Genomic DNA, 55,020 nt, shown 5'->3' with positions numbered 1-55,020 from the left:
TAATACTTATGTACTAGTAATTAGCGATCGCATTGTGCCAGTTGCGTAAGTCCTGGAAGAGAAGTTATGGTATTTTTTAATCTTCCTGTTTTCCTAAATAAGAACTAATTCACTAATTTACAGTAATTTTGAGATTACTTGGTGGACATTAGGCATTAGGCTATTATTGAGGTTCCAGTTTATGGAACCTAATTCTGTTTCAAAGTTTTGTTGCAATGCCTCTTGAGTTACACAACTATGAGTGGGAAGGAGAGCGTTTAGTCCAGAGAGAAACTGAACCTCATCATATTGCTGGTGTATTAGCTAAAATTCGATGGGTGCTAGAAAACTCAGATTGCGATTGGGAAGATGTTTACTCAGGTTATTATGAGTGCGAAGAAGATGGAACGGTTACTTTTTATGAGGGTGAAAGTGCTGAAGCTGGTAATCCAGGAATATGGACTTATGTAGTTTATAGCTGTCCTGTTGGCTCAGAAGAGGTAGTAAAAAATCCAGATATAAACACTTTAGCTCCAGCATTGGAGATCCAACAGCTTAAATATAAGCTTATTTTTGAAGAATTAGCAGAGTATAGGCAACAGCTTGGTCTGAGTCCAGCAGGTAGTGAGGACGATCGCGCTACAATCGCAAAGTTAGAGATAGGTAGTAGCGTTTTTTTTGGTATCAGTGCTGGCAGCAATCCCAATCGCAGAAAGATTACACTTAAAGTAAATCCAATTAGTCGCACACACGCTGAAGCTGATGCTTTCCAACAAGCCTTTGATGCAGGATTAAGAGGAGGGAAAGCGCGTTTAATAGTCGATCGGGATCTTTGTAGGGCGTGTGGTCAAAACGGAGGTGTGAAAGGAATGGCTAGACAGCTTGGTATAGAAGAAATAGAAGTTATTAGCCCTAGCGGTCGTCAGACAATTACATTGAAGTGAGGTTAATTATGTTCATCACAAAATTTTCAGTTGAAGATTGGATTGGAAATCAGAACAAAGGAAGTGTCGAGCAAGCGCATAGTTGGAAAGAAATAGAATCAGCTATTAGAGAGTTGGACGGGCATCACAAAACACTTGTAACCTTAGAAACAGATAGCGAAACTCACATGGCTGTAAGTGGTGGTTTAGGAAAATACGTAGTGTATTTGACATTTGATAATGAGAATTTTCATTATCTTGTTGACCCATCTAAATCAGATATAGATGAATTCGTGATAGTTGGGGGGCAAGAAGGTGTTTATCCGGCTTCGTCCTGCGTTGACTTGAATACAACCCTTAAAGCTGCCAAAGCTTTCGTGGAGCTTGGGACAATGGAAGAATCTGTTATTTGGGAAAAAGATGAAGTTGTTGAGCGGGTATAAAAATGCATATTGCGAATTGTTTCATTCTTCCTGTTTTCCCAAATACACCTCAATCACACGAGAGTCATTTTGCACTTCTTCAAAATTACCTTCGCACAATACCGAACCTTCATGTAACACTGTTACTTTCTTAGCAATTTGACGCACAAATTCCATATCATGTTCAATTACTAAAATTGAATGACTCTGCGCTAGTGCTAAAAGTAGTTCGCCGATGTTATAGGTTTCTTCATCTGTTAAACCAGCAACGGGTTCATCAACAAGTAATAAATCAGGTGACTGTGCTACTAACATCCCAATTTCTAAACGTTGCTTTTCTCCGTGAGAAAGTAAAGCTGCTCTGATATCGGCTTTCGGCGTTAAACCAATGGTTTCTAATAATCCTTTAATATTATTCTTTTCCACAGCATTAGAAGGTTCAAACAAAGTAGAAAAGACATTTTTCTTCTTGTGACTGGTAATGTCTAAATTTTCACGAGGCGTTAAGTTTAAGTAAATTCGGGGTGTTTGAAACTTGCGTCCAATTCCCAATCGGGCAATTTTATATTCAGGTAAAGAACGCAGGTTTCTTCCTTTGAATAAAACTCGCCCCACGGTTGGCTGAACTTTCCCCGTAATCACATCCAAAAAGGTTGTCTTTCCCGCACCATTTGGGCCAATTACGACTCGTAATTCACCCACATCCATACTAAAGTTAAGCTGGTTTAAAGCCTTAAAACCGTCAAAGCTAACAGTTACATTTTCAGTTTCCAATATTTTCGCGTTCATGTTGCACTTCGGGGTCTTCTTCTAAAGTGGGATATGTAGCAATTTCTTGACGACGGTGGAAAAGAGAAATATTCTGACTGCGCAACCATCCCACAATGCCGTCAGGAAGGACTGTGACGACTATCAAAAATAGTGCGCCTTGGAAAAATAGCCAGATTTCGGCAAATTGTTCGCTTAAAAAAGTGCGGGCATAATTGACTAACAAAGTTCCGACAATCGCGCCAATTAAAGTAGCGCGTCCGCCTACTGCTACCCAAATCACCATTTCAATCGAAAAGGCAATATCCATTGCTCTGGGTGATACAGAACCACTCTGGATGGTGTAAAATGCTCCTGCTATACCTGCGATCGCACCGGAAACTGCAAACACCAACACCTTAAAATCTGTAGGGTCATAGCCAGAAAATCGTACCCGACTTTCATCATCACGAATTGCTATCAACAACTTCCCAAAGCGTCCAGTTGTCAACCAGCGACAAATTCCGTAGGTGGCTGCGAGAAAGACTACCGTCAGCGTGTAGAAAATAAACTGCGTCTTGGCATCGCTGACCGTTGCGCCAAATAAAGTTGTAAAATCTATCAGTCCGTTCGTACCGTTGAAAAATTGCTGTTGACCGTTAAAGAAGTTGAAAAATACAATCGTTCCGGCTTGAGTCAAGATGGAAAAATAAACTCCCTTGATGCGATTTCGGAAAACCAAATATCCCAACAATCCCGCCAACAACCCCGGAATTAATACCACCAAAGCTATTGTCAAAGGAAAAGAATAAAAAGGTTGCCAAAAGGCGGGAAGTTCTGTAACCCCATAAAGCCCCATGAAATCAGGCAATTCTCCAGTAGGGACTTGCAACTTCAGGTACATTGCGATCGCATATCCACCCAAACCAAAGAAAATACCATGTCCCAAACTTAGTAAACCAGTATAACCCCAAATCAAATCAATACCCAAAGCTGCGATCGCCAGCGATAAAAATCGCCCCAACAAATTTAGGCGAAACTCCGACAGCAGCAGTGGCATAATGATGATGAGGAAGAGTGCGATCGCGATCGTCACCCCCACCTCAATTAATAATCCCCCCTTCTTTCTCATTCTCTGCGTCCTCTGCATCTCTGCGGCTTAAACATCAACAGTACGTCCCTTCTGCGGAAAAATTCCCCCAGGCTTCCACTGTAAAAACACAATAATCAGCGCAAATACCATCACCTTCGCCATACTTGTCGTTGCAAAAAAAGTAAAAAAATCAGTCAAAGGTTTAACAGGAGTCAACAACAAAGCCAAAGTCCCAGAACCAATTAAAAAATTAGCCGTACCAATACCCAACGCCGCCACAATCGTCCCGGCTAAATTACCCACACCTCCAACGACAACCACCATAAAAGTATCAATAATATAGTTTTGTCCCGTATTTGGCCCCACAGAACCAAGCAAACTAATCGCACATCCCGCCACACCAGCTAAACCAGAACCCAGTGCAAAAGTAATCGCGTCGACCTTTTGAGTTGGGATACCCAAACAAGCACTCATACTCCGGTTTTGCGTCACCGCCCGAATTCTTAAACCCCAGCTAGAACGCTGTAAAAATAAGTAAATTCCTGCCACACAGATGATTGTTAAAGCAATAATAAATAACCTGGCAAAGGGTATTTGTACACCACCTAAAGATATCCCTGCTTGTAACCAAGTCGGTGCTGTTACATCTACATTTTGAGCGCCAAACCAAGGTTGAGTTACTGCTAACTGATAAGTTTGACTCAATAAATTGCCCGTTGTGATTGTCACCCCCAGCGATAATAAAAATATCACCGCCACAATCCAGTTACGAACCCTTCCCAAATCAGTGCGAGAATTTAAAATCCATAAACCTCCAAAAAACAACAAAGAAAATAAGCCGATACCAATTATCAATACCCAATTCACGCTGCGGACAAACTGTTGAAAAATTAAACTTACTCCCCAAGTTGCTAGTAAAGTTTCTAATGGACGTCCATAGAGATAACGAATCACACCTTTTTCTAAAATTAATCCCACACCTGCCGTGAATATAAATGCAATAATCAAAGCCAAAAATATATAGACTTCAAACCACAACCCACCCAATTGCTTACATACATTTTGCACAACAAATGTTGTATAAGCACCAAACATCATCAATTCCCCATGCGCCATATTAATCACGCCCATCAAGCCAAATATAATCGCCAGCCCCAACGCTGCGATTAATAATACCGCGCCAATACTAATACCATTAAATACAGCTTCTAAGAATCCTGCTAACACTTATTTCTCCTTATTTGTCATTGGTCATTTGTCATTCGTCCTTTGTTATTCACTAATGACTAATGACTAATGACTAATGACTAATGACTAATGACTTAAACTTTCTTGAACTTACCACCCTTAGCAGGGTCACTCCAATCACAAGCAAATCCCTTAGTTTCTTTCACAAATTGATTCCAAGGAACCGGCTCAACTGCTGTCGGAGTAGCATAGACAATATCGAATAAACCATCTTGTCTAACTTCACCAATCCGCACAATTTTGGATATGTGATGATTGGCATCCATTGTCACTTTACCTTCAGGCGCATCTAAAGTTTGACCATAAGCCGCAGTACTTACCTTAGCTATGTCTGTAGTACCAGCTTTTTGGACTGCTTGCTTCCACAAATAAACTGCAATATACGCAGCTTCCATTGGGTCATTTGTCACCCGATTTTCACCGTACTCTTTTTTGAAAGCTGCTACAAACTTCTTATTAGCAGGTGTGTCTATTGTTTGAAAATAGTTCCAAGCTGCATAATGACCTTTGAGATACTCTACGCCAATTGCTTTCACTTCTTCTTCGGCAATACTTACAGACATGGAGGGATATTTATCTGGTGTCAATCCAGCCCCTTTTAATTGTTTGAAGAAAGCAACATTGCTATCACCATTTAAGGTGTTGTAAATCACGCCCCCATTGGGCAAATTTTGCTTGATTTTAGTGATAATTGGTGTAACTTCTGTGTTACCAAGAGGTAAATAATCTTCACCAACTGTTTTTCCGCCTAAAGCTTCTAGTTGAGCTTTAATGATGGTATTAGCTGTCCGAGGAAAAACGTAGTCAGAGCCAACTAAGAAGAATTCTTTGCCCTTATTTTTTAACAGCCAATCAACAGATGGTTCGATTTGTTGATTGGGTGCAGCGCCAGTGTAGAAAATATTTTTAGAACACTCTTGACCTTCGTATTGTACAGGATACCAGAGCATGTGGTTTTTGCTCTCGAATACTGGCTTAACGTTCTTGCGGCTAGCAGAAGTCCAACAACCAAAAACTACAGCGACTTTATCTTGATCGATTAGCTTAGTTGCCTTTTCTCTAAAAGTATCCCAGTTAGAAGCGCCATCTTCGGTAATTGCTTCAATTTGTTTACCTAAGACACCACCAGCTGCGTTAATTTCTTTGATTGCTAACTTTTCAGCATCAACAACGCTTTTTTCACTAATAGACATCGTACCACTCAAAGAGTGCAAAATACCTACTTTGATCGTGTCACCAGCAGTAGCCGCCGCTGGGGAAGCAGCAGGAGGTGCGGCTGGACTCTCTGTAGCAGTTGGAGAATTATTTGCGCAAGCTTTCAAAAAAAAGCTGCTGCCAAAAGTTAAAGAACCGTAGATTATAAACTTGCGTCGGTTAAATTGTCTTCTCATCTTTTTATGAATTTTCCTCTTGATGAATCAGCCAACTTAATAGAAAGCTGACAATATCAAACTTTAAAGTGTGATAATAGTGCGATAGTTTACTAGTAAAAAGTGACGGTTTATACAAAAATCTTTGTTTTTGTAATAAAAAACAAACTTTTTAAGATTAAGCTTTATTAACTTTATAAAGATTCTCATATCTATGCAACACGTTATGGAAGAACAAAAGCTTTCTCTTCCAGAAACGTCTTTGATTCTAGACAGTTAAAAACTGCTAAGTATCTAGGCAGAAATAAATTTAAAGTTTGTAGTAAGGACTTTAGTCTTGATAATCCTTGCTCTGAGCGATAAATTTTATGTTTAATTATGTCTACTACTTATCTCTTTTCAAAATTCTGGTCTGTGCTGAACAGATAGCTGGTTAATACAACAATAGTTTTAATCAACTATTGCTATTACTCAGATATTCCTGGTTCAATCCGTGCTCCAAGTTGAAGAATCCGTCCAAGGTCGTCAGCGTTTCGCCAAGTTTCAATTATCTTGCCGTCGGCAATATAATGAATGAATGTAGCAGTAAATATCTGCTGACGGCCGCGACTTAGTATGCCAAGAAAACTGTCTTGGATGCAGGTATTAGTCGCACGCACAACAACTTTGTCACCTTCAGCGATTACGTCTTCGATTGTCCATTTCTGCTCGATAGAGCCAAATGAACCAAAGAGTTTGCGTACCCCTTCAGGGCCGAGGGGAAGTCCTGGTAAACTACCGTGCATTTTCCAATTCGGGGCGGTTATCTCGCAAATTTCTTCGATTTTATGCTCGCTAATAAGTTCCATCCATCGTTGAGCAATGATTTTGTTGTTCTCAATGGAAGACATTGCTGCTGTTCCTCTACTGAAAATTAAGCGAACTCTAGTTATTTATTTAGACAGACAAGCTGCACTATTGTCAATTAACCAAGTTTAAGATTGAACTAAAATCAGTAGACCGAAAAGTTTTGCGGTAAGAATTCAGTAGCAAAGCCGGAGACTCCGAAAGCTCCGGTCAGAATAGTTAAAGAATTAGAGTCAGAACTTCAGATTTAGTGTTCCCGATATTAAGTGACATCAGCAACTCCCTTAGCCGTTTCCAGCCTTTGATAAAATGAGTTTATCTGTTGCAAGGGAATCAATCCTATGGAATACTCCATTGGCCTACCGCCACTCCCAACGGCGGCTGAACTTCCTGACTCTGACGGTACACCGGTGGATAACGAACTGCAAAACCTGATTCCCAACTTACTGTTAGCTATTTTGTCAGCTATTTGGCGCGATCGCACCGATTGGTTTTTTGGTGTGGATATGGGTATCTACTACCTACCAACTGCACCGAGAAAATCCATCGTCCCCGATGGGTTTTTGAGTTTGGGTGTGGAAAGATGGCGACGACCGCCGAATGGAAGACTCAGTTATGTGCTTTGGGAAGAGAATTGGACACCACCCACTTTGGTTGTCGAAATCGTCTCTCAAACTTATGGCGGGGAATATGATATCAAGCTGGAGAAATATCTGGATTTAGGGGTGTTGTATTACGTTATCTACAATCCCGAATATTGGCAACGAGATAATCATGCTCCCTTTGAGGTATATCGGCGAGTTGACGATGAATTTGTGTTGCAGTCGCAGGAACAGTTTTGGATACCGGAGTTGGAATTGGGAATTGGGGTAGCTGCGGGGATTCATAAAGGTTGGGAGCGAGACTGGTTATTTTGGTTCGATAGAGCAGGCAATCGCTTCCCTACCCCCGATGAACGCATAGAACAAGCTCAACAACAGGCGAAACTCGCTCAACAAGCCCTACAAGACTTGCGTTATCGTCTTCAACAGCGAGGTATCGATCCAGATAATTTATAACTTCTATAAGGGTAGTGAAATTATAAATTTTGTGCCTTCGTTGAGTGCAGATTCCACAGCAATTTTTCACTGCGGGCTTTTAGATTAGCATTTGTGTAATAATTTCATCTTCATGACCAGTTGCAAAATTAGCAAAGCGCTTTGCTAAAGGTGGTATAAGTACTAGGGGATTGCTAAATCCAGAGAAAACATGAACGCCTTCCAATCCTGGAATAGCACCAATTAAGGGAAGTTGATTGCTACTAAATGCCACTAAGCAGTGATACCAAGTCCCTGGTAAATGCTCTAATGCTGGTAAAATTTGACCAGCACCTTTTCGCAACCATTTTTCGCTTACGTCTGAGTTTACCTCGGCATGAGGATCTGCGATCGCCCGACTAATTTGACCGATGCGGATACTACCATCTTGAAACTGAATTGCACCCACATCTAAAATTGGCGGTACTAACTCGTTACCAAGTTCATCCCACAATTCATCAACTTGAGTAGATTCAGCTTCTAGTTGAAACCGTTGCTGATTCGCTGGCATAACTAAGGTGCGTAACCTGACATCAACAAGTGGGGTTTCAATAATTTCTTCGTGGGTAAAATACAGCTTGATGGAAACACCAGCAGACTTGAGCAGCTGGCGGCCCAGTCCACCCGCACAGATGACAACATTAGCGCTGTGGAAAGTTGCATTGGTGGTTTGGACGCCATTTTGCAATACTTGCAATACTTGGGTAATCTGCATTTCACCCCCAGCCCGCTTAAAAGCTTGGATGTAAGCTTGTGCTGTTTTTTCTGGGTGAATATGACCGTGTTTGACAGTTAAAGCCCCAGATATCGCCTCTGGATTTAGCTGCGGTTCCAACTCACAAGCTTCTTGAATACTGAGCAAACGCGGTGGAATGCCAAAATGATTATATGATGCCGCAGTTGTTTCTGGGTCGTTATCGGCTGAAATAGTCAGCAATAAATCTAATTCCCGAAATTGAATATCAGCGTCTAACTCTTGAGATAAGATATGGTAACGTGCGATCGCTTCTTCGCACAATTGCCGAGTTAGCAATGTAGTACCAGACCAATAAGCGAGTCCGCCATAACTATAGCGAGTTGCATTTTGTGGTGTAACATCTTGTTCTAGCAAAAGTACAGCAAAACCTTTTTTCGCTAGTTCGTAAGAGAGTGTAGCACCCGTAATTCCACCACCAACCACAATCCAGTCGTAGGTTTTCATATTTTGCAAATTATAAATAGGTTAAGGTAATTCGTAATTGATAATGACGTTCGCGGAGCGTCTCAAAGAGAAGATAGTAATAGTAATTCATCAATCTCTTGAAGATTACCAAGAAATAAATTATCCAATCTTGTGGGGTGGGCGACACGAGAGCCCAAGGCTTGGGGCGGACAAGATGTCCACCCCACAAGAAAAATTGTATGTTTTTTTATTTGTCAGTCCCTAAAACAATAATTTGTACTCAGTTATATAGATATTTCAGTAACTAATATTACTAAAATTATGCATAATTTATTTTCGTTAAAACTCGATAATTACTAATAAAAATTTTTCAATTACTGCTTGACAAGTATAAAATTATACACTAATATCAGAATACGATCGAGGCGATCGCTAAATCCCGCAAAGAAGACAGCAATCGCCCCTATCTAAACCCCAAGATCGATAAAGGCGATCGCCAAATCCCGCAAAGAAGACAGCGATCGCCTTTATATAAACCCCAATATCGGAGTATGAATATCATCATGTCACAATTACCAGAATCTGCCCAGTCCAAGTTAAAACAGTTTTTGTCTGGGGAAAATTTCGATACATCCACCAGCCATCAACCAACCCAACAACCATTACCCCGGCGAGAACCGATAAAACATACATTGATTGGTTCTGCCAAAGCCGTTACCAGCACCATCCACTATTTACAAGTAATTGGTTATGCCAGCGTTGGAGACTGGAGTCCATTAGTACCCACCGAGAATCCAGATAAGGTAATGAGCATTTTAATCCGCCAGATTCTTATCCACTAACCTAAATGTCGAGACGTTGCAATGCAACGTCTCTTTTCTATTCGATTTAGGGACTGATAAATAAAAAAATATACAACTTTTATTGTGGGGTGGGCGTCTCGCCCGCCCAGTTCATAGGGCGGACAAGATGTCCACCCCACAAGAGTGGATAATTTATTTCTTGGTAATCCTTTACAAAGCAGTAGGTGCGGGTTCGCCGACAGCAGAAACCACGTTTTTACGCACATTACGCTTGCGATCGCTTTTACGAATACCTCCAGCCATCTGATATTCATAGCTATTCTTACCAAATTTATAAGCAATACCACGCAAAATTTGCTCAGAATAATCTGCTAAATCTTGCTCATTTTCAATGATCTGGGTTAGCAAGACATCAATAGTAGAGAGGGTAGTATTGTATGCTTCTAGAGATTGTCGCAGGCTTTCGATTTTTCCAGTATAATCTTTGACTGACAATCCTTCTCCGACATTTAGACTTGAATTGATAGATTTAACGCTTGCTAGACGTGTTTCAGCTTTGCTAAGAATACGTGAATTTCGTTTTGGTCTTGCCATAATTGCTACTGATTTTTAAAATTTCCCATAACTCTATAATGGACAATTGTTTCAAAAGTTGTCATACGTAAAATTATTGGTTTTTATTTAAAAACCTAAAATTTAAGTAATTTCCAGCGACTTCTGATAACGTGAAGGCGGAAGTTGATCCAGAGTGCGCGAAACACTCAAACGTGAAGGCGGAATTCGATCCAGCCAAGACGGAATTCGATCCAGAGTGCGCGAAACACTCAAACGTGAAGGCAAAATTCGATCCAGGGAAGACGGAATTCGATCCAGAGTGCGCGAAACACTCAAACGTGAAGGCAAAATTCGATCCAGAGTGCGCAAAATACTCAAACGTGAAGGCGTGGTGTACACACATCTCTAAAAATCCTACTCACCCAATATTTCTGTTCAAGTGAAAGTCCCACACTGAGCAAATATCCCGCCCGGAACTTTAGTTCCGGGCTGATAAGCGAAAGTCCTCTTTTAGAGGACTAAACTAAATTTCTTGTTTAGTCTTCTTTTAGAAGACTTTGGTTATGAGACTCGGAATTTATTCCGAGGCTAAAGTTCCGGGCTGATAAGCGAATACTTCTTACTCCTTACTTGCTCCCCCTGCCTCCCCTACTTAACCTGGCGGGGCTGCTTCTTCAAAGGGACGGATAATCGCCGGCGCTGGTGTCACTTCTGGTTTAAAGATTCCCTGCAATGCTTGTTCTAAGGTTTGCGCCATGACAATCCGGTTTTCGTAAGCTACTACTACTCGTACCAAGGTTGGCAGACTATTCTGTGTGGCTTCTAGATAAATTGGCTCGACATACAGCAGCGATTGCTGGATGGGAATTACTAGTAGATTACCTTGAATCGCTCTCGAACCCTGGCGATTCCATAAGGAAATTTGCTGAGAAATTACTGGATCTTGGTTAATCCGCGCCTCGATTTGCTCTGTTCCGTAAATCAGGCGTTCTTTAGGAAATACGTATAGCAGCAGCTTACCGTAGTTTTTGCCATCCGATCGCGCCGCTAACCAAGCGATTAAATTAGTCCGCTGTCTGGGAGTATAGGGTAAAAACAGAAGAAATTCTTCTCTACCAGAGGCTTCGCCAACAAAGTCTCCGGTGGGTAAACTAGTAATCAAATAATACGGCTCTACCGGACGAGGTTCGCTACCATAGATTTCATTCGGAATCTGCCACTGGTCTTCCCGGTTGTAAAATACTTGGGGGTCGGTCATGTGGTAAGTCATCAACCGCTCAGATTGAATTTTGAAAAAGTCCTCTGGATATCGGGTATGACTGCGGAGATTGACTGGCATTGTACTGAGCGGTTTGAACATATTGGGAAATATCGCTGACCAAGTGGCAATGATTGGATCGCTTCGATCGGCAATGTAAAACTTCACAGTGCCGTGATAGGCATCGATCGCTACTTTGATAGAATTGCGAATGTAATTGATACCATCGCTACCCGTGTCTGAATAGGGATAGCGATCGCTGGTTGTGTAAGCATCAACAATCCAATAAAGATAGCTGGGATTACTGGGGAAATCTTGATTAGCAGCAGCAGCAACTAAATAAGGGTCGCTGTCAAATTTGAGGAAGGGTGCGATCGCTTGAATTCTTTGCTTGACATTTCGTCGCAGTAGCACTTTTGTATCTGGCAAAAAGTCCCGCGTCAGCACCATCTGCCAATCTTTCAAATACATTGCAAATAGCCACCGTCGCCATATTGAACCGATTTCAACGCCACCTAGACCCTCGTAAGAGTTGTAAACATTATCACTACCGCTAGGGTAGTCTAGCTCTCTAACTCTTGTGCCAGTCATTACATAAGTATTCGTAATTTCACCGTAATAAATCCGGGGTTGCCCAATGGGAATACTTTCACGAACGGCTTGATTAGAAGTTGTGAGAGCGCTACTATTACCGCTAATATCTTTAACGAAATATTCTGGTAGACCACCCGGCCCAACTGTATTAACTGGACTAACAGTAAACCCGAAACCGTGGGTATAAATTAAATGACGATTAACCCATGTTTGAGCTTCCTGTGGTACGGCACTGTAGTCTAATTCTCGCGCGGCAATTAATACTTGCCGCCGTTCTGTTGAGTCAACTGCTTCCTGCTTAGGTTCTGGCGGCTGAGGCGAAGGTTCATCTGTTTTGAGAGTATATCGATCGATATCGGCATCGGGAAACCGATAATAGGGCCGAATTTGTTGCAGTTGACGGTTAGTTTCTAAAAGTGGTCGCTCATCCCAAAGGCGAATATTGCGAATTGTCGAGGCATTCTTTTGAATATCAACTTCAGTCAGTGTTCCTTGCGGGTTGAAGCTTCTAGAATCAATCGCCTCTAAATCGAATGCTTGACGAGTTAAGGCGATAGTCCGCTGAATGTAGGGTTGCTCTCGTTGCAACTCATTAGGTTGAACAATTAAATATTGCACCACAGTGGGTAAAACAACATCAGCAGCTACAACTAATACTAAATAAACCCCTAACCCATAAAAGAAAAAGCGACGATACCGAGATTTGGATTTCCAGAAAAACGTTCGCCAAAGGAGGTAAGTTGCGATCGCTACTGCCACAATCCCCAAAACGGTGTAAGCTGGCAACTGGACTGTCACATCGGTATAGCTAGCACCATAACTCACTCCCCGGCTAGAATACACCAGTTCATAGCGACTTTGCCAATAACTAAAAGCCACTACCAGCATCAACAAGCCACCCATACCGAATAAATGACGTTGTTGCTGGGGTGAAAAACCAGGGAAAATCCCCTGACTCAAACTATCTGCCGACAAAAGATAAGTGAGAGTAACGGCGACGAAGCCATACAAACATAAACCCATCAGCCAGAGTTCTAGCAGTTCCCAAAAAGGTAAGGAAAATACGTAAAAGCTGATATCTCGACCAAATAAAGGCTCAGTGCTGTTGAAAAGTGTAGGGTGCAAATATTCCAGCACCTTTGGCCAGTGTCGAAAGATGATAAAGGCAAAAATGGGACTGGAGAGAATTGCGATCGCAGTCAGTAAAAATTGCGGATAGATTAAAATGGCGATCGCTACTCCCCCAATTAAACCGAGATACCAGACTTGAGAGAGTATCTGCTTCAAAAGTTGCCAGATTGTCTCCAGTCGAAATAGAGCGGGAACGGGTAGAATAGCCTGATTAACTGGAGAATGCCAGTAGAAAAGAGCAATTTGACCATAGTGAGCCAACATTAACCCAATTAACAAGCTCAATATCAGAGTTAAGGGTAATAACCAGCGCAATTTTAATGCTTGAGGGCGTTGTGGCGTAAGTATCCGGGTTTCGTTGCGTCTTGGATAACTAGGACTGAGAAAATTTGTTAATTCACTGTTGAGTTCTGCTTGCTCAATCTTTAGAGACTGGGAATATTTTAGCCGTTGTGCTAAAACCAGGTTTAGCAGTAGATAGGCAGCAGTTATCCCAGCCACGACTACCCACAAAATACCACGAGTCAGCAGCCTCAACAAAAATACTTGCAGATAGCCGACTTCCCGAAACCAAAAAATCTCTGCTCCCAAACGGCAACCCAGATCCAACAGTAGCCACAGCCCAAAAAATCCGATTAATAGCCTAAAGCCCCATTTCCAATACATTGATATGTAATTTAAGAAGAACGCCAATTTTCTATTTGCAAACCGTTTACTCTTTGAAATTCTCGAACATTAGATGTTACAACAAAAAGCTAAACCACATCTAGTTTGCATATCTAAAATTTATATAATTTTTGTGGGGTGGGCAACATAAGCGCCGTAATTATGCGAGTAAATAACCCATCATTAAAACTCGATTTCGTTAGGTGGTAGCAGTTCGTCCCGGTAGGACTCAAAAATAATACTTTTTACTACACCTTGATGTTGCATAATAGTTTCTGGCCAAGTCATGGGTTTTGTTTCTAAGAAAGTAACAAAGACTTTGCTTTCAGTAATGCCTTGTGGTTTTTCAGCTAGTTCGATTTTGCCATTTTTATAAATTCCTTCAATGGTTCGTAGCATTGTTTTTACCTCCTCTCGAAATTCTAGTAGTACGGTGTACACACAAGTCTCAAATAGTTGATTAACTAAGGTTTTACCCCACCCTAACCCTCCCCTTATAAAGGGGAGGGAACCAAATTTCCTATTTCCCCCCTTTATAAGGGGGGATTAAGGGGGGTAATTCGACTTGTGTGTAAACCGTAGTCCGAAGAGTGGGAAGGGTACAATGAATTACCCGGACTTGATATAAATCCCAAAATGCTCCATCCTTAAACGTGATTTGTGCGATCGGCGATCGCTAACAATGTAGTTCCAGTTTAGAACATCGGAGTTCTCAGGGTAAGGCTGACGATGAGATGAACATTTAAGCAGTTAAATACCAGTAAAATAGTTCAATTACCGACAAGTGTTGTGTGGGCATTATAGCCAGTTGCTCTCGCCCGACAAGCGTGCTATACCAATCTTGTAGCCACTACAGCACTCTCACAACTGGCCCGCGCCAGGACAATAAAACGACGATGAATTCACTTGGATCTCAGTCGAAGGTTGAAGTACGAGATCGAGGGATGTCTCCTTTGAACAACCCCAAGGATTGGTCATGGCCATTCTGGGCTGCTGTCCCACTCTACCCCTACAGCAGGCGGCGGACAGTTCGTCAGGAAATAGTTCAGGATACTATCTGGACATTCGATCAGCTTCACGGCATTCTCTACACCATCGTGCCGATTCGTATGACTGTCGTCAAGCTTTTTGGCGGAGGACTTCTGGTTTATGCACCCGTTGCTCCCACAACTGAGTGTGTCCGCTTGGTTAATGAGTTGGTAGCAAAGCACGGTGAAGTTAAGTACATCTTACTGCCAACCAGTTCGGGTCTGGAGCATAAAGTCTTCGTTGGCCCCTTTGCTCGTCGCTTTCCTCAAGCACAAGTGTTTGTTGCCCCGCACCAGTGGAGTTTCCCGTTCAATCTGCCGCTTAGTTGGCTAGGTTTTCCCCAAAAACGAACTCAAGAACTCCCAGAGGACTCAAGCCTTGCTCCCTTCGCTCTGGAGTTTGACTATGCAATATTGGACATCGACTTGGGACGAGGATCTTTTGCAGAAGTTGCATTGTTTCACAAGCGATCGCGTACTCTGCTTGTAACTGATTCTATACTTTCTGTGCCAGTTGACCCACCAGAAATCCTCCAATTAGATCCTTATCCCTTACTGTTTCATGCCAGGGATAATGCCTGGGAGACAATCGAGGATAATGAAGACAACCGTCGCAAAGGATGGCAACGCATTTCACTGTTTGCGCTTTACTTCCGTCCAAGTGCTTTGGAAGTTGCTTCAGTCAAACAGATGTTTCGTGATGCTCTCAAAGCACCAGAGCGATCGCTAAAAACGTACTTTGGTTTATTTCCTTTTCGCTGGCAAGCAACCTGGAAGCAGGCATTCGACGCTCTACGAGGCCAGGGACGACCATTTGTCGCACCGATTTTGCAAATTCTCATTTTTCCTCAAGCACCAAAACAAGTCCTCAAATGGGCTGATACAGTTACAAGTTGGGATTTTCAGCAGATTATTCCCTGTCACTTTGAATCGCTAATTAAAGCAAATCCGCGTCAATTTCGGCAAGCATTTGCTTTTCTGGAAAAAAATCTTTCTTCTAGCGAAAGCCAGCCTTTATTGGAGGAAGACTTAAAATTTATTCAAGAACTTGAAGCGAGTCTAGTTAAACGCGGTATCGCAACGCCAGCTAAAGAGGATGTCTGAGAAATATCAAATATTTATCGATCCCCCCTAACCCCCTTAAAAAAGCTACGGTGTACACACATCTCTAAAAATCCTACCCACCCAATATTTCTGTTCAAGTGAAAGTCTCACACTGAGCAAATATCCTGCCCTGAACTAAAGTTCCGGGCTGATAAGCTAAAGTCCTCTAAAAGAGGACTAAACTAAATTTCTTGTTTAGTCCTCTTTTAGAGGACTTTGGTTATGAGACTCGGAATTTATTCCGAGGCGGGATAGATACACTGCACCAACACTTGTGTGTACACCGTAGCCTTAAAAAAGGGGGGAATAAGAGTCTTAAAGTCCCCCTTTTTAAGGGGGATTTAGGGGGATCTCCAAGGATTAGATGTATATAAAAGAACTTTTCAGACATCCTAATAAAGAGAATTTGTAATCAACTAGCTGAATTATTTAAAACCTCAGCGATCGCCTGGGAAATCGGTAAGCCAGGACAGCGTTCCAGCCAGAAGAACTCGCCAACTGGGTTAACTTCAAGGAATACATGACGACCATCAGGAGTCAAAATAATATCAAGCGCTCCATAGTTTAAACCAAATTCTGCCATGAGTTTGAGCAATTTCTCTTCGACATCTTCGGGCAAAGTGTATGACTCCCAAGCGTCGAGTAAGGCGATTCCCTGTTTGCGCCAGTCGTAACGTGCCTTATCCAAAGCTTGAGAATCAACCGCAGCCGTTAGCACGCGTTTACCAACAATAATTGTCCGCAATTCCAATGCTTTGGGAATCTTTTCTTGAAATGTCATTGGGCAGAAACGTAAACCATCAAGGTTATCTAGATCCTCTGAGGAAATTGGATTTGTAAACACAACTTTTTCTCGCCCTTGTTCATCATAAATAGCGAAAGAAGACAGCATTTTGGTAATCATTCCCTGCTGACACTCTTGGGCAAATTGCTTTACTGCTATCGGATTATTTGTAGTCAGAGTGCGAGGCGTATCTAGACCGATATCTCTTGCTATTTGTAATTGCAGTTGCTTATTTTCGGCTCGGCGAATATTTGGCAGAGGGTCAAGATGAAACCCCCTGATACTAGCAATCATTCCCTCAATGCTGACGCGAGATTCTTTCAGTGAGGCTTCTCTAAGTTGCCTGTCCATCGAGTTGGGAATTTTTGACCCAATTGCAATGCGCCGATACCAAACTGCTGACACTTCATTTAAATCTAATGTCTGGTCATCGACACTCAAAATCACTCGCTGACTACTACCATAGTAAATATCTAACTGCATTTCTGTGGGAAATCGGTCTGTGTCAAAACGAAATGCTTTCTTTCCTTGGGCTTCAATTGCCTGAATAACTAAAGGAATACTTTCGTTATCTTGGCTGTGAGTAATGATTAAAATAGTCACGTCGCTTCGCTCCGAATTCAAAATTCAAAATTCAAAATTCAAAATTAATAATCCCCATAAATAAATTCGCCTCGTTCCCAGTCTGAAGACTGGGAATGTATTGCCAGAGGCTCTACCTCTGGTCAAGCCACTGGAGGCGGAGCCTCCCAGGATGGATTCCCAGCCTGGAGGCTCTTAACCAGTCAGGGCAGGGGCTATATTTTAACTTAGTGCCATTCAGCCTTAACCCAAGCGTATTGGGTTATCAATTAGTTTGGAATTTTTAAGTATGAGCATTTTACTTCGGACTTGTTGAAAGTAGTGCAGATGCGATCGCAAAAGCAATTGGATAGTCCAAATCTCTCTCCAGCATTCCCCACTCTCCTGTAGGATTAATTTCTAAAAAAACATATTCTCCAGATGGCGTTTTAATTAAATCAAATGCTCCAAAAACCAGTCCAAACTTAGCCATAAAGGCATCCAAACAACGGATTAGTCGATCGGGTAATTGATGTGGTTGCCAGGTAAGAATCTTTTTTGTCTCGCGTCGCCAATCCTGGGTAGATGCTGCATATTCAGACGCATCTAGCGCCCCGACAAACAGATTGCCATTCACATATACTGCTCGTAGTTCTTGCTGTTTAGGAATTTGTTCTTGAAACATAACTGGACAATAGCGCAGTGTTTCAGCATCAAGTAAGTCTTCTTCTTTAACGACGCTGGTATACATGAAAAAAGAAGAGGCTTGCATCCCAGAAGAAAGAGGTCTGAGCAGCTTGACAATCATTTTTCCCTTAACTTGGTGGAAAAATTCTCGTGCTTCTTGAGGATTGTTGGTGACGAGAGTCCGAGGTATAACAAGACCTACTTCCGATGCAATCCGCAGTTGGCGTAACTTGTTTTCAGCTGCACTTATCCGGTGTAAATCATCCACCCACTTAGCTTGTCTCAGGCTGTCCCAAAAGCCATCTAAGACTGCGAGTGATTCATTAGAACAGGCTGCTTGAAATTGTGGAGCTAATTCTTGACCGAGATCGGGTTGCCAAATACGCCGCATCCATACTGCTTGCACTTGCTCGGTGTTGAGGGAGCGATCGTTATATATCAGTGAATGATTGCTACCAGAGTTACTTAAATTAGCTTGGAGTTGGAGTGCGATCGGAAACTTATCAGTATCAAGACGAAATGGCTGTGCGCCTAGTTTTGATACTGCTTCTGCAACTCTATCAATTGTAAAGTAATCACCGCTATGGGTGATTAATAAAACTACATCACGATCGAGGTGCATAAAATATTTTTATTAGTTTTTGCATTTTCACTATTGTTAACTGTTGAGAAAGCAAAATTTTAAACAAGTGAACTTAATTTTAATGAGAAGCCAACCCCTAGACGAAGTTGGCACTAACTGTATTTTTATACTGACAATAGTTTTAAAACCGCATCTTTGGTGTAATCAAAAGTATGCAGCTATACAGGTTTAGACGGCGAACTGTCATCATCGCCATCTGAAGGATACTTCTGAGTAACAGCGTATTCATCACTATCAGAAGGGTACTTCTTAGTTACTGCGCCATCTTCTTGATCGGATGGAAACTTCAGAGTTGTTACAAGTTCATCCTTATTCTTGTTTGTGGCATTATTACATTTACCACCGATAATCGCTTTTGAGTCTTCATCAGAAAGGTCTTCAAGGCTTTGCCCTTCCAAGAATCGAGCGAAGAATGGTACTGCTTGTGAATTCAACTTTTCTGGTTTGTTTTCAGACACAATCTTTCTCCTATAACAACTGAACTTAAATATCTCCTGTATTATATGACATATTACATACTAATATTTTTGCCAAAATAAGAGTTTATACATCAACTCACCCTCGAAATTGGCGAAGTTTGACTTACCAAAATAAGTATTAATTTATTCTTTAACAAATATTTACTTTTGTGTAATTATGCTTGTATAAAGTTAAAAATATAATAATTTTTCTTAAGTAAGTATAGACGGGGCGCAATTGTGAAACAGTATAGCAAGGGACTGGGGACTGGGGACTGGGGATGGTGGGGCAGGTAATTATCAAAAGATTCACTTAAATATCTTAATAATCATCCTTAAAAGCGCAACATTTCTAGGAATTATTTACTTCAAAATAATTCAAAATATTCTCTTTGCTCCCAGTTAGTCACCTGTTTTAAATAGTCTTCTGGTGGGCGATCGCCGACGGACTGCAAAAAGCGATTGTAAATTCAAATTGACCGACACCTCCTTCATTTTCTACACTCCTTAAAGGTAATCCCATTTCAACTAAGTTTTCTGCTAAAACGCGCAGTAAGTCGTGAATTTCTGGATTGTGGGATTCTAAAAGATATTGGAAACTATTCTCTACAGCGCTAACTTTAGCAGGTTCACCAGGTTTTCCAGAAGTACCAACATTAGCGATCGCTAACATTGGATCTTCTAACTTTGCCAGATACCACTCAACTTCTAAGCCGACAATATACTCCAATCCCCTTTGATGTAACTCTACCAATGATTGGCGCAAAATACCGCGACTGGAAAAGGGCATTACCTGACCATTTTGAAAGTACTCGTTACAGAGAATAAAACCAGTACGTTTTGCCCAAGGCAGAATTTTGAAGGTATCAGGGACAGGAACAGCCACAAGATTTGGCGCACCTGTCATCAAAGGCATATCTAAACTACCGCCAGGAACAAACGGGTTAAATACTATTGCATCACCAGTATCAAACAGGAATGTGCCTGTGCTGATTTGCATAGCGTTTTCTAAGGCGCTGAAAAATGTCTGCGGTAAGAGCGATTTGCTGCGAACAATCCCATGCTGGTCTGACCAAGCGGTACGAATCAACAATAGATCCCGTTCTTTGACAACAGCCTCAAGCTTTTTAGATGCTTCTTTTTGGATTTCTGTCCACAGGTGATGACGCTCAATAAATCCAGGCTTTTTCATTGCACACAAAAGGTCTTAAATTAACATGGAGCCATTCTGTTGACGCTTGACGAATATGACGATATTAACTAGAGTTATGCATGAGTTAAAGCGGTTTAAAGCTCAATTACTTTATTTGGTTGAAATATACATTTTGGCGTGAGAATATTAGCTTATATCATTGTGAAATAAGATTCGACAGTAATAATTTTATATTTGATAATAGCGTTTCCCGACCTGCTGAGGTACTGAGTAAATCACTAATAAAATTAGGTAAGCCTCTGCGTACCTTTGCGTTTGACTCTGCGCTCCTCTGCGTTTAAAAACATTATTTCTGTACCTCACGTAACTAGGAATTGCTATATACTTAACCGTAACATGATTGCGTGGTTTCCAACTTGTAGCTTCTAATTCAATACTCCTGACTTCCTTTTTTCATAAGTTAACCAATTTTTATCAATCATTGCAGAAGATGATTAAAAATTAAGATTCATTGAGTTTTCACTAACATCATGAAGGTGTAATAGAGTAAAAGTGAGAATTGGAGCGTTGACGTGGAGTTAGTAACTATACACAGACAGCCAGCAAGCATTCTTGGTTTAGCAGGGCAATCAATAGATGCTGCAACTGTTTCATTGGCATTTGAAGCGGGGATCAATTACTTTTTCTTTTACAATTTGGAATCGGAAAACTTCTTGGATGGCTTGAAATCTCTGTTGGTAGGAAAGCGTGAGCAGACCTTGATAGTAACAGGTAGTGAAAATCGGAATATAGAATCTTTACGCAATTACTTGGACTGCGTGCGCCATCGTTTAAATATCGCGCAAGTGGATGTATTTTTTGCTGAATATGTTTCCCCTGCTGATGACATAGGTCAACTTCAAGCGGTGCTTAACGAACTGCATTCTTGGAAAGATCAAAAACTCGTGCGTTATGTAGGAGTCACAACTCACAACCTACCTATTGCCAAACAATTAATTGAAGCACGTCACATTGATGTGCTGATGCTCCGCTATAATATGGCACATCGAAAAGCTGAAGAAGATGTTCTTCCCAGCGCTTCAAAGGCAGGTATTCCAGTAGTAGCGTTTACCTGTACTCGTTGGGGGTCATTACTTAAGGGGCATCCCAACTGGCAACAAAAACCACCACTAGCAGCAGACTGTTACCGAATGGCACTAAGCCATCGGGCAGTGTGTCTGGCACTCACAGCCCCAAAAAATAGGCAGCAATTACTGGAAAATCTTTCTGTGCTGCACTTACCCCAACTTTCGCAGCAGGAACTAACTCATTGGCAGGAGTATGGCGATTTAATTTATGGTACTGGACAAGACTCTTTTGATACTCAATGGATTTAAAATCCTGGTTATTGCTAGTGGTAAAGCAATTCATCTATAGTGCTATTTTTTCTTTAAACTGCTTACAAGGGTTCTGGATAACGCATATTTAATTTCACTAAATGTCTATTAATTAATTTTAATTTTTTAATATTTTACTCTCATCTAGTCAAAATATCTGCTGAAATGAAATTAATTATAGATAAATTTCTCAAAAAATTGATTGCATATTCACAGGTAATAAATGAGCAAGCGAGGCTGATTCTGATATGACAACCTGTAAAAATAGGAATTGGCACTCAGATTTATTAGAAGCTATTAGTATTATTGGAGTGCTTGCTCATGGCATATTTCCTTGTGAAAATCACGCCTTAGCCCAGATTACCCCTGATGGAACATTGGGTAATAACTCTTCAATAATCACTGGCAATGTCAATATCAAAGGTACTGCTGCTGACCGGATTGATGGTGGAGCAATTCGCGGTACAAACCTGTTCCATAGTTTCCAGGAATTCAATGTAAGTGAATTGCAGCGAGTTTATTTTGCCAATCCCACGGGAATCTCCAATATTCTCACACGGGTGACAGGAAGTAATATCTCGAATATTCTCGGTACATTGGGGGTGAATGGTAATGCAAATTTGTTTTTGATTAATCCCAATGGCATTTTATTTGGGAACAATGCACGACTAGATGTGGCGGGTTCGTTTGTGGCGAGTACGGCGAATTCTTTTGTGTTTGGCAATGGGTTGGAATTTAGTGCAACTAATCCTCAGACTCCTTCTGTATTACTAACAGTTAATCCTTCGGCTTTGCTATTCAATCAACTTCAGGCTGGCAGAATTGAAAACAGGTCAATTGCACCAGCAGGAGATAATATCTTTGGTCTACGAGTACCAGATGGTCGAAGTCTGCTATTAGTCGGTGGAGAAATTGCCATCAACGAAGGTAAATTGAATGCTCCGGGTGGGCGAGTGGAATTGGCAGGAGTTGCAGGTGAGGGGACAGTCGGACTGAATGTGGATGGTAATAATTTAAGTTTGATTGTTCCTGATAATCTAGCTAAAGCCGATATCTCACTTAGTAATCAAGCCTTAGTCAGTACCAGTGGCGAAGGTGGCGGCGCTATTCAGGTGTGGGGTAAAGGAGTTACAGTTAGTGGAGGTTCCAAGATTGAAGCCAGTACTTTAGGAGCATTACCTGGAAAAGGATTGAGTGTAAATGCTTCCGAATCAGTGCAAGTCGTTGGAGAATCACCTACTGGAATTCGCAGTGGTTTATTTGCTGAAAATTCTGGGACAGGAGATGCAGGAGACCTGACAATTAACACCAGACAGTTACAAATCTTAGCAGGAGGAAAGATTTCATCTAGTACAACGAATGCAGGTGTGGCAGGAAATTTGACTGTGAATGCCTCAGAATCAGTGCAAATAATCGGTATTCCAGATAATCCCAACTTAGGCTCTACTGGTATGTTTGCTGCATCTAATGGAGTAGGAGACGCCGGAGACATCACGATTAACACTAGACAGTTACTCATCCAAAATGGAGCCGGAATTATAACCGATAGCGAAGGTAAAGGGGTTGGAGGGAGTATAACAGTAAATGCCGAATCAGTGCAGCTAGTCGGTACTGCTATTCTTCCACAGTTTCCTAATAGATGGTATCCTAGCAGAATAAGTTCTAACGCCTATGACATAGGGCCCGCAGGAAAGATTACGATTAACACCAATCAGTTATTAATCCAAGATGGAGCAGCGATTTCAGCTCGAACTAGCAGTAGTGGGGCTGGAGGAAGCTTGACAGTCAATGCCTCCCAATCAGTTAAACTGATAGGATCTGCTACTAATAGTAATAGTTTATTTCCCTTTCCCAGCAGCTTGTTAACTCAAACATCGAGTACAGGAACAGCAGGAGATTTGGCAATTAATACCAATCAGTTGATTGTCCGAGATGGACAACTATCTGCCAGTACTTTTGGACAAGGGAATGCTGGCAATATAAACATTGAAACTATCACTATGAATATCATTGACAGTCAAGTGGGAAGCAGTGTTTATCGTAAAGGGTTTGCCGGAAATTTGACTATTCACGCTGCCGAGTCAGTGGAAATTAGCGGAAAAATCAAATCATTTACATCTAATATTGAAAATCCTGCTGGCTTATTTGCTCAGGTAAACCCTAGAGGTGAGGGTCGCGGTGGCAATTTGACCATTGAGACAAAACGCTTGAGTGTCAGTAATGGAGGTAAAGTGCAAGTCGCTACTTTTGGTCAAGGGGACGCTGGGAATCTCACAATTCGTGCTTCTGAGGTAGAGGTATTTGATACACCTATTGATAACCTCTATGCTACAGGTATCAATGCAGGTGTTGAAATAGACGCAGACGAAACAGTGATTCCACCCAGAGGCAACGGTGGCGATTTAACAATTGAAACCGATCGCTTGAGTGTGAGAGGTGGTGCAGTAGTATCGGTTGGAACTGCTGGAGTGGGCAATGCAGGTAAATTACGAATTCAGGCGTCGAAATCTGTAGAAGTCGTTGGCAAATCAGCAAATGGTAACTTTAACAGCCAAATCAGCGCTGCGGTGACGCCAGAAGGTACTGGTAGTGGGGGAAGTGTAAAGGTTGAAACTGAGCAGATGAGTGTCCGGGATGGAGGTGAAGTCACTGTCAGTAGTACTGGCGCAGGGACGGCAGGCAACCTTGACATCCAAGCTCGTTCTTTGAGCCTGGATAATCAAGGAGCGATCGCCGCCATAACCAGATCGGGGAATGGTGGTAATATTACCTTGAAGTTGCAAGACTTATTATTACTACGCAATCATAGTCAAATTTCTACCACTGCCGGCAGTAGCGAATTCGGTGGCGATGGCGGTAACATCACCATTAATAGCCCTTTCATTGTCGCCGTTCCTAAAGAAAATAGCGATATCAGCGCTAACGCCTTCACTGGAACTGGTGGTAGAGTTGACATTACAACCAATGGTATTTTCGGTATTCTCTTGCAAAACAGCCCAACCGAAAACAGTGACATTACAGCAAGCTCAGAATTGGGAGTGAGCGGGGAAGTAATTATCAACAGTCCAGATACTGACCCCAGTCGCGGTTTAATTCAACTACCCTCTAACCTTGTGGATGTATCCCAACAAATCGCCCAAGGTTGCACTCCTAAAAGAGGACAAAACGCCAGTAGCTTTATCGCCACCGGACGCGGTGGATTACCCCAAAGTCCGAATGAACCTTTGCGGGGACGAGCAGTAATTACTGGTTGGGTAGATTTGCCATCACAAGCAACAGCGATCGCGGATAATTTATCTACTGCAACTATGACCAAATCTAGCGATCCAATTGTGGAGGCTCAAGGATGGATTGTTGATGGTAACGGTGATATTATGCTTGTGGCTCAATCTGTGCAAAGTTCTTCTATTCCCTCTGCCATGTCTTGTAGTCAATGATTCGTTACTTCAATCGGCAGAGGAATTTCTATTGATCTAAGTATTTCTTCAGAAAAGTTATTACTTTTCACTACTCTTAGCAGAATAAAATTAGCCCAAAGCATTAAAGCGAATCGCTACAGCGATGACACAGCCTAAAAGACCCACCACCACAATCACTATACAAACTAACCTTGATTCAACAATTGCTGTTTGTGTGGGGATGGGAATTGCGATCGCAGCTTTTTGGGCAAATTGTGCTTCTGCCCAAATTACTCCCGATGCCACTCTACCTAATAATTCCACCATCAAACTAGAAGGTAACACCAGAATTATTGAAGGAGGAACCAGAGCGGGTGGCAATTTGTTCCACAGCTTTAGGGAGTTTTCCGTTCCCACTGCAAGCACTGCTTTCTTTAATAATGCTCTTGACATTCAAAACATCATTAGCAGGGTAACGGGTAAGTCAGTTTCTAACATTGATGGGTTAATTCGCACTAATGGTATAGCTAACCTATTTCTGATTAATCCGTCGGGGATTATTTTTGGTAAAAATGCCTCACTGAACATTGGTGGTTCTTTTGTGGCGACTACTGCCAATGCGATACAGTTTAGCAATCAAAGTTTTTTCAGTGCTGACAATCCAAATAGTCCTGCATTATTGACAGTCAATCCTTCAGCTTTTCTATTCAATCAAATTGCTGCTGCGCCGATTCAAAATAACTCACTCGCACCAGCAGGATTAAATCAGTCCGGCTTTAATGTCTTTGGTCTACGTGTAGTAGATGGTCGAAGTTTGCTGCTAGTGGGTGGCAACATCAGCATGGATGGTGGAAGGTTAAATGCTTTTGGTGGGAGGGTTGAGTTAGGAGGATTGGCGGGTGCAGGAACAGTTAATTTAAATAATATAGATGGTAGTAATTTGAGTTTGAATCTTCCTGAAGATATAGCATGGGCAGATGTATCACTGATCGACGGAGCCAACGTAAATGTCTCTGCTGACAAGGGGGGAAGTATCGCCATCAACGCTCGAAACATAGAGGTTTTGGGAGCAAGTTGGCTACTAGCTGGAATAGCACCAGGGTTAGGTTCTGCAAGTAGTCAGGCAGGAGATTTAACGCTGAATGCCACAGGCACGATTCGAGGTGGGCAGGCTAGCAGAATTTTAAATATCGTAAACTCTAATGGTAAAGGTAGTGCTGGCAACCTTAACATCATCGCAGATTCACTATTTTTAACTGATGGCACCCAATTGTCTGGCAGCGTTTTTGGACAAGGGAATGCAGGTAATATTTCCATTCAAGCTGAAGATATCTCTTTTGATGGAGTGGATAATAATGGTTTTTCTAGTGGTGCATTTAGTGCTGTAGAACCAGGTGCAACAGGAAAAGGAAGCACTATCAGTATTACAAGTGGATCGCTGGCTTTAACTAATGGCGCTCGATTGAATTCGGGCAACGGTGGTAACATTAGTGTAACAACTGGGTCACTCTCCCTAACCAATGGCGCTCGAGTGTCTGCTAGCACTCGTGACCGAGGAGATACAGGCAATATCTTCATTGATGCTAGAAATAATATCGTCTTGGATGGAGTAGAAGGTAATAACTTTTTCAGTGGAGTATTTAATGAGGTCTTAAGTGGATCTGTTGGTGATGGAGGCAGCATTAGTGTGGCAACTGGGTCACTATTGGCAAGTAATGGCGCTAGATTAACCGCTAGTACCTCTGGTCTAGGAAATGCAGGTAATGTGTTGATTGATGCCCGTGATACTGTCTCACTTGATGGTCGTGGTACAGGTATTTTCAGTAATGTGACAAATAGGGGTAATGGTGGGAATGTTACCGTCATTACCGGAACCCTATCTGTCACCAATAACGCTCAACTGAGTACAAGTACCTTCTTCAAAGGCGATGCAGGCAATATTAGTATTGACGCTCGTAATCGAATCTCTTTTGATGGCAGAGATACAGGTGCTTTCAGCAGAGTCGAAAAACTCGGCGAAGGTAATGCTGGGAAAGTCAATATTACTACCAATGGCTCGCTGTTTGTCACTAATAGTGCTAAATTGAGTGCGGACGTTCTTGGGCGTGGGAATGCAGGCAATGTGACGATTAAGGCTCAGGATCGTGTCTCTTTTGATGGAGTAGACAGCGTTGTTTCTAGCGCAGTCAGACCTGGAGCAGAAGAAGGCAAGGGTGGGAATGTGACTGGAAATGTGACTATCACTGCCAGGGCTGTTTCTGTTACCAATGGGGCACAAATAGTCGCAAACACTGCAAACACTGAAGGACGAGGGGATGCTGGCAGTATAACGATAAACGCCCGTGATACAGTCTCTTTTGATGGAGTAGACAGCGTTGCTTCTAGCGCAGTCAGACCTGGAGCAGAAGGCAAGGCTGGGAATGTGACTATCACTGCCAGGGCTGTTTCTGTTACCAATGGGGCACGAATATTTGCAAACACTGAAGGACGAGGGGATGCTGGCAGTATAACGATAAACGCCCGTGATACAGTCTCTTTTGAAGGTGAAGGGGTCAGTGATGATGGGCAGCGTCGTAGCAGTGATGCTATCACCGCAGTGCAAAAAGGAGCAGTGGGCAACGCTGGGGACATCACTATTAATACTGACTCACTATATATCACTAATGGAGCTAGATTAGTGAGCATCGCTGAAGGTCAAGGGAATGCAGGCAGCGTCACAATTAACGCCCGTGATGCTGTTTATTTCAGTGGAATAGGTAGTAATGGACATTCCAGTAGTATATTCAGCAACTCAGCATCTGAACTAGCGGGCAAGAGTGGGGATATCACTATTACTACCGGATCGCTGTCTGCAACAGATGGGGCTTTCCTAACAGTCAGTACTGCAGGACAAGAAGGTGCAGGAAATGTGAGGATTGAGGCTCGCAATACCGTCTCCTTGAGCAAAGACGCTTTATTGTCTGCTAGTACCTTTGGGCAAGGAAATGCAGGCAGTGTGACGATTAAAGCTAAAGAGCGCTTTTCCTTGACAAACAACGCAAAAGTCGCCACCGTAGTTTACCCTGGAGCATCGGGTAAGGCTGGGGGCATTACCGTCATCACGGGGTCGCTATTGATCGCCGATGGAGCAAAATTAACTACCACTACTGAGGGACTTGGACAGGGGACAGCAGGTGATATAGGAGTTACAGCCAGTTTGATTTTTCTTAACAATAAAGGCAGTATTCAAGCTACGACTGCCTCAGGCAATGGCGGCAGTATCTACTTGAATGTGCGGGACTTATTACTCTTGCGTCGAGACAGTCAAATCTCCACTACTGCGGGCACTACACAAGGTGGTGGTGATGGCGGTAATATCATTATCAATAACCTCCCAAATTACCGAGGCTTTGTCGTTGCCGTCCCCAATGAAAATAGCGATATCACTGCCAACGCTTTCGAGGGTAGCGGCGGGAAAGTTATTGTCAACTCTACTGGCATCTTTGGGCTACAGCCGCGCAGTCGGCAAGAGCTTGAGCAGCAGTTGCAAACAACCGACCCGAAAAAGCTAAATCCTAATCAGTTACCAACAAGTGATATCACTGCCATCTCCCAAACCAACCCTTCCTTAAATGGTGAGATAAATCTCAACACACCTGATACTGACCCCAGTCGCGGCTTAATTCAACTACCCTCTAACCTCATAGATGCATCCCGACAAATCGCTCAAGGTTGCACTCCTAAAAGAGGACAAAACGCTAGTCGTTTTATCGCCACTGGACGCGGTGGATTACCCCAAAGTCCAAATGAACCGTTGCAAGGACGAGCAGTAATTACTGGTTGGGTAGATTTGCCATCACAAGCAACAGCGATCGCGGATAATTTATCTACTGCAACTATGACCAAATCTAGCAACCCAATTGTGGAGGCTCAAGGATGGATCGTTGATGGTAACGGTGATATTATGCTTGTGGCTCAATCTGGGCAAAGTTCTTCTATTCCCTCTGCTATGTCCTGTAGTCAATAATTCGTTACTCCAAGAATCGGGGGAGGAATTACGATGAAACTCAAGAGTTATAAAAATAATCAGTGGCAACAGATATATAACGGATGCAACAGATGGTTCATTCGTTTCTTTAAAAACCATAATTTATCTGTTTTCATCCTCTTGGTTGTGGTGACAGCTTTTTTGTGCGTTACTGCTTTTCCTGTTGCTGCAACTATAGAGACACAACATATCGCAACTTTTGGAATCTCAATCCAAAATCGGACTGCACAAACACAAGACTTGCTGCAACAGGGTAAAGTGCTGTATGAGGCAGGACAATTTGCAGAAGCGGTTAAAGTTTTGCAACAAGCAGTTAAAAGTTTTGGCAGCCAAGGCAATGAATTGCAGCAAGCTGTAGCATTAAGTAATTTGGCGTTGGCATATCAAAAACTGGGTAATTTACCACCAGCACAACAGGCAATTACAGATAGCTTGAAGTTGCTCGAAAAATCCTCTAATTCCCAAAATCTTCAGGTTTTGGCTCCAATTCTAGATATTCAAGGTAGTATTCAACTAGACTTGGGACAAGCTGAACAGGCACTCAACACCTGGCAACGTGCGGAAGTTAGCTATAAGCAATTAGGCGATCGCAATGGCATTATCCGCGATCGCATCAATCAAGCACAAGCATGGCAAGTTTTGGGATTTTACCGTCGGGCTTTGACGATCTTGACTCAATTGCAGCAAGAGTTACAATCAAAACCTAATTCAGTTAGTAAAGCAGTAGAATTACGGTCTTTTGGGAATGCTCTGCAATTAGCCGGAGATTTGAATCAATCTCGTCAAGTATTACAGCAAAGTTTGTCAATTGCCCAAAAATTGGATTCTCCCCAGGATGTGAGTGCGGCTTTATTTAGTTTAGGCAACACGGCACAAGTACAGCAAGATTTTAAAGGTGCAATAGAGTTTTATCAGCAAGCTGCTGCGATCGCTCCTCACCCGATTAGCAAAGTTCAGGCTCAAGTTAATCAGTTGAATTTACTAGTGAACGCGGGACAAACAGCCGCCGTGCAGACACTATTGCCGCAAATCCAAACTCAACTGGCACAACTACCTGCTTCTGTGACAACTATTTATGCGCAGATTAATCTAGCTCAAAGCTTAATGAAATTCGGAACTATACCCGAAGCGATCGCTCAAATCTGCGCCAGAGCCTTGCAACAAGCTGAAAATTTAGCAGATAAACGAGCCGAGAGCTTTGCCCTTGGTACTCTAGGCAGTGTATACGAACAAACTAAGCAATGGTCAATTGCCCAGAACCTCACCCAACAAGCACTGAACATCGCCCAAACAATTAATGCCCCAGATATCGCTTATCGTTGGCATTGGCAGTTAGGGCGCTTGTTAAAACAGCAGGGAGAGATTGAGGGCGCTATTGCCAGCTATGATACTGCGATCGGTGAGTTGCAGACTCTCCGTAGTGACTTAGTAGTTGTGAATCGAGATGTCCAGTTTTCCTTTAAAGAAAGTGTAGAACCTGTATATCGAGAGTCCGTAGAATTATTGTTGCAGTTTCAGCAAACTCATCCGAGCGAACCAATCCTAGACAAAGCTAGACAGAGGATTGAAGCACTGCAACTAGCGGAATTAGACGACTTTTTCCGGGAAGCTTGCATTAATGCCAAAACTGTTTTGCTTGACACAGTGGTAGATAAAGATAATCCCACAGCCGCGATCGTTTATCCAATTATTTTACCCGATCGACTCCAAGTGATTGTCAAAATTCCTAAACAACCACTGCGTAATTATACAGTAAATAAGCCCCAGAATGAGGTAGAAGGTACTATAAAACAACTCAGAGAGTATCTCTTAGAACCCGATCGCAATGAAGAAGTGCAGGCGCTATCACAGGAAGTCTATGGGTGGTTAATCAAAGAAATTGAGTCAGATTTAAAAGATAGTGGCGTCAAAACCCTTGTATTTGTACTGGATGGCATATTGCGAAATGTGCCAATGGCTATATTGTATGACGGTCAGCAATATTTGGTAGAAAAATACGCTGTAGCACTCAGCTTAGGACTCCAGTTACTCGCACTCAAACCCTTGACACAAACAAAACTCAATGTACTAGCTGCCGGGTTAATGCAACCACCACAAGGCTTTAAACAGCAATTTCCACCGCTACCAGAAATTAAATCAGAATTCGACTCTATTTCCCAAGCGATCGCCTCTACCACCCAGTTACTAGATCGAGACTTCAACAGCAAAAACCTAGAGAGTAAGGTAAATACTGTGCCATTTAATGTGTTACATCTGGCAACCCACGGTCAATTTAGTTCCAATGTTGAGAATACTTTTATACTTGCAAACGATGGGCCGATCAATGTTACGCAATTTGATAGCTTGTTGCGCCGGCGAGATCGAACTCGCTCAGAAGCCTTGGAAATGCTGGTGTTAAGTGCTTGCCAAACTGCTACTGGTGACAATCGCGCCACGCTAGGGCTAGCAGGAGCATCCGTGAAAGCTGGCGCCCGTAGTACCTTGGCTTCACTATGGCATATCAGCGATAAATCTACTGCTATCTTAATTGGGGAATTTTATCGTGAGTTAGTTAAAAATGAGGTGACAAAGGCTGAAGCCTTGCGTCGTGCCCAAATAAAGTTGTTAAAAGATTATCCCAATTACAGTCGTCCTGGCTACTGGGCACCTTATGTTTTAGTTGGTAACTGGCTTTGACAAATTCTACTCATTTATTGAAGTTTCTAGAGGTTGCCCTTTTGGAGTGTGACAAAAGCTGTTCATGAGCGATCGCTCAAACCGAATTTGCCTGACGACTTTTGCAAAAGGTCTATTGCTCTGCTGTGCTACTTTGCATTAGCTTGGCAACATTTTATCAAAGGTTGTTTAGCTAAATTCTCTAAATCTACGGATTGAAGCAAATTCATCCACTCCACCGCTAGAGTTGGATCTTCAGGTTTGCTAAGACGTAATTCAGCTAAAGTAGTTAAGGCATCGAACCAAATACCATTTTCGGCATAAAGGTTTACCCGTTGCTGAGGAGTTGCTTGCTTCAAGCTATCTACTAATTGAGGATTTGGATTGACTCGTTGCACCCATCCTTCCACATACTCTCGTTCTGGAGGTTGTTGTGGATTGCAAATGACTTTTATCTTAAAAAACCAGTGATACATCTTGTCTACTTGCAATGGAGAAGCATTTGCGTTTAAGCGAATGCTAACAATTCCTGGTGTTTCTGGTATTGTTACTATTGTTCGGTAAAGAGTTTGACTTGATTTACCTGACTCATCTTTGACAACAAATTCAATAGAATCAATTAGAGACTTTTGATAGGGGACAAAAAACCAAAAAGTTGGATATTCCTCATTCGTCAAGCCCCAAACTTTAGTAACAGAAACAGCTTCTGTTTTTCCTTGATTGACTGTCTCTTTATATATAGGTACAAGTCCAACTACAGACTGATTCCCAACGCCACAACCGCGACTTGCAGCCCCTCCGCGATCGCCTGCTGCACCCCTGTCTGGAGGAGGCGGAGGAGGCGAAAATTTCTTAGGAGTAGCCGCCGCAACTGGTGTCATCCAAATCATTGGAGAATAGCCGATAATTCCCCACAAAGTCATTCCCACTGCCGCGATTAATTGCATTTTTTGCCAATAGCTTTTCATCTGAATTCTGACTCCTGAATTCTGACTTGTTAAATATTAGTTTTTAAATTTCATGTTTAAGTAAGTTGTAGCTATTAAACTATTAACTACTAAAGCCAACATAGCAGGAATTAGCGGAACCCAACAACTATATACAATTAAAAATATAAAACAGCTAACGTATAAACTAATAATGGCTATTCCTCCTGCCAAACTTAAGTAAATGAATCGGTGCAGATAAGCAGTAAATAAACCGCCTAAAAAAGACCAACCCCAAACCCAAATTACCTCACCCCAAAGCGGCCAAGTCCACAACAGAGGTTTTCCGTCCAAAGCAGCACTGAGCAGTTGACTGACCATCTGGGCTTGTAAAAATACTCCTGGTATTGCCTGTAATTTTCCTTGAGGAGTGATGTAGGGAGTTAACCAGTAATCACCAAAAGTTTCTGCTGTTGTGCCAATAATTACTATTTTGCCTTTGACTGCATTGGCATTTAGCTTACCCCTTAACACTTGTTGTAAGGTCATACTTGGTGCAATCGCTTCTGGTGAAGGAGAAGAACGATAATTTAATAAAATTTGGTGTCCAAAAGCATCAACCCTTTGATAACCTCCTGCATGAGCTTCTATTGGTTTAAATGTCACCTTCCCTAATTGCCATGCGCCATCAGGGGTAAATTGCAACCGAATTCCTTTCGTATACAGGTAACGCAGCGCCAGTTGAACGTTCAAGGCATAGGGCGCAGTACAAGGAGATGAGGGCGCAGGAGTTAACGCTAACAGCTGGCGACGCACGACATTATCTGAATCTACGGCAATATCGCTAAAACCGAGATTATGTGAAGAAACTTCTGGGGGTGGTTTTACACCTGGTTTTCCGGTTTGGGAATCGCTGAGTTGACACACCCCGACAAAGCGATCGCTTTTTCGCATCCTTTTTGCCAATGCTGAATAATCCTTATCCACTGGATAATCTCGGTATATATCCAAACCAATAACTTGTGCTTGATATGCCTCTAATTTTTCTAACAGTTGGGCAAGTGATTTGTCTGACAACGAACCTTGAGGTTTTTCCGGTTTTTGCGCCTGGACATCTTCTTCAGTTACAGTGACAATCAGCAGGCGTGAGTCTGGTTTTTCAGGAGGGCGCAAGCGTACCAGTTGGTCAAATGCACTTAACTCTAATGTTTGCAGCACGCCCAAATACCTGATCCCGATTAATATTACGGTTACTACCATGCTCGTCAGTAATATTAATGAAAAGCCAAGCCGATTTGTGGTTCTTCTAACAGGCGTGGTTTGAGACAATGATGCAGGAAGATTGGGTGGATTTCTAAACAATTCCCGCCAATTCAACGGCATCTCAGCCGGATTTTGAAAGATCACAGGCAACCATGTAGCACAGGGAAATTGGTTTTCTAGTCCCTGTAACCTTTCTCGTGCTTCCCTGACGGCTAAATATATCGAGCCTCCCCGCGCAAAGGCTTCTAAAAAATACTTTAAAAACTGTTGCGCGACGCGATCGGGTACAGGCTCTCGCATCACGATAATTTGGGGAATATGTAAATCTGCAAACTCCCAGGCCAATCCCAAGCCATCACAAGAATTGAAAATCGCTAGTTTTAGACCTCGTTCTACTGCCTTTTTCAAGGCATACTTTAACTGGCTAATTGTTAGACTTTCAGTTTGATTGATATAGATTTTTCCGGTTTGATTCGTTTCCTGAGTGGAACTATGTCCGGCGAAAAATAGAATCTGCCAATTCTGCTCCCATAGCTGATCGGTAAGGTCAAGGCATTGTGGTTCAACTAAAAAAGTTATATCTGTATTGGGTAACAAATTAAGTAGCGCTTGGTCTGCTTTGGTATCAATACCTTGACTGTTACCCAAAATCGCTAAGATTTTTACTTTATCGGATGTAGTTGCTATGCGGTTAAGGTTGACTTGTTCGTAGCCAGGAGCGCTCAAGGCGATTTCCGCCTGGGGATAGCGTTCTATCAAATCCCAAAGATGCCAGGGAAATTTCTGTAATCGCAGGTCTTTGGTTTGTAAAAGCATCCGAATATTATCCGCAAGCATGAGTTTTTCTAACAATTTCTCGCGGATGGAACGAAAGGAATCGGAAGCAAGCCAAGTATTAAAACTTACTTTAAATTCCTCACTCACCTGCTGGCAGTATTCGAGGCTAGGGGCTTGGGTAAGTTCTTTAGCTAAACCAATCGGACGAGATGGCAGCCTTAAATTACGATAAATAGATTGCCAACGGTGATAATCGCGAAGAATTTCCGGGTTGGGGGGAAGTTCGCCTGTGATTTCCACAGTCGGGCGGACATTTTCATCGCCAATCTGTAGAGTCACGGTAAACCCTTGTTCAAAGTTTCCCTCCCCTAACTTTAAGATGATTAACTTGTCCACAGCTAGTTCTCCCTAGATGTTGAGTACACCCGTAGGGGCAGGGCACTGACCATTGGTGTCAACTTCAGCTTAAACGCTTGTTGCACATATGTTTTACCCCACCCTAACCCTCCCCTTGTAAAGGGGAGGGAACTGGATTTCCGGCTTCTCTTCTTTGCAAGGTTAGTTAGTGGGCGACAATTCTCCAGCCCCTTTAAGAGGGAATTCGATTTCCGGCTTCCCCCCAATACACGGGGGGATTGAGGGGGGTAATTTGACTTGTGTGTACACCGTAGCCGTGGTAAGAGGAGGGACGGTTTTGGGTTTAGACAAAACCGAGGTGAGGTGACGCTGTGAGTAACCATAAGTGAATGAACTCAATATCACGTCTTGACAAGGTTTCACGTTAAATTGACACCTATGGGCACTGCCGTGCCCTTACACCCTGCTATATATATCTTGGTTGCTAACTAGGTTGTTGTGTGTAGTAAAATTCAGTTTAAGAGTAAATAATAGAAGCTAACCGTGAAGATTTTTGAAGGTAAAACTTAAAACCGCAAAATCTCTCGCTCATAGTCTTCAGGTGTGGGTTCTATTTCCCAAACCAATCCTTCTCCTAGTTCCAAAATTACTTCCAAATACAACATATCTACAGGAGTTGTTGCTGTATCTTGATTATTTTCAAAAGCTTGTAAGTCTTCCGTTAGTAGTCGGAGCTTAAACCCAGCCGGAATTTGACCATCAACAGTTGTACTTCGCAATTCAAAACGCCAAACATAATCCTCAGAAGTGCTTTTTGGGAAAATGCGTAACTCGTATGTTTGCTCTGCAACTTTTATTCGCCGAGACAAACCGAGAACTGGTTCTGCACTCCGCATTCCGGCAGGTACTACAACGAATTCTCTTTTTTCCCATCCCCACTGTTGAGCTAAATTAGTTACCCCTGTCTGCAACCATTGCGGAATCGATCGCTGTATGAGTAAACCCTGACGCAGTTCATACAACTTTTTTTGCCAACCGCTATGTGCCAAGAGCGCACCCCAGAGTGAAAATGGAAGTGCTAAACGTGGGAATTTTACATTGCGATCGCCCAACCTTTCTAAAAGGTTTTCTGCCTGGGTTTTGCTAATAGAATCTATTGGTGCAATCTCAGCACGTAAGGCTTCTGAGCGATCGAGTTGGCGTGTAACCCACAGCACATTAATATCTGGAATTAAATCTTCACTTTCCAAGCTGTAAGTGCGATCGCCAGCATCGTAAACTCCTTTTGTTTTCAGAATTTGATGGGTTGTGTAACCAAAAATTTTTATCCAGCCATCATCGGGATTAACTTGTACTGCTATGTAATAATCAGCAATCCACTCTGGTATATCTATCCATTCTTGCGGTACGCGTAATTCATCGTCATCCATCGCCAGGGTGGGAATTAATACCAGGCGATCGCGCTCGAAACTAATAGCTGTGCCATTGACTACTTCCCAAAAACTCGGCAATGCCGCACTGTTAGGATAAACCCTGGCGGTGGGAGCAATTTCCTCCTGGAACCAAGGCAAAAATGCTTGCAAGCATTTTTGATTTATCCACCCACGTTGACAAGTACCAGCTGTTGAGTATGGTTGTTCTTGCACTTCTGGAAATTTAGTAATTTCCAAGTATAAATGCTGTGAGTCAATAGTGAATGGGGGAGGTGAATTCAACATAAATAATTTTAGAATGGCTCCATATAAAGACCATATTAGGGAGAGGGGAGAGACAAAATTATTTCTTGTCTGCTGATTGAATCTGGGTATGGCTATATTGGACTTTGAGCCATTCCTCTAAACTTGTGTTTATGGCATCTACTACGTCGGATTTAAGGGAAATATGCAAGGTGTTTTGACTCCATTGTGTAAGAGTCAGGAGCAATGACTTTTTAATACTGCTCAGGCGACGGGAAACAGTATATTGCTTAATTTCTAGCTGGGCAGCAATTTCTTGTTGAGTCAGTTGTTGAACGTAGTAAGCTTGTAGTACTTTTTGGGACTCAGCATCGAGTGCAGCGATCGCTTGGTGCAAAACTTGGTTTAACTGAGTTTGCTGCGATCGCATATTCACAGCTTCTTCCTGCTCAATAATTTCCGTTAGTAAAGATGTTTGCAAATCTACAGGCAGTATATCTAATAAATTACCTTCATCTTCTTTGAGGGGAGCGTCTGCGGAAACAAACTTAGGATAGAGGAAAGTACGGGCAGCTTTAGCAGCAGATAATACCCAGGTTTCTATGGTTTGCTGATTGGCTGCGGCAGTGGGCGAACTCAATCGGCCCAAACGTTCTGCATTATAAAGATTACTAATAGCCTCCCAAGTTTGAGCATCTGGTTTGGCCAACTGACGAATTTTTGTATTGTCACCTGTGTAGAGTTCCTTAAAGCATTCCCAGGCTAAAACATGACTTTCGATGCTTTCTTTGTTAAATCCGGCATTTTGTAATGAATGCACTAGTCGTTTGCGGCTGAGTTTGTGCAATAATGCCCAGTCTGAGCAAATGTCTGCTTCCCGCTGTAAGCGCACTGCATCTTTGATAATCGATTCAAAAGTTAATTGTGCATAGGCTTTTAAATGCGAACTGTATTGAGGATTGAAATTTTTGAGTATTTTGTTAGTATTAGCGATCGCCATCTGAAAACAATCGGCTACAGACGACTGCGTGGGAAAGTTGAGGGCGAATTTTCTAGCAGTCCAATAGCACACCTCTTGTAAATAAGCAGAAATATGTGCCTGTGCCACAGCACTAGATTCAGTCTGCCAAACTCTATACCAATAAAGTGCCCAAAAGGTATCTGATTTCTCAGTTGACGACTCCTCCAGGCAAAATTTCATACTACGTCGCAGTTTGGCATCTGTTGCCCAACCACTAAATTGGTCTAGATCGAATTGCACAAACGTAGAAAAGATTTCAATAATGCCCTGTCGGGGTTGCATGGAATACTTGCCGTTGTTTGAAACATAGCTGATTTCAATTATACAGCCATAGGTGCAAAAGCTAATTCCTTGCTGCATAAGGACTTTACAGATTTTTCAAAAAATTTTCATCCAACTGCATAAAAACTAAAAGTCATCGTAGAGAGTGATATGCAGAGAAGTTCATTTAGTAAGTACTACAAAAAAGGTGCAAATAAGGTGAATTAAAATTTATTTAATTATCTCTGCATGGGGCATTTGATTACTGCCTCATTACTTATTCCTCTACCTGAGGAAAAACTTCTTTTTAGGAAACTTAAGTCAATTTTAATCAAGGAGAAAAACATGAAAGACAATCAGCATGAACAATTGTTCACTGAATTAATCCCTGAAGAAGGAGCTGCTATTAATGGCGGTCGGAACCCCTTTAAGAAATTAAAAAAGATAGTTACTGGCGTAGTAGAGATAGCTACTGACGTAGTAGAGACAGCTACTGACGTAGTAGAGACAGCTACTGACGTAGTAGAACTTGTTGCCGAGGTTCTGCCGCCAGTTGTTCTGCCGCCAGTTGTCGTACCCGGTGATGGTGGCATCGCTTTGCCCTACAGATTGCTGCCATAGTACCCCAGATAGCTGTTAAATTAACATGAAAGCCAGCCTAGAACCAGCTTGTAGAGATTGTCTCTTATCTCGTTCGCCTGCGGGAGGGTTTCCCTCTGCAGCGCTGGTTCACCATTTCAAATGGCGCAAGAAGCTCGGAATCCAATTATGCGTGACTTCCGCCTTGCGGTACTAGTTGCTGAAGATAACATGAATTCCCAAAAGACTCATGTCATAAAGTCTTCACTTTAGGTTGTCATGTTCTCAAATCCTGGAATTGAATTGCAGGTAATTTGCTGCTGGAATCCAGACAAAAAATTACATCTGCTGAGTTGAACTTCAACCAATATCACCAACAAAAGGAGTCAAAAATGACTGTCTACGATGATATCGGTGTTCTACCTGCTACCCCTGTTACCCGCAATGACTTTAATTTAAATGTTTTAGATTCCACTGATGTCTTTGAGTTCAGAATTGACACCACCCAAAACATCAATTTGTCTCTGACAAATATCAGTGCTGGTGATGATGCCGATTTGCGCCTTTATCAAGATAACGGTAACGGTTTCTTTGATACAGGCGACCAACTAGTTGATTCTTCCACTAGGGGGAGCAACGCAGATGACTTCCTTAATCGTCGAGCAGACGCAGGTACTTATTTTGCCGAAGTCAGTCGCTTTAGCACTTCATCAGGCGATGTAAGTTACAATTTAGCCTTGTCTGCAACTACACCTAATAGTTCGCTAAGTGGTTTCAGCAATCTTTTGCCTAGAGAGTTTGCACTTGGTGACTTGTCAGGTGATGTTACCCGCTTTGGGACAATAAGTAATACCAACACCACAGATACTTACGAATTCTCTCTGGGATTATTTGAGGGTGTTGACATTACACTGAGCGGACTCCAAAGTGATGCTGACATCCGACTGATTGCGGACTATAACAACAATCGTATTGTTGATGCAGGTGAGGAAGTTGCACGTTCTACTAGTGGTGGTATTACATCGGAAGTAATTTCCAACACTAATCTTTCTGGTAATTACTTCTTGCAGGTCAATCAATTTAGTAGTACACAGACTGCCTACACCTTAACTTTTGACCAATTTACCACCACCGATGCTTAAGTTTAGGCATTAGAAGTGATAGGCGGTAATTGAAAGCATTGTAAGGTAATGCTCTCAAGTGTACGTAAATAGTCTTGTGGCAGAGAATCATACTTGAACTTTGCCGCTTTATTCCAAAAACGATCGCTGCACTTATTAAATATTTCAACAAAATAGTCTTGAAATATGACTAAAGCTTTACAAATAGGCGATGTCTACGACGGGCATAGCTGCATCTCGGTCTTACCTAAAGAAATTATTCCATTTTTGGCTAGTTACAACCTGATTGGGCAATTGTTATCTCAGAGCATTATCGAATCTGCGATCGCACCAATCACCTGCACACAAGCAGAAACATCTCATGCTCTAGAGCAATTTTATCAGCATTGGGATTTAACAAGCGAGCAAAAAATCCAAGATTGGTGTTCGCGTTATTGTCTGACTCAAGAGCAATTAGAACTTTTCGCAACCCGAAAGCTCAGAGTTGAAAAGTTCAAGCAAATAACTTGGGGACATCAACTAGAATCTCACTTTCTCAAATACAAAAAACATTTTGATAAAGTCATCTATTCTTTAATTCGGACTGAAAATAGAGAAACTGCCAACGAACTATTTTTCCGAATTACAGAAGGGGAACAGTCATTTGCTGAACTAGCGCGTGAATATTCTCAAGGGACAGAAGCTGATACAGGCGGCATCGTCGGCCCAGTAGAACTTGGTACTATTACTCCCAATTTTGCTCAGTTACTTTGCACAAGGCAAGTGGGTATAGTTCAACCACCCATACCCTTTGGAGAATCATGGATCATTTTACGTGTGGAAAAGTTTATAACTGCCCAGTTGGACAATTTTATGCGCCAGCGATTACTGCAAAAAAATTTTGAAACTTGGTTTCAACAGCAAGTAAATCAACTGTCACCGGAAGAAAAAACCTGGATGTGAATCATAGCAATTCAAAATTAAAATTTTCAACTACTCTTCTTCTATTACTCTCTAGAAAATATTATGATATCGAACTTTATCGGGTAGACTAATCTGCAATTCTCAAGTTGATTTACTGATTTGAATTTCCGAGGTTAGATTGTCCTATCTCGATTCAGATCGAAGAGCTAACTACTCAAAAATCTGAGCTAAAAAGCTGAATACAATATAACGTCGGGGCAAGTGCCCCGATTTTTTCATGCATAAGGATTTAACAGCTTTTTCAAAATTTTTCCGTTCTTAGTGCATAAAGACTAAAAGACATCGTAGAGAGTGATATGCAGAGAAGTTCATTTAGAAAAATGCTTTCTTTGGGGAATAGCGGAATCATTGAATAAGTTTGTCAAATACAGAACAAAATTTCGATAGTTACAGCCGCAAATTCATCACACAAATATGCAACTTTTTAAAAGCTACTTAATTATCTTTGTACGATCTAATTAACAAGGTAGCCTAATCTGCAATTCTTAAGTGTATTTAGCAAACTAAAATCAAGGATAAAGTTCATGTCAAAAATCATTTCTACTAACGCTGCTGTTGTTGCTCAAGAACAACTTTTCACTAACCTAACACCAGAAGAAGCGGCTATCATTGAAGGAGGATATAACCTCTATGTAAGTAGTATAGTTTGCCTGAAAGATGGTGCAGATAGTTTTAGCCAGGATGATGTTTATGCTAACGTCACTGTTGACGAGATAAGCAGTAGACTCGATGTAGGTGGCATGAGTGCAGGAGATGGTAAAAATCTAGGTTGGGAATTTAACTTTTTTGAAAATGCAGAAATCAGCTTTTTCGATAGTGATTGGCCAGACTCTGACGACGCTCTAGGCGGTTTTTCCGTCTCCGGCCCAACAAACGGCATACAAAGAACTACTATAAGTGGGGGCGGTTCTAGATACAGAGTATCTTACTCAGTCAGTTGAAGAGATTACAAACCGACTTGAGTAGTACCATTTTGGATTTTAGATTTTGGATTGTAAAAGAGTTAGTGACTAAGCTTTTGGGCGATCCATATATCGCAATCATTTTTCAAATTGGTAGAAGTTTCCAGAAATAGCTTAGTACTCGGATGTCTAGGTTTGACCAACTAAATATCATCTTTAGTCGGGGATAAAACCCCGACTTCTATTTTTATATTAGCATTTGTATTGACAATGAAATACCAAATAGTCTTTCAACATTAATAGGCTTGATTTAGCGTCAAAAACCTTAAGTTGTTTAGTAGCATGGCAAGCTTAATTTATTGGGTTGAGTAGTTATGTTAATGATTGAATTTTGGTTTTTGTGAGTTTTTTAACTTCAACATTTTAAGCATGTCACCTAGTAGGTTAGCTTGAGAAACGAAACCCAACACTTCCTTGACTGCCTAAGCATTTTACAGATTTTTCAAAAAATTTTCTGATTTAAGTGCATAAAGATTAAAAGTCATCGTAGAGAGTGATATGCAGAGAAGTTCATTTAGTAAGTATCACGAAAAAGATGCTTTCTTTGGAGACTAGTTGAATCATTGGATAATTTCAGCAAATGCAGAACAAAATTTCGATGGTTACAGCCGCAAATTCATCCTGCAAATATGCAACGTGTCAAAACTTACCTAATTCTCTTTGCATAACCTAATTAAACAAGGAGAAAAATCATGTTAAATATCGATAGCATCACTTCTACTTCTAACTCTTCTGTTGTTAGTCAAGAACAACTGTTCACCGAATTAACTCCCGAACAAGGAGCAATGATTGAGGGAGGAGAGTTTACAGTTTTAATTAGAGATGTCGGTCCAGCTAAGGCCGCCATACCTACCCAACAAGGTTTTGCTAGGTATGCGGCCCTGACAGCCAATCCGACGGTTCTTCAAATAACAAATAGCACTGGCTACAATTTGTTCTATGACCTAGCCTATGATGCTCCTAACGCTGGCAATAATCTTTCCATTGCCCCAGGGCAAGTTTCAAATTTTCTAGGTCTAAATCCAATTGCTACAGCAAGTTGGGATCTCGATCTACTGGCGCCAGGGGTACAAAATAGGACTCAGGACCTAGCACCAGGAAGGAGATATGAATTTTACGAAGTCTAACTGAACTGGTTGTCTGACAACCTAAAGAGTCCCTACTCAGTTAGACCTAATAGTAAAGAGTGGGGTGGATATCTTTGAGCGATCGCAATCGGTGCGTCTTGAGGGACTGCCAAGCGATCGCTCTTATCAACTACTTTTGACTATACCCCAAGCAGTCAAAAGTTTGAATGGAAAAAATAAACACTTAATACAATCGGGTCACAAGACTCGATTGTATTTTCTCGCCAATCATCATACCAGAAGATGAAATACCAAATAGTCCTTCAACACAGTGAAGAAGACTGCGGTGCAGCAAGTCTTGCCACGATTGCCAAACACTACGGACGCACATTTACCCTCAACCGCGTCCGAGAAGCCGTAGGCACAGGTTCCAGAGGAACATCCTTGCTAGGATTGAAGCGGGGTGCAGAAGTACTAGGATTCAACGCCCGTCAAGTTAAAGCCAGTCCCCAACTAATCGACCAATTACATCAAGCTCCCTTACCAGCAGTTATTCACTGGAAAGGCTACCACTGGGTCGTATTATACGGGCAAAAAGGCAAAAAATACGTCATTGCTGACCCTGGGGTTGGTATTCGTCATCTTACCCGTCAAGAGTTAATGGCGGGTTGGGGTAATGGCGTAATGCTGCTGCTGACTCCAGATGACAGTCGTTTTTATCAACAAGAATCAGATAAAATTGGCGGTTTGGGAAGATATCTGCAACGGGTTTGGCCTTATCGTTCTATTCTCGCTCAAGCGATCGCTATTAACATCGCTATTGGACTACTTTCTTTGGCATCTCCTTTTATGATGCAACTCCTCACCGATGATGTCTTAGTACGAGGTGATACCCAACTACTAACCACCGTCGCCATTGGCGTTATTGCCATGAACTTAATTAGAAGCGCCATTAGCTTAGTCCAATCTCACCTTATCGGTCATTTCGGTCAAAGATTGCAATTAGGATTAATTCTAGAATACGGACGCAAACTCTTACATTTACCCCTATCCTACTTTGAAGGACGACGCAGTGGAGAAGTTGTCAGCCGCATTGCCGATGTCAAAGCCATCAATAACTTAGTTTCCCAAATTGTCCTCGGATTACCCAGTCAATTCTTTATTGCTGTAATTTCCTTAGGTTTTATGCTCTTTTACAGTTGGGAACTAACTTTAGCTTCCATAGTTGCATTTATAGTTGTCACGGGTGTTAACCTGCTTTTCTTACCCGCGATGCGCCAGAAAACCCGGAATCTGATTATTTCTGGTACAGAAAACCAAGGCTTTTTGGTAGAAACATTTCGCGGCATCCAAGTATTAAAAACTACCCAAGCCACTCCCCAAGCTTGGTCAGAATATCAAGGGAATTATGGTCGCCTCGCCAACTTGGGCTGGAGTATGATGAAACTGGGACTGTATAGCAGTACAGTTACTGGTATTCTTTCTACCTTCATTAGTATTGGCATTCTTTGGATGGGTAGCTATTTAGTCATTAATCGCACCTTAACAATCGGTCAATTAATGGCATATAACGGCATGAGTGGCAACTTTCTTGGCTTCTTAGGTGCTGCGATCGGCTTAGTAGATGAGTTTATCACAGCCCAGATAGTCCTGCAACGGATGACAGAAGTGATTGACGCTACCCCAGAATCCGAAAATGATTTTAAAAAGCCTTGGGCACAAATTCCTGGCAATGCAGATATAACTTGCACTGAACTGAACTTTCATCACGCAGGTAGAGTTGACCTCTTACAAGATTTTTCCTTAACTATTCCTGGCGGTAAAGTTATTGCTTTAATTGGCAAATCTGGCTGTGGTAAAAGTACCCTGGCAAAATTGCTCACAGGCTTATATAAAGTCGAGTCTGGGAATATTCGTTATGGTTTTTATAATCAGCAAGATTTATCCTTAGAATGTTTGCGTCAACAAGTAGTATTAGTTCCTCAAGAACCCCACTTTTGGAGTCGTTCGATTATTGATAACTTCCAGTTTAGCTATCCCCATATTAGTTTTGAAGAAATTGTCAAAGCTTGTCAAATTGCAGGTGCAGATGAATTTATTAGCAAACTACCTGATAAATATCAAACTGTTTTAGGAGAATTTGGGGCTAATCTTTCTGGTGGACAACGCCAAAGATTAGCCATAGCCAGAGCCATAGTTACTCAGCCACCAGTCTTAATTTTAGATGAATCCACGGGCGCACTCGACCCAGTAAGCGAAAGACAAGTACTAGATAGACTTCTATCCCATCGTCACAATCAAACGACTATTTTAATTAGTCACCGTCCCAAGGTAATACAGAGAGCAGATTTAATTGTATTTTTAGAGCAAGGACGCTTAAAAATTCAAGGTACACCAGAAGAATTGCGCTCTTTACCTGGCGAACATTTAGATTTCTTAGATGATATTTTTCTCTCTCATAATGATTTGGCGCTAATATCTTCCCCGGCTCATCATAACGGTAAGACTGCCACTATTAATTAAGATAATTCGTAATTCGTAATTCGTAATTCGTAATTTGTAAAAGGTCATGGTTAGCAATACAAATTTTCTCCCCCCAATTCAAACAAACGAATTTCTCCCACCAATTACTCGTTGGACAACATGGGGCGGAATGTTTATTCTCTGCGTTCTCGGATTAGCTGTGCCACTTGCTGCAATTTGTAAGTATAAGGTTACAGTCCAAGCACAGGCGGTTGTGCGTCCGGCGGGTGAATTGCGAATTGTGCAAGCGGCGACTGAAGGTCAGGTTATGCACATTTATGTCAAAGAAAATCAACTTATCAAAAAAGGAGATGCGATCGCAACTATTGATGACTCGCGTCTGCAAACTAAAAAAAGCCAATTGCAAACTAGTATTCAACAATCTAAGTTACAACTAGTGCAAATTAATGCCCAGATTAGCTCCCTTAATAGCCAGATTCGAGCCGAAACTGACCGCCTTAACCGGATTATTATTGGCGCTCAAGCCGAATTGAGCGGTCGCCGTCGCGAATATCAAGATAAAAATCTGACAACTGTTTCCGAACTCCAAGAAGCTGATGCCAACGTCAAAATTGCTGAGAAAGAATTGCTGGCTGGGGAAGCACAGTTAAAAACAACACAAGCAAATCTCCATGCTGCTGAAGCTGCTTTGGGTGTAGCGCAGTCAAAACAGAAGCGATATGAGAGTGTAGCCAACCAAGGGGCGCTATCTCAAGATCAATTGGAAGAAGCACAATTATCTGCCAGACAGCAAGAGCAAGCGGTAAAGGCACAACTTGCAGCAGTGGAGGCGCAAAAACAGACAATTGAAAGGTTACAACAAGCGGTATCTGCTGTGATTGCCAGAAAACAACGCGCCCAAGTTGCCGTAAATCCAAGTAATGCAGCAGTAACTGTTGCTACTGAGCGAATTGCTCAAGAAAAAGCCGGAGGGGAAAGTAATAAAGCAACATTAGAAAAAGAACGCCAAACCCTAGTTAACCAACGGATTGAAATTGAAAAGCAGTTAGAGCATGATACTAGCGAACTCAAGCAAGCAGAAATAGATTTAGCTCAAACCGCGATCGCAGCTACCGCCGATGGTATCATTTCTCAACTCAATCTGCGAAACTCAGGTCAAACTGTGCGGGCTGGCGAGGAAGTATTGCAAATTGTCCCCACTGATGCACCTCAAGTTTTGAAGGCTGCGGTGGCATCTGATGAGCAAAGTAAGTTAAAAATTGGTCAAAAAGTCCAAATGCGGGTCAGCGCTTGTCCTTACCCAGATTATGGTACTCTGAATGGTCAAGTGCAGACCATTTCTCCAGATGCGATCGCTCCTCAAAAGAATGGCACAAATATATCGATGAATGGCACTACTAGCCCAAAAGCTACTGCGCCCGGAGCTTTTTATGAAGTCACAATTGAACCGGAAACTCTGGTTTTAGGTAAAGGGAAAAACCAGTGTCATATTCAATTGGGTATGGAGGGTAGGGTTGATATTATTTCCCGTGAAGAAACCGTGCTGCAATTCTTTCTCCGTAAGGCGAGGTTGATTAGTGATTTGTAACTTTTTCTTTAATGTAACTATTACCGCGTAGGAGTACAAGTCGGCAGAGCCTACGACAGTCGTCTCAAGTCGGGAAACCCGCCCTTACTAACTGTCTCCCCTTGGAAGAAGACTGCGACTCCTCACTGATGCAGCGTCTACGCTTTGTATCAGTTCAACTGTTGCGCGCCCTACAGCCCTTCGAGCATCCTACAGCAGGCGTTGGCAAAGCGATCGTTTTTGTGTTTAATAAAAGCAAGTTTGCTAAATTCCTATATTGAATTCGGGCAGTCGTCGAGCGAAATATCTGACTACGTTAGAAAGAAGGCGCATCCATGTCGATTTATTTTCGTTGTCAGACTGTAAACCCTGTAACCCACAGCGTACACCCGATCTAAGCCCCAGCGATCGCCGTTTCTACGTCTAAAGATACAAGTTTTTTTAATTTTGAGATATTAATCAAAGATTAATGAGATATTAAGTTGAAAAACTAGTTCAGATAGAAACTTATCATGACCGAGCAAGAGCTTCAATCCCTTTTTAATTCCTTAGATACCGATGGAGATGGTAAAGTATTCATTAACGATCTTTTTTTAAGTCCTGGCTTAAGTGCAATCATTTCATCAGAAACAAATACCACTAGTCCCCAGGAATTGCTAGTAAATTATGCAGACAAAGACGGTAGTATTACCTTTGAAAAGTTAAAGGAAGCAGTTGAGAAAGCAAATAATTTAAACTAGCAACCCAATCCCTAACACCCAATACCCAATAATCAAAAATCCCTCTCTAGCCCACGCTTTGAGGGATTTGCAATTTTCATGGTCATTGGACTTCTTGGCAAAGTCGGGAAATGGTGAAGGTGGGGCCCCCTCTGGGGATAAAGGGCGGGGGAAAGGGGGAAAGGTTTGTTATTTTCCCTTTCCCCTTTACCCCTTACCCTTTACCCCGCTTGCGTTTCCTTCGCGAACTACTAGTTGCTTGTTTGAGCTTAACTTGACACCATTTGAGCCTCAACGATCCGGCAGGCGAAGTGCTTTCGGTGTTCTACATATACAACTTGTTTAAATTGAGGTTAACCAAAGGTTATGCAATAAATCGCAACTATCTTATAATACCTCTAAACTACAGTAAATCTCTCGGCTTACCGAATTTAATAGAGGAGGGAAATTTTGAGAAACAAGCGGCAGCATACTTGGAAGTTAAACTATATCAGGAAACAAGTTCACACTCGTACTGTTAAAGCTTGGCAAGCTATAAGAAACTGGGGGTTTATATCCCTATTTTTGGCAGGAGTAAGCTTAAGTATAGTGATGAGTGCTTGCTCTGGAGCTAATGTTGATAACACTGGTAATAGAATCGCCACTTCAGAGCGCGATGTAAACCTAACGTTTGTTTCTTACTCAGTGACAAAGGCTGCATACGAGCAAATTATTCCCCAATTTGTAGAAAAATGGAAAAAAGAGCATAACCAAAATCTGAAGTTTACTGAAAGTTATGATGGGTCTGGTTCTCAAACCCTAAATGTGATTGATGGTTTAGAGGCTGATGTGATACATCTGTCACTAGCCCTTGATGTTGACAAACTGGTTCAGACAGGTTTTATTCAACCGGGTTGGGAAAAAGAAGCCCCAAATAATGCAATTGTCACCCAATCCGTAGGTGCGATCGCTACTCGTGAGGGAAATCCCAAAAATATTAAAACATGGACAGATTTGACAAGACCAGGAGTGAGCGTACTGACAGCTAACCCAAAAACATCTGGTGGTGCGCGATGGAACTTCTTAAGTTTATGGGGTTACATAACAAAAACTGGTCAGAATGAGAAGCAAGCATTAGATTTTACTTCTAAAGTTTATAAAAATGTACCTGTGCTACCCAAGACTGCTCGTAATGCCAGCGAATTGTTCTTTAAACAAGGTCAAGGGGATGCTTTACTCAACTATGAAAATGAAATGATTTTATCAAAACAAAAAGGCGAAAAATTCTCATATATTGTCCCTAATGTGAATATATCTATTGATAATCCAATTGCTGTGGTAGATAAGAACGTCGAGCAACACGGGACTCGGAAAGTTGCAGAAGCATTTGTTCAATATCTCTATACCCCAGAGGTACAACGGGAATTTTCCAAAATAGGATTTCGTCCTGTGAATAATACGATTGCAAAAGAATTGGGTAGCAATTTTCCTAAAGTTAAAACTCTGTTCAAAGCTGAAGATTTAGGAGGATGGAACAAGATTCAACAGAATTTTTTTGATGAAGGTGCTATTTTCGATCGAATCCAAGCTCAGAAGTCTTTAAAGTAAATGGGTAAAAATTTTCATAAACTTTGCAATCTACAAGATTAGGAGCCTAGACCATAAGCTATGTTATAGAAAAGCCTATGGTCTACAATCTTAGATAAATATTCAAACAAAAATTACTATTTAAAGAGCTTGAAGGCTTTGCGATCGCAGTCAAAATGTTGCTATCAAAAGATAAACCCCCAAAGTGACAAAGGTAGAAAAAGCTTACTCGTCCGTGAAATACTTTTTTGAAACGAATAAGTTAATATCCCCACAGTAGCAGCAATATAAAAAGGAATTAACCCAAATTTAATATCTGTAACAATTTGCTGTTGTAGTAATTCTGGACACATTCTATAATCAGCATCAACCTTAATTAAATGGAAATTTTCTCGCTTAATTCCCGCTACAATAGCGGCTTTCTCAATTGAAAAGTGTGCTTCAGTAGAAGTGTAGACAACCAGTTGATTAATATCTGTTTTTAACTGTTCTTTAGCTGCTATCAAAGCGACTAAAGAAGTACTATTAGCTGAGTCTTGGATTACTCCCCCTGCCAAAAGATTCACACACGACTCAATGGCATCTCAATATTTCTCGGTTAAGTATTTTTAATTCGGAATCGGATTTTGCGAAAAGGTTACTGGGTTTGGGTTAAAGGTTTTTTCTTTTCCCTTTTCTGCTTAACCAAGAAGTATTAAATGGCATCCAGCCCTACCGATCCTATTAGTAGGTAAGCCCAAAACTTCAAAGCAATAGTCACGACTACTGCCTCAATCGATAGAACAGAGTCAATATACTGGCATAAAGAGATAAAATAAGTTTACTTTTGGACAGAAGTGGGCATCTGTGGAAGCTCTAGATACTCATTTACCCCATTTGCAAGCAACAGTAGCCCAGCAAGAGGGATTAAGGCGTGTTTTCTCACTCTAATTGTAAGTCGGAAACTTTTATGAAAATCTACTATGTAACTTTAAATAATACAGATGAAGCGCGTCAAATTGGTCGGGCATTACTAGAATGTAAGTTAGCAGTTTGTGTCAATTGGTTCCCGATTACTTGTGCTTATAGTTGGCAAGGAGAAATTACTGAAGAACCAGAAGTTGTTTTAATTATCAAAACTCAAGATGGTTATGCTTTAGAAATCGAAAAACTTATTCATGAGCATATTACTTATACTAATTTCATCGCCGAAATTTATCCGACAGCAGTTAATCAGGGTTTTGTCAATTGGTTGAATGCAGAAGTTTCACCGCGCTCACAATAGAAATTACCTAATACCATTTCTTCCCCTACTCCCGTTGGCTTACCTCAGTACCGCTCGGCACGGGTCACTCACAGCAAGCCTTCTCCTTTACTTACACAGCGATAGGATATTTTTTTAGTTGGAAGTTCCTTATGCCTCAAAAGGCTTATTCTAACTATTTTACTGGAGGTCAAAAATGGCAGTTCTCAGACTAGAAAATGGAACTCTCTACACCGATTTAATTCACATTGCTCAAGAATTAGCCCCCCTGAATATTCAAATTAATCGTCAGACGGTAGGAAATAACCCTCAACTCCAACATTTGTTGGCACAGGATAGTCTCAACGAAGATGAAAAAGAACAAGTACTCAAAGCAATAGATAGTTACTTTGAGCAACTACAACAGACAGCCGGCTATAAATCTCGTGATTTGGTTGTCCTTCATCAAGGGATTCCTAACCTTAATGAGTCAATGGCAAAGTTTGACCAAATTCATACCCATGCAGATGATGAAGTCCGCTACATCATTGATGGAGAAGCGATTTTTGGCTTTGTACGTTCTGATGGTAGTCAAGTAGAACTGACAGTACAACCAGAAGAATATATCAACATTCCAGCCGGAACCGAACATTGGTTTTATCTCACCCCAGCAAAGCGAGTGAAAGCAGTACGCTATTTCATCACCACAGAAGGTTGGATACCCCAATATACAGGCAGAGAAATTCGCACCCGCCAATCCCTGCTGAGTTAAGAAGGCAGAAGGCAGAAAGTAATTGACATAAATAAATTTAGGGGCTTTAAACCCGCTTTGCAGAGGTTAAAAATGTATTTTCTGCCTTCTATCTTTCTTCGCTCAATTCTAAATTATCAAACATTACGAATTGCAAATTACGAATTAGTATGAAGCGGATTGTTTTTTGTGACTTTGATGGCACTATTACAGTTGACGAAACTTTTGTCGCGGTTCTGAGAAAGTTTGCACCAGTACTTTCTGCAAAACTACTGCCTGAAATGTATGCAAAAAGGCTGACACTGCGAGAGGGAGTCAAGGAAATTCTGCAATCAATTCCATCTGCAAGTTATCCAGAAATTCTGGAATTTACTAAACCTCAATTGATACGTCCTGGGTTTATAGAATTGTTGGATTTTCTGGAGTTTCAGGGAGTTTCATTAATAGTAATTTCTGGGGGACTACGGGGAATGGTAGAGGTTGTTTTGGATAGGATAGTGCATAGAATAGAGAAAATTTATGCTGTAGATGTCGATATTAGCAGTGCTTATTTAAAAGTAAATTCTGAATACGAAGGAGATACGGAACTGATCGCTAAGGTGCAAGTTATGGATCGGTACCCAGCCGATGAAAAAATCGCGATTGGTGACTCCATTACCGACTTAAATATGGGATTGCAAGCTTCTGTTGTCTTTGCACGCTCTCCCTTAGCAGAATATTTAGATGAACACCAAAAACCCTATATTCCTTGGAATGATTTTTTCCAAATCCGGGATTATTTAGCAAAATCATGGAGTTAAACCCAACATTACCAGATCCTCGTTTGCAACTAATTGCCACTGCTCGGTATTTTTACCAACAAGGTTGGATGGTAGGAACTGCCGGCAACCTCTCGGCTCGATTAGCTGATGGTAGTTTTTGGATTACAGCTAGTGGTAAATCTAAGGGTGAGTTATTACTCAACGATTTTGTTCTGATTGCTCCAGATGGCAAAATAGAAGCATCAGCCACCCAGGTGATACCTTCAGCTGAAACAGCTATTCATCAATTAGTTTACCGCCTGTTTCCACAATCACTTGCTTGTTATCATATACATTCTATTGAGAGCAATTTGGTTTCTCGTTTGGTTGAAGGTGATAGTTTACTTTTACCACCCCTAGAAATGCTCAAAGGTTTGGGAGTTTGGCAAGAAAATTCCTGTTGTGTAATGCCAATTTTTGCTAATCATTTTCAAGTTGCCCAGATTGCTGGTGATATTGAACAACGCTTTGCCGTCACTCCACCGCAAATATCCGCATTACTAATTCGGGATCATGGTTTGACAGTTTGGGCTTGTTCTCTTGAAGCTGCTCGGAATTATATTGAGTTATTAGACTACATCTTTCGCTACATGGTTGCTGCCATTCGGTTAGGCATAAATATCTGAAATCCTACTTGATGGCAAAGTTAGAGGGGTCTTGATCTCGTCGATGCTTAATGGGAATGGGGGCTGGCTGCCCATCACCCGCAAGGGCTGCGGTTTTTTCCAGGGATTCCCTCAATCGCTTGGCTGCGTAGATAGACATATCTCGTGGTACATTAATGCGATCGCGCAAATATCGCAGAGCCATATCAGATCCCGATGGAGGTACGCAGTCTTCCCCTGTCATCATGTGTGTTAAAGCACAACGTAGCGCGCGATCGAACAATTTATCATCTAAGGGGTTGACTCGGATAATATTAATGCGGTGGTCGATAGTTCGTTTAAGAGCTTCCATACGGGAGTTTTCCGGCTCTGGATAAGTAACATCTGGTAGTCCAAACCAGGGGCCGTTATCCACCCGCGCTTTATTGAGAAGCATCTGGGTTTCGCCGTTTTCCCAACAGCCCCCCATCTGGGGCGGCAAATCATGTGCGTGGGTGTGAAAATCGCTCTGGGTACCGCAGTAGGTCGGTCGGCTTTCCATTGCCGCAAACCATGCGCTCAAACGAGGGTTTTCCTCCCGCAGTGAGTAGCCCTTGTAGTAGTAAAGGCTCGCATTCATCCGTTCGAGATATGGCGTAAAAATAACATCGACGATGCCGAAGCTATCTAGAAAGTAAGGGCTTGGGGTGCTACCCAGAGCCGACTCTACCCTATCCACCACTCCGATAAATTGTTCTCGGTTGCGTTGTTCTTGTTGAGACGAACCTGCTCTAGAGCATAGCCAAACGCACCAGGCTCTAAATAAAAGTCGTTCTAATTGCCGTAGAGGAAGCACCCTATGGTCTTCCATCCCTTGGTTCAATGGAGCAAAAACCTTTTCCAAAGCGATCAAAATGTCATCGCTTTCCTTAATAATCCGTCCATCTAGCTCGATCGCGGGGAGCATTCCTGATGGTACCTTACGTTTGTACCAACTTTCTTTCTCCCCATAGCAGAACATTGTCACTTTTTCGATGCGGTAGGGGATCTGTTTTTCCTCTAGCCATAACCAAACTTTTTGACAGTAAGGACACCAGGCGTGGTTATCGCGGTACAGCGTTACCCGCACATCAGATTCCGGCTGACCAAACAAGCGCAACCTGGCTCTAGCATTGGTGAGACCATTAACGGTATCTATTTGATAGTCCGTGAGGGTTTCTAGTTCTTCCCAGCTTAAGGGTGCGGTAGTCATAGGGGGAGTTGCGTAGGGCAATACTTAGGACAACTCTATACTCTACAATATTTTCAATTACACCAAGGCTTAATTTAACCGATAGGTTTGCCAATCAATTCTTTCCATTTCTCTTTTAAGAAAAAGTTGAAGTGACGATACCACGCTTAAAGGTTTTGGCAATTTGGCATAACTTGTTTTTGAATTGCCGTTTAAATGAGATATCAACAGAACAGACGCAAATCGCCAGTTGTTGACCCAACGCTGTAGAAGAACTCAGCAGCCCACCCACAGCGCTCGGTCATCGCTTCGCCACAACTGGCTAGTAATATACTAGAAAATACATAGTAAATGTGCAATGGTAATGCCTGCGACCGTAAATTACGCTCTTTTCCTACTTAAATTTGGCTGAATTTCTGAGGATAAAGTTCATCAGACACTTTTTTTAGTTCTGGTTCAACTACTGTCAAATGTTGCTCCAAAATTGCCAAATTCCGAATGTTGGACTTATAGAAAGCATCAAACAAATCACCCACTAAAGGCACAGTACCAACGACTGTTTCCAAACCTACATTAAAAATCATTTTGGCTAAGTCTTGACGCGGGATGCCAAACTGAGTAGCTAAAAATATAATGTAAGCTGAAAACGCTGTACTGATTAAATCACCAGCACCTGGAACTAGACCAATGATTGGGTCTATGCCAATGCGAAAACCTGTCAAAGGAATACGTATTGATGTATCCATCAGACGGCTAAGTTTGCGGATGCGATTTAGAGTAGCAAGGCGTTTGGCAGCGTCCATAATTGACCATATTTACACTACTTTTAAATTGCACCATTTCTAGTTATTTGTCTTGTACCGTTAGAAATAACAAGTATGAATAAAAATCCTGAATACTGCCTAAAAAAGCAGATAAATGGATGATATAGTTTGTTGCGATGCCTGCGGTGGTAAACAACGCTCTATTATTTTTTATGACTAAAACTAATATATATAGATATATTGCAAATCCAGAAAGGCGATCGCGTGTTCGTGTATTTGTGATTGCAGGTAAGCAGCAAGTTCCTGCCAGCGCAAACCGACACTTACTGCTTTGATAGCCGTTTGCAATTGAGTCGAGTACAGACTTTCTTAGAGGCACGGCAATGCCGTGTTTTTACCCGCTTACTTTACTCCAAACATATTTTTGGCAGACTTCGCAAGCGGCTTTTGCTTCCTCTGTTTGTGGATTGGTAAAGATGGGGTGGTAACGCAACCTGTCGCAACAGACTTGCAACCATGCACGCCAACTACCCTGCCACAACCGCACTGTGCCGTTATCACCCCCACTGATAATCGTCTGCCCATCCGGGCTAATGGCGACAGAATAGACCC

At 41.9% G+C, this 55,020-nt stretch carries 43 protein-coding genes and 1 pseudogene; 22 read left to right on the top strand and 22 right to left on the bottom strand.

Annotated elements, in window-relative coordinates; translation table 11 throughout:
- Positions 1-215 precede the first annotated feature (215 nt).
- On the top strand, positions 216-923 hold the full coding sequence (locus RM049_RS30110; protein ID WP_322706776.1) for a deaminase: 708 nt from the start codon (positions 216-218) through the stop codon (positions 921-923).
- Between the two features lie 8 nt (positions 924-931).
- Entirely contained in the window at positions 932-1,345 is a 414-nt protein-coding gene (locus tag RM049_RS30105) for an Imm1 family immunity protein (RefSeq protein WP_322706775.1), read from the top strand.
- Between the two features lie 21 nt (positions 1,346-1,366).
- On the opposite strand, the gene urtD is transcribed toward RM049_RS30105, so the two are convergent.
- From urtD to RM049_RS30080, 5 genes are all read right to left on the bottom strand, one after another.
- Positions 1,367-2,113 (bottom strand): urea ABC transporter ATP-binding protein UrtD, encoded by a 747-nt coding sequence (gene urtD / locus RM049_RS30100; RefSeq protein WP_322706774.1) that lies wholly within the window; start codon positions 2,111-2,113, stop codon positions 1,367-1,369.
- Complete coding sequence (urtC, locus tag RM049_RS30095; protein ID WP_322706773.1) at positions 2,088-3,203, bottom strand: urea ABC transporter permease subunit UrtC; 1,116 nt, start codon at positions 3,201-3,203, stop codon at positions 2,088-2,090. Before urtC ends, urtD begins: the two co-directional genes overlap by 26 nt.
- 27 nt (positions 3,204-3,230) lie before the next feature.
- Positions 3,231-4,391, bottom strand: coding sequence for an urea ABC transporter permease subunit UrtB (urtB, locus tag RM049_RS30090; RefSeq protein ID WP_322706772.1), 1,161 nt, complete (start codon positions 4,389-4,391; stop codon positions 3,231-3,233).
- Between the two features lie 95 nt (positions 4,392-4,486).
- Positions 4,487-5,803 carry an urea ABC transporter substrate-binding protein gene (gene urtA / locus RM049_RS30085; RefSeq protein WP_322706771.1) on the bottom strand — a complete coding sequence of 439 codons (1,317 nt, stop codon included), beginning with the start codon at positions 5,801-5,803 and terminating at the stop codon, positions 4,487-4,489.
- A gap of 446 nt (positions 5,804-6,249) precedes the next feature.
- Positions 6,250-6,672: an ester cyclase gene (locus RM049_RS30080; protein WP_322706769.1), complete on the bottom strand. Its 423-nt coding sequence runs from the start codon at positions 6,670-6,672 to the stop codon at positions 6,250-6,252.
- A 297-nt stretch (positions 6,673-6,969) separates the two neighbouring features.
- Here RM049_RS30080 and RM049_RS30075 point away from each other — a divergent pair, with 297 nt between their 5' ends.
- Positions 6,970-7,686 (top strand): Uma2 family endonuclease, encoded by a 717-nt coding sequence (locus RM049_RS30075; RefSeq protein WP_322706768.1) that lies wholly within the window; start codon positions 6,970-6,972, stop codon positions 7,684-7,686.
- A gap of 79 nt (positions 7,687-7,765) precedes the next feature.
- Here the strand turns inward: RM049_RS30075 and RM049_RS30070 are convergent, their stop codons facing one another.
- Positions 7,766-8,905, bottom strand: a complete 1,140-nt coding sequence (locus RM049_RS30070) for an FAD-binding oxidoreductase (protein WP_322706767.1) — start codon at positions 8,903-8,905, stop codon at positions 7,766-7,768.
- Positions 8,906-9,429: 524 nt separating this feature from the next.
- On the opposite strand from RM049_RS30070, the gene RM049_RS30065 reads away from it, so the two are divergent.
- On the top strand, positions 9,430-9,708 hold the full coding sequence (locus tag RM049_RS30065) for a hypothetical protein (protein WP_322691158.1): 279 nt from the start codon (positions 9,430-9,432) through the stop codon (positions 9,706-9,708).
- Positions 9,709-9,879: 171 nt separating this feature from the next.
- Here the strand turns inward: RM049_RS30065 and RM049_RS30060 are convergent, their stop codons facing one another.
- From RM049_RS30060 to RM049_RS30050, 3 genes are all read right to left on the bottom strand, one after another.
- Complete coding sequence (locus RM049_RS30060) at positions 9,880-10,263, bottom strand: hypothetical protein (RefSeq protein ID WP_322706766.1); 384 nt, start codon at positions 10,261-10,263, stop codon at positions 9,880-9,882.
- Between the two features lie 613 nt (positions 10,264-10,876).
- Positions 10,877-13,873, bottom strand: a complete 2,997-nt coding sequence (locus tag RM049_RS30055) for a UPF0182 family protein (protein ID WP_322706765.1) — start codon at positions 13,871-13,873, stop codon at positions 10,877-10,879.
- A gap of 183 nt (positions 13,874-14,056) precedes the next feature.
- On the bottom strand, positions 14,057-14,272 hold the full coding sequence (locus RM049_RS30050) for a hypothetical protein (protein WP_322706764.1): 216 nt from the start codon (positions 14,270-14,272) through the stop codon (positions 14,057-14,059).
- Positions 14,273-14,817: 545 nt separating this feature from the next.
- On the opposite strand from RM049_RS30050, the gene RM049_RS30045 reads away from it, so the two are divergent.
- Positions 14,818-16,005 (top strand): DUF4336 domain-containing protein, encoded by a 1,188-nt coding sequence (locus tag RM049_RS30045; protein ID WP_322706779.1) that lies wholly within the window; start codon positions 14,818-14,820, stop codon positions 16,003-16,005.
- A 412-nt stretch (positions 16,006-16,417) separates the two neighbouring features.
- On the opposite strand, the gene RM049_RS30040 is transcribed toward RM049_RS30045, so the two are convergent.
- The 4 genes from RM049_RS30040 to RM049_RS30025 all read right to left on the bottom strand — a co-directional run bounded on the left by RM049_RS30040 (position 16,418) and on the right by RM049_RS30025 (position 20,330).
- Positions 16,418-17,392, bottom strand: coding sequence for an MvdD family ATP-grasp ribosomal peptide maturase (locus RM049_RS30040; protein ID WP_322706763.1), 975 nt, complete (start codon positions 17,390-17,392; stop codon positions 16,418-16,420).
- A gap of 277 nt (positions 17,393-17,669) precedes the next feature.
- A complete protein-coding gene (locus RM049_RS30035) occupies positions 17,670-18,659 on the bottom strand; it encodes an MvdC family ATP-grasp ribosomal peptide maturase (protein WP_322706762.1) in 990 nt (329 codons plus the stop codon).
- 179 nt (positions 18,660-18,838) lie between these two features.
- Positions 18,839-19,138 carry a microviridin/marinostatin family tricyclic proteinase inhibitor gene (locus tag RM049_RS30030; protein WP_322671241.1) on the bottom strand — a complete coding sequence of 100 codons (300 nt, stop codon included), beginning with the start codon at positions 19,136-19,138 and terminating at the stop codon, positions 18,839-18,841.
- Positions 19,139-19,553: 415 nt separating this feature from the next.
- Positions 19,554-20,330 carry a hypothetical protein gene (locus RM049_RS30025; RefSeq protein ID WP_322706761.1) on the bottom strand — a complete coding sequence of 259 codons (777 nt, stop codon included), beginning with the start codon at positions 20,328-20,330 and terminating at the stop codon, positions 19,554-19,556.
- A 533-nt stretch (positions 20,331-20,863) separates the two neighbouring features.
- On the opposite strand from RM049_RS30025, the gene RM049_RS30020 reads away from it, so the two are divergent.
- From RM049_RS30020 to RM049_RS30005, 4 genes are all read left to right on the top strand, one after another.
- Positions 20,864-21,667 carry an aldo/keto reductase gene (locus tag RM049_RS30020; RefSeq protein ID WP_322706760.1) on the top strand — a complete coding sequence of 268 codons (804 nt, stop codon included), beginning with the start codon at positions 20,864-20,866 and terminating at the stop codon, positions 21,665-21,667.
- A gap of 248 nt (positions 21,668-21,915) precedes the next feature.
- Positions 21,916-25,104, top strand: a complete 3,189-nt coding sequence (locus tag RM049_RS30015; RefSeq protein ID WP_322706759.1) for an S-layer family protein — start codon at positions 21,916-21,918, stop codon at positions 25,102-25,104.
- Positions 25,105-25,228: 124 nt separating this feature from the next.
- On the top strand, positions 25,229-29,071 hold the full coding sequence (locus RM049_RS30010) for a filamentous hemagglutinin N-terminal domain-containing protein (RefSeq protein ID WP_322706758.1): 3,843 nt from the start codon (positions 25,229-25,231) through the stop codon (positions 29,069-29,071).
- A 33-nt stretch (positions 29,072-29,104) separates the two neighbouring features.
- Positions 29,105-31,768, top strand: coding sequence for a CHAT domain-containing protein (locus RM049_RS30005; RefSeq protein ID WP_322706757.1), 2,664 nt, complete (start codon positions 29,105-29,107; stop codon positions 31,766-31,768).
- Positions 31,769-31,896: 128 nt separating this feature from the next.
- On the opposite strand, the gene RM049_RS30000 is transcribed toward RM049_RS30005, so the two are convergent.
- The 4 genes from RM049_RS30000 to RM049_RS29985 all read right to left on the bottom strand — a co-directional run bounded on the left by RM049_RS30000 (position 31,897) and on the right by RM049_RS29985 (position 38,049).
- The gene (locus RM049_RS30000) at positions 31,897-32,715 is read right to left on the bottom strand and encodes a DUF928 domain-containing protein (protein WP_322671235.1); all 819 of its coding nucleotides are present in this window, start codon (positions 32,713-32,715) and stop codon (positions 31,897-31,899) included.
- 36 nt (positions 32,716-32,751) lie between these two features.
- Entirely contained in the window at positions 32,752-35,109 is a 2,358-nt protein-coding gene (locus RM049_RS29995; RefSeq protein WP_322706756.1) for a CHASE2 domain-containing protein, read from the bottom strand.
- Positions 35,110-35,636: 527 nt separating this feature from the next.
- A complete protein-coding gene (locus tag RM049_RS29990; protein WP_322706755.1) occupies positions 35,637-36,788 on the bottom strand; it encodes a DUF1822 family protein in 1,152 nt (383 codons plus the stop codon).
- A gap of 58 nt (positions 36,789-36,846) precedes the next feature.
- A complete protein-coding gene (locus tag RM049_RS29985) occupies positions 36,847-38,049 on the bottom strand; it encodes a sigma-70 family RNA polymerase sigma factor (RefSeq protein ID WP_322706778.1) in 1,203 nt (400 codons plus the stop codon).
- A gap of 324 nt (positions 38,050-38,373) precedes the next feature.
- Between RM049_RS29985 and RM049_RS29980 the strand changes: the two genes are divergently transcribed.
- The 9 genes from RM049_RS29980 to RM049_RS29940 all read left to right on the top strand — a co-directional run bounded on the left by RM049_RS29980 (position 38,374) and on the right by RM049_RS29940 (position 49,077).
- Positions 38,374-38,649, top strand: a complete 276-nt coding sequence (locus RM049_RS29980) for a hypothetical protein (RefSeq protein WP_322706754.1) — start codon at positions 38,374-38,376, stop codon at positions 38,647-38,649.
- A gap of 350 nt (positions 38,650-38,999) precedes the next feature.
- The gene (locus RM049_RS29975; RefSeq protein WP_322706753.1) at positions 39,000-39,749 is read left to right on the top strand and encodes a pre-peptidase C-terminal domain-containing protein; all 750 of its coding nucleotides are present in this window, start codon (positions 39,000-39,002) and stop codon (positions 39,747-39,749) included.
- Between the two features lie 165 nt (positions 39,750-39,914).
- Positions 39,915-40,670, top strand: coding sequence for a peptidylprolyl isomerase (locus RM049_RS29970; RefSeq protein ID WP_322706752.1), 756 nt, complete (start codon positions 39,915-39,917; stop codon positions 40,668-40,670).
- A 545-nt stretch (positions 40,671-41,215) separates the two neighbouring features.
- Positions 41,216-41,632: a hypothetical protein gene (locus tag RM049_RS29965; protein WP_322684200.1), complete on the top strand. Its 417-nt coding sequence runs from the start codon at positions 41,216-41,218 to the stop codon at positions 41,630-41,632.
- 713 nt (positions 41,633-42,345) lie between these two features.
- Entirely contained in the window at positions 42,346-42,780 is a 435-nt protein-coding gene (locus RM049_RS29960; protein WP_322706751.1) for a hypothetical protein, read from the top strand.
- Between the two features lie 243 nt (positions 42,781-43,023).
- Positions 43,024-45,243, top strand: a complete 2,220-nt coding sequence (locus RM049_RS29955; protein ID WP_322706750.1) for a peptidase domain-containing ABC transporter — start codon at positions 43,024-43,026, stop codon at positions 45,241-45,243.
- A 46-nt stretch (positions 45,244-45,289) separates the two neighbouring features.
- Positions 45,290-46,792, top strand: a complete 1,503-nt coding sequence (locus tag RM049_RS29950; protein WP_322706749.1) for an HlyD family efflux transporter periplasmic adaptor subunit — start codon at positions 45,290-45,292, stop codon at positions 46,790-46,792.
- Between the two features lie 488 nt (positions 46,793-47,280).
- Positions 47,281-47,511, top strand: coding sequence for an EF-hand domain-containing protein (locus tag RM049_RS29945; protein WP_322671254.1), 231 nt, complete (start codon positions 47,281-47,283; stop codon positions 47,509-47,511).
- 468 nt (positions 47,512-47,979) lie between these two features.
- Entirely contained in the window at positions 47,980-49,077 is a 1,098-nt protein-coding gene (locus tag RM049_RS29940; RefSeq protein ID WP_322706777.1) for a sulfate ABC transporter substrate-binding protein, read from the top strand.
- Positions 49,078-49,241: 164 nt separating this feature from the next.
- On the opposite strand, the gene RM049_RS29935 is transcribed toward RM049_RS29940, so the two are convergent.
- On the bottom strand, positions 49,242-49,622 hold the full coding sequence (locus RM049_RS29935) for a pyridoxal-dependent decarboxylase (RefSeq protein ID WP_322706748.1): 381 nt from the start codon (positions 49,620-49,622) through the stop codon (positions 49,242-49,244).
- 383 nt (positions 49,623-50,005) lie between these two features.
- On the opposite strand from RM049_RS29935, the gene cutA reads away from it, so the two are divergent.
- The 4 genes from cutA to mtnB all read left to right on the top strand — a co-directional run bounded on the left by cutA (position 50,006) and on the right by mtnB (position 52,455).
- On the top strand, positions 50,006-50,320 hold the full coding sequence (gene cutA, locus RM049_RS29930) for a divalent-cation tolerance protein CutA (RefSeq protein ID WP_322706746.1): 315 nt from the start codon (positions 50,006-50,008) through the stop codon (positions 50,318-50,320).
- 175 nt (positions 50,321-50,495) lie between these two features.
- Positions 50,496-51,050, top strand: a complete 555-nt coding sequence (locus RM049_RS29925; RefSeq protein ID WP_322706745.1) for an acireductone dioxygenase — start codon at positions 50,496-50,498, stop codon at positions 51,048-51,050.
- A 149-nt stretch (positions 51,051-51,199) separates the two neighbouring features.
- On the top strand, positions 51,200-51,829 hold the full coding sequence (locus RM049_RS29920) for an HAD-IB family phosphatase (protein WP_322691696.1): 630 nt from the start codon (positions 51,200-51,202) through the stop codon (positions 51,827-51,829).
- Positions 51,820-52,455 (top strand): methylthioribulose 1-phosphate dehydratase, encoded by a 636-nt coding sequence (gene mtnB, locus RM049_RS29915; protein ID WP_322706744.1) that lies wholly within the window; start codon positions 51,820-51,822, stop codon positions 52,453-52,455. The genes RM049_RS29920 and mtnB overlap by 10 nt, the downstream gene beginning before the upstream one ends.
- A 4-nt stretch (positions 52,456-52,459) precedes the next feature.
- Here the strand turns inward: mtnB and RM049_RS29910 are convergent, their stop codons facing one another.
- From RM049_RS29910 to RM049_RS29895, 4 genes and pseudogenes are all read right to left on the bottom strand, one after another.
- The gene (locus tag RM049_RS29910) at positions 52,460-53,665 is read right to left on the bottom strand and encodes a glutathione S-transferase family protein (RefSeq protein WP_322706743.1); all 1,206 of its coding nucleotides are present in this window, start codon (positions 53,663-53,665) and stop codon (positions 52,460-52,462) included.
- A 377-nt stretch (positions 53,666-54,042) separates the two neighbouring features.
- Complete coding sequence (locus RM049_RS29905) at positions 54,043-54,447, bottom strand: DUF4112 domain-containing protein (RefSeq protein ID WP_322706742.1); 405 nt, start codon at positions 54,445-54,447, stop codon at positions 54,043-54,045.
- Positions 54,448-54,630: 183 nt separating this feature from the next.
- Positions 54,631-54,756 (bottom strand): hypothetical protein, encoded by a 126-nt coding sequence (locus tag RM049_RS29900; protein ID WP_322706741.1) that lies wholly within the window; start codon positions 54,754-54,756, stop codon positions 54,631-54,633.
- Between the two features lie 46 nt (positions 54,757-54,802).
- Positions 54,803-55,020 (bottom strand): annotated as a pseudogene (locus RM049_RS29895) (hypothetical protein); the annotation flags it as partial.

Source organism: Nostoc sp. DedQUE04 (assembly GCF_034530995.1).
Classification (GTDB): Bacteria; Cyanobacteriota; Cyanobacteriia; order Cyanobacteriales; family Nostocaceae; genus Nostoc.
This window is presented reverse-complemented; position numbering and strand designations above follow the sequence as displayed.

Coding starts and splice junctions, on each gene's coding strand:
- RM049_RS29955 (WP_322706750.1), top strand. CDS start 43,024: ATGAAATACCAAATAGTCCTTCAACACAGTGAAGAAGACTGCGGTGCA.
- mtnB (WP_322706744.1), top strand. CDS start 51,820: ATGGAGTTAAACCCAACATTACCAGATCCTCGTTTGCAACTAATTGCC.
- RM049_RS29905 (WP_322706742.1), bottom strand. CDS start 54,447: ATGGACGCTGCCAAACGCCTTGCTACTCTAAATCGCATCCGCAAACTT.
- RM049_RS30075 (WP_322706768.1), top strand. CDS start 6,970: ATGGAATACTCCATTGGCCTACCGCCACTCCCAACGGCGGCTGAACTT.
- RM049_RS29990 (WP_322706755.1), bottom strand. CDS start 36,788: ATGTTGAATTCACCTCCCCCATTCACTATTGACTCACAGCATTTATAC.
- RM049_RS30015 (WP_322706759.1), top strand. CDS start 21,916: ATGACAACCTGTAAAAATAGGAATTGGCACTCAGATTTATTAGAAGCT.
- RM049_RS30050 (WP_322706764.1), bottom strand. CDS start 14,272: ATGCTACGAACCATTGAAGGAATTTATAAAAATGGCAAAATCGAACTA.
- RM049_RS30035 (WP_322706762.1), bottom strand. CDS start 18,659: ATGCACCTCGATCGTGATGTAGTTTTATTAATCACCCATAGCGGTGAT.
- RM049_RS29910 (WP_322706743.1), bottom strand. CDS start 53,665: ATGACTACCGCACCCTTAAGCTGGGAAGAACTAGAAACCCTCACGGAC.
- RM049_RS30080 (WP_322706769.1), bottom strand. CDS start 6,672: ATGTCTTCCATTGAGAACAACAAAATCATTGCTCAACGATGGATGGAA.
- RM049_RS30000 (WP_322671235.1), bottom strand. CDS start 32,715: ATGAAAAGCTATTGGCAAAAAATGCAATTAATCGCGGCAGTGGGAATG.
- RM049_RS30005 (WP_322706757.1), top strand. CDS start 29,105: ATGAAACTCAAGAGTTATAAAAATAATCAGTGGCAACAGATATATAAC.
- RM049_RS30060 (WP_322706766.1), bottom strand. CDS start 10,263: ATGGCAAGACCAAAACGAAATTCACGTATTCTTAGCAAAGCTGAAACA.
- RM049_RS30045 (WP_322706779.1), top strand. CDS start 14,818: ATGTCTCCTTTGAACAACCCCAAGGATTGGTCATGGCCATTCTGGGCT.
- RM049_RS29985 (WP_322706778.1), bottom strand. CDS start 38,049: ATGCAACCCCGACAGGGCATTATTGAAATCTTTTCTACGTTTGTGCAA.
- RM049_RS29970 (WP_322706752.1), top strand. CDS start 39,915: ATGACTAAAGCTTTACAAATAGGCGATGTCTACGACGGGCATAGCTGC.
- urtD (WP_322706774.1), bottom strand. CDS start 2,113: ATGAACGCGAAAATATTGGAAACTGAAAATGTAACTGTTAGCTTTGAC.
- RM049_RS30055 (WP_322706765.1), bottom strand. CDS start 13,873: ATGTATTGGAAATGGGGCTTTAGGCTATTAATCGGATTTTTTGGGCTG.
- urtC (WP_322706773.1), bottom strand. CDS start 3,203: ATGAGAAAGAAGGGGGGATTATTAATTGAGGTGGGGGTGACGATCGCG.
- RM049_RS29920 (WP_322691696.1), top strand. CDS start 51,200: ATGAAGCGGATTGTTTTTTGTGACTTTGATGGCACTATTACAGTTGAC.
- urtA (WP_322706771.1), bottom strand. CDS start 5,803: ATGAGAAGACAATTTAACCGACGCAAGTTTATAATCTACGGTTCTTTA.
- RM049_RS30105 (WP_322706775.1), top strand. CDS start 932: ATGTTCATCACAAAATTTTCAGTTGAAGATTGGATTGGAAATCAGAAC.
- RM049_RS29980 (WP_322706754.1), top strand. CDS start 38,374: ATGAAAGACAATCAGCATGAACAATTGTTCACTGAATTAATCCCTGAA.
- RM049_RS30025 (WP_322706761.1), bottom strand. CDS start 20,330: ATGAAAAAGCCTGGATTTATTGAGCGTCATCACCTGTGGACAGAAATC.
- RM049_RS29950 (WP_322706749.1), top strand. CDS start 45,290: ATGGTTAGCAATACAAATTTTCTCCCCCCAATTCAAACAAACGAATTT.
- RM049_RS29960 (WP_322706751.1), top strand. CDS start 42,346: ATGTTAAATATCGATAGCATCACTTCTACTTCTAACTCTTCTGTTGTT.
- cutA (WP_322706746.1), top strand. CDS start 50,006: ATGAAAATCTACTATGTAACTTTAAATAATACAGATGAAGCGCGTCAA.
- RM049_RS29975 (WP_322706753.1), top strand. CDS start 39,000: ATGACTGTCTACGATGATATCGGTGTTCTACCTGCTACCCCTGTTACC.
- RM049_RS30010 (WP_322706758.1), top strand. CDS start 25,229: ATGACACAGCCTAAAAGACCCACCACCACAATCACTATACAAACTAAC.
- RM049_RS30065 (WP_322691158.1), top strand. CDS start 9,430: ATGTCACAATTACCAGAATCTGCCCAGTCCAAGTTAAAACAGTTTTTG.
- RM049_RS29965 (WP_322684200.1), top strand. CDS start 41,216: ATGTCAAAAATCATTTCTACTAACGCTGCTGTTGTTGCTCAAGAACAA.
- RM049_RS30070 (WP_322706767.1), bottom strand. CDS start 8,905: ATGAAAACCTACGACTGGATTGTGGTTGGTGGTGGAATTACGGGTGCT.
- RM049_RS30110 (WP_322706776.1), top strand. CDS start 216: ATGCCTCTTGAGTTACACAACTATGAGTGGGAAGGAGAGCGTTTAGTC.
- RM049_RS29925 (WP_322706745.1), top strand. CDS start 50,496: ATGGCAGTTCTCAGACTAGAAAATGGAACTCTCTACACCGATTTAATT.